Below are 55,512 nucleotides of genomic sequence, written 5' to 3'. Positions count from 1 at the left end.
CAGCACGCGCTTGACGTTGCGCACGCCCAGCCCGGGCACCCGCAGCAGCAGCTCCTTCGGTGCAAGGTTCAGGTCCACCGGGAAGCGCTCCGGATGCCGTATCGCCCACGCCATCTTCGGATCGATGTCCAGGTCCAGCATGCCGCCCTGGGTGGTGTCGGTGATCTCCTCCACGCCATAGCCGTAGAAGCGCAGCAGCCAGTCGGCCTGGTACAGCCGGTGCTCGCGCTGCAGCGGCGGCGGTTGCAGCGGCAGCTGGCGGCTCGCATCGGGAATCGGGCTGAAGGCGGAGTAATACACCCGGCGCATGCGGTAGTTGCCGTAGAGGCTGTCGGCGCTGGTCAGGATCTGCTGGTCACTGGCACCGTCGGCGCCGACGATCATCTGCGTGCTCTGCCCGGCAGGGGCGAAGCGGGGCGGGCGAGGGCGTGCGCTGCGGGTGGATACCGGGGCGATCAGCGCCGGCGCCTTGCGGGCCTCCTTGGCCTCTTCGATACGCCAGCGCAACTCACCCATCGCGCCGCGGATCGATGTGCTGGTCTTTTCCGGGGCGAGGGTGGCCAGGCCCGCCTCGGTGGGCAGTTCAACGTTGATCGACAGGCGATCGGCGTAACGACCCGCAGCGGCCAGAAGCTCCGGCGATGCCTCGGGGATGGTCTTCAGATGGATGTAGCCGGCGTACCGATGCTCCTCGCGCAGCCGTCGTGCGACCTCCACCATGCGTTCCATCGTGTAGTCCGCATTGCGGATGATGCCGCTGGAAAGGAACAGGCCCTCGATGTAATTGCGCTTGTAGAAGTCCAGGGTGAGCGTGACCACCTCGTCCACGCTGAAACGCGCGCGCTGCACGTTGCTGGACACCCGGTTCACGCAGTAAGCGCAGTCGTACACGCAGAAGTTGGTCAGCAGGATCTTCAGCAACGACACGCAGCGGCCATCGGGCGTGTAGCTGTGGCAGATACCCATCCCTTCGGTACTGCCAATGCCGCCGGAGGCGCGCGAATCGCGCTTGCCCGCGCCGCTGGAGGCGCAGGACGCATCGTATTTTGCGGCGTCGGCAAGGATGGCCAGCTTGCGTATGGTTTCCATTGAAGGAACCTACGCACGAGGGGTCTCATTGGATGAGACAGCCCCTTAACCCTTCAGGATTCCGCCGGGCATGGCCCGGCGCTACCACCACGCGTCCGGTAGCGCCGGGCCATGCCCAGCGGCCGTGCCGTCAGAACCCGTGGGTAATGCTCGGCGCGCCGGCCGAGAAGTCCGCGTACGGATCGTGCTCGCCGCTGCCGCCTTCGGACAGGCGGAACTTCAGCGCCAGGCCATCGCGGGAGTCGGCCGCGCGCAGTGCTTCTTCCTGATCGATGGTGCCGGCCTTGGCCAGCCGGAACAGGCACTGGTCGAAGCTTTCCATGCCTTCTTCCAGCGAGGCTTCCATCGCCGCCTTGATCTCGTGCACCTGGCCACGTCGCAGCAGGTCGCGGATCATCGGCGTGTTGATCAGCACTTCGGTGGCCGGCAAGCGGCGCCCCTCCTTGTTCTTCACCAGGCGCTGGCTGACCACCGCGCGCAGGTTCAGCGCGAGGTTCATCAGCACGTTCTTGTGGGCGCTTTCCGGGAAGAAGTTGAGGATGCGCTCGATGGTCTGGTCGGCGTTGTTGGAATGCAGTGTGGCCAGGCACAGGTGACCGGTTTCGGCGAAGGCAATGGCCGCCTCCATCGTTTCCGCATCCAGGATCTCGCCGATCAGGATCACGTCGGGTGCTTCACGCATCGCATTCTTCAGCGCGTCGTGGAAGGTGTGGGTATCCAGCCCGACCTCGCGCTGGTTGACGATCGACATCTTGTGCTTGTGCAGGTACTCGATCGGGTCCTCGATGGTGAGGATGTGACCGGTGGTGGTGCTGTTGCGGTGATCGATCATCGACGCCAGCGAGGTGGACTTGCCGGAGCCGGTGGACCCCACCACCAGCACCAGCCCGCGCGGAGTCATGATGACGTCCTTCAGCACCTGCGGCAGGTTGAGCTCTTCGATGCTCGGAATCCGGCTGCGGATGGCGCGGATGACCATGCCCACTTCACCGCGCTGCTTGAACACGTTGACGCGGAAACGCCCGGCATCAGCCAGGGCGATGGCCATGTTGAGCTCCAGTTCGCGCTCGAACTGGGGCACCTGGCCCTCGTCCATCAGCGAGTAGGCGATTTTCTTCACCATTCCCGGCGGCAGGCCGGTGTTGCCGAGCGGATACAGCTTGCCCTCGATCTTGATGTAGACCGGCGCGCCGGTGGTCAAGAACATGTCCGAAGCGTTCTTTTCGGTCATCAGCTTCAGGAAGTAGCCGATATCCATTGCGAATTTTCCCCAACGAAACTGCCGGTGCCCGTTGCAAGCACGGTACCGGCTTGACGACAATGGCCGCGAACCGACAACCGGTACGGCCTCCCCAATGAAACGACTTAGCTTCGCACGAATGCGCCACAGCCTGTATGTGATGGCGTTTGCATTCGCACTCTCTGCCCCCGCCTGGGCGCAGGACGGCGCGTTGGAACTGGCGCAGGCCCGGCAGGCGGTGGACAAAGCCACCCAGGCCGATGCCGACCAGTACGCCCCGGACCTGATCGGGCTGGCCCGTCAGGGACTGGAGCAGGCCCAGCGTGCCGCGGGCGACCGCCGCGAGCGCAAGAACGCACCGGCCATGGCCCTGCGCGCTGCCGTTGACGCCGATCTGGCCCGTGCCCGCAGCGAGGAAGCCACGGCGACCGCACAGCTGCAGCTGCGCCGCAACGAGGTCAACCAGCTGCAACGCCAGTTGTCGACCGGGGAGGACCGCCGATGAAGACCATCTCCGCCCTCACCCTTGCCACACTGCTGGCCCTGCCGACGCTGGCCCTGGCCGCAGACAACCCGATGGTCGGCCAGCTGAGCCAGCGCCTGCTGTCGATCCAGGCCAATCCGGACACCGCCGAGCTGGGCGCCTTCGAGCGCATGCAGGCGCAGCAGGCCATCGCCACCTTGGAGAAGGCCAAGCGCCGCGACCAGGAACTGGCCACCTATCTGGCCGAGCGCCGGGTCGAGATCGCCGAGACCGCCGTGCGGGCTGCGCTGGCCGCGCGCGAGGTGGACCGCCTGGAACGCACCCGCAGCGATCTGCTGATCGAGGCCAGCCGCCGCGATGCCGCCCGCGCCCGCCAGGAAGCCGAGCAGCTGCGCATGCAGGCGCAGATGCAGGCAGAAGAGGCCGAACGCCTGCGCCAGGCGGCCGAGGCCGAGACCCTGGCCCGCCAGGATGCCGAGAACGCCCTGACCAGCGTGGCCGGCAAGCAGCAGCAGCGCCTCAGCTCGGCCCAGCAGAACGCGGCCAAGCTGGCCCGTGAGGAAGCCGAGCTGGTGTCCGGGCAGAAGCTGCCGGGCTCGAAGTTCGATGGTCGCGGCGAGGTCTTCACCTTTGCCGGTGACGCATTCGCTGCCGGGGCCTCCAGCCTGTCCGGTGGCGCCCGCAACCAGGCCAAGGCCCTGGCCGAGTACGTGAACATCGGCAAGAAGGGCAGGATCCGCATCGAGGCCTACGACAGTGCCAATGGCGTAGGCCAGAAGCGGGCCGAGGCACTGCGCGATGCGCTGGTCTCGGCCGGCGTTGCCAGCAGCCGGATCCAGGTCGCGGGCAAGAAGGCGGCTTCGACCCGGGCCCGCTCGGCCGAGGTCGTGATCGCCCCGTAATTGCTTGATATCGTTTGTTTTTCGTTGTGTTGAGTATTCAGCCTGAACCCCGCCTCGGCGGGGTTCGGTCTTTTTGCCGCAGGGGCTTGAACCCGGTCCAGAGCAAGCGTAGGGTCAATTGTCCGGGACGCAATAACGCGGACCGGACGATGGGAGGGCCGGGCCGATGCAAGCAGGGCGCGAACCGCAGCAGATCGACGTGCGCAGGCCAGTGCCGCGCGTCATTGTGGGCACCCATGTGGGCATCGACCGGCACTCCTCCATGAACAACGCCCCGTGCCTTGCGGCCGGGGCGTTCGTGTATCTGTCGAAGGAGGTCCATCATGTTTGAAGATCAGCCCCAGAGCGAGATCGACGCCCGTCGCGCGCGCGATCCGGAGTTCCGGGCACTCCATGACCAGCACCGCAAGTTGAACAAGAAGTGCATGGATGCGGAGTTGGGTGTACTCCCGATCGATGATGTCACCCTGGGTCGAATGAAGCGCGAGAAGCTGCTGGCCAAGCAACGCCTTCTGCGAATGTACGAAACACCGCTCGCAGCGTCGTCCCCCACGCATTGACGCACACCGGTCGTGCCCGGAATGGCATGACCCGGCCATCGATGGCCCCGCCAGGCACTCCTGACCTGGCAACGCGGCGCCGCTGAACGCAGGCGTCGCGCCAAGGCACCACACGCGGTGGTGCCTTGGCCCTGCAGGCACGTCCCCCGATGCGGGCGGTACCGGTCTCCTCGTCGATCCGGGGCCGTCCGCATCCCTTTTTGGGCGGGCTGTCGCCTTGGCATCGAACCGGCCTGACTTTCGTCGCCATCCGTCGGATAATCATCGGTCCGGCCCTGCGTGGCGCGAACCGAAGTCCCCCGAATGCATATCCATTCTTCCGTCCTCGAACTCATCGGCCAGACCCCGATCGTCAAGGCCCAGCGCCTGGACACCGGCGTCTGCGAGCTCTACCTGAAGCTCGAAAACGCCAACCCGGGCGGATCGATCAAGGATCGCATCGGCCTGTCGATGATCGAAGCGGCAGAAAAGCGCGGCGACCTGAAGCCCGGCGCCACCCTGGTCGAAGGCACCGCCGGCAATACCGGCCTGGGCCTGGCACTGGTGGCCCAGCAGAAGGGCTACAAGCTGATCCTGGTGGTGCCGGACAAGATGAGCCGGGAGAAGATCTTCAACCTGAAGGCGATGGGTGCCGAAGTGCGCCTGACCCGCTCGGACGTGGCCAAGGGTCACCCGGAGTACTACCAGGACCTGGCCAAGACCATCGCCGAGCAGACCCCGGGCGCGTACTTCATCAACCAGTTCGGCAACCCGGACAACCCGGCCGCACACGAATTCGGCACCGGCCCGGAGATCCTCGAGCAGATGGGCGGCGATCTGGATGCCATCGTGTTCGGCTGTGGCAGCTCCGGCACCATGACCGGCCTGTCGCGCGCCTTCGCCACGCTGTCGCCGAAGACCGAGCTGGTGCTGGCCGATCCGGTCGGCTCGATCCTGGCCGAATACATCAACGACGGCGTGCTCAACGACAAGTCGGGCAGCTGGCTGGTGGAAGGGATCGGCGAGGACTTCCTGCCCTCGATCTCCGACTTCAGCCGGGTGAAGCAGGCCTACGCCATCACCGACGCCGAGAGCTTCCACACCGCGCGCGAGCTGCTGGCCAAGGAGGGCATCCTCGGCGGTTCCTCCACCGGCACCCTGCTGGCGGCGGCGCTGAAGTACTGCAAGGCGCAGACCACGCCGAAGAAGGTGCTGGTGCTGGTCTGCGATACCGGCAACAAGTACCTGTCGAAGATGTACAACGACTACTGGATGCTGGACAACGGCTTCCTTGAGCGCCCGCAGCACGGCGACCTGCGCGACCTGATCCTGCGCCCGTATGGCCAGCGCGACACCGTGGTGATCGGCCCGAACGACCTGCTGACCACCGCCTACCAGCGCATGAAGCTGTACGACGTGTCGCAGCTGCCGGTGATGGATGGCGACCAACTGGTCGGCATCGTCGACGAAAGCGACGTGCTGCTGCATGTCTATGGCGATGAAGCACGCTTCTGCGACCCGGTGGCCACCGCCATGGTCAGCAAGCTGGACCGCCTGGATGTGAAGTCGCCCATCGAGGCGCTGCTGCCGGTGTTCGACCGTGGCCAGGTGGCCATCGTGATGGATGGTGATGCCTTCCTCGGCCTGATCACCCGCATCGATCTGCTGAATTACCTGCGTCGGCGCGTTCAGTAAGGCGTTTATCGCCGCAGATCGCTGCTGAATCCCGGTTTATCCGCGTCAAAGCTCGTTAAGGCCGCGCTGATAGACTCCCGCTCCTTCGACGGCGCCGGTCATCGGCGCCAATCAGGAAACGACATGTCCAACGCTTCTTCCCCGGACCGCGCGCTGGCGCTGGCCACCCTGGCCATCCATGGCGGCCAGTCGCCCGACCCGAGCACCGGCGCGGTGATGCCGCCGATCTACGCCACCTCGACCTATGCGCAGTCCAGCCCGGGCGAGCACCAGGGCTTCGAGTACTCGCGCACGCACAATCCGACCCGCTTCGCCTACGAGCGTTGCGTGGCTTCGCTGGAAGGCGGCACCCGCGGCTTCGCCTTTGCTTCGGGCATGGCCGCCAGCTCGACGGTGATCGAACTGCTGGATGCCGGCAGCCACGTGGTGGCGATGGACGACATCTATGGCGGGAGCTTCCGCCTGTTCGAGCGTGTGCGTCGCCGCACCGCCGGGCTGGACTTCAGCTTTGTCGACCTGACTGATCTGGCGGCGTTCGAGGCGTCGATCACGTCGAAGACGAAGATGGTGTGGATCGAGACCCCCACCAACCCGATGCTGAAGATCGTCGACATCGCCGCGGTCGCCGCCATCGCCAAGCGCCATGGCCTGATCGTGGTGGTCGACAACACCTTCGCCTCGCCGATGCTGCAGCGTCCGCTGGAGCTGGGCGCGGACCTGGTGCTGCACTCGGCCACCAAGTACCTCAATGGCCACTCGGACATGGTCGGTGGCATGGTCGTGGTCGGTGACAACGCCGAACTGGCCGAGCAGATGGCCTTCCTGCAGAATTCGGTGGGTGGCGTGCAGGGCCCGTTCGACAGCTTCCTGGCGCTGCGTGGCCTGAAGACCCTGCCGCTGCGCATGAAGGCGCACTGCGCCAACGCGATGGCGCTGGCACAGTGGCTGGAAAAGCACCCGGCAGTGGAGAAGGTGATCTACCCGGGCCTGGCCTCGCACCCGCAGCATGCGCTGGCGGGCAAGCAGATGAACGGCTACGGCGGCATCGTCTCGATCGTGCTGAAGGGCGGTTTCGAAGCGGCCAAGCGCTTCTGCGAGAAGACCGAACTGTTCACCCTGGCCGAGTCGCTGGGCGGGGTGGAAAGCCTGGTGAATCACCCGGCGGTGATGACACATGCCTCGATCCCGGTGGCACGCCGCGAGCAGCTGGGCATCAGCGATGCGCTGGTGCGGCTGAGCGTGGGTGTGGAGGATCTGGGGGACCTGCAGCTGGATCTGGAACAGGCGCTGACGCAGAAGGTCGGCTGATGGGGATTCTCTCGGTATTCGGCAAGCATCGCTCGCTGACCTTCGAGCTGAGCCAGCGCGAAGTCCTGGGCCGTTACCGCGGCGCCAGTTTTGGTCTGCTGTGGTCGCTGATCAGCCCTTTCCTGATGCTGTTGGTCTACACCCTGGCTTTCGGCTTCGTCATGAAGGGGCGTTGGCCGGGCTCCACCGGTTCGACCACCGATTTCGCCCTGATCCTGTTCGCGGGCCTGACCGTGCACGGCTTCTTCGCCGAGTGCTTCACCCGCGCACCGCAGTTGATCGTTTCCAATACCGGCTATGTGAAGCGGGTGGTGTTCCCGCTGGATATCCTTGTCTGGAGCATGACCTTCTCGGCATTGTTCCACCTGTTGATGAACATGGTGGTGCTGCTGCTGCTGCAACTGTTCATCAAGGGCAGCGTTCCGGCCACGGCGGCCCTGCTGCCGCTGGTGGTGATGCCGCTGGTGGTCCTGACGGTGGGCATCGGCTGGATCGTGTCATCGCTGGGTGTCTACCTGCGGGACATCGGCCAGATCGCCGGCGTGATCGCGGCAGCGATGCTGTTCCTGTCATCGGCCATCGTGCCGGTTGAATCCGTACCCGAAAGCTACCGCATCGTGTTCGAACTGAACCCGCTGACTTTCATCATCGACCAGGTGCGCGAAGTGGTGATCTGGGGCCGTATGCCCGACTGGGCAGGGCTTGGCATCTACACGCTCATCGCCTGCACGGTCGCCCTGCTGGGCCATCGCATGTTCAACAAGCTGCGCGTGGGTTTTGCCGATGTCCTCTGACCGTATCGACAATGACGTCGTCATCGACGTACAGGGCGTGGGCAAGTCGTACCACATGTACGAGCGTCCCTCGCACCGTCTCCTGCAGGCCCTGGCGGGCAAGCGCAAGTCCTTCTACAAGGATTTCTGGGCGCTGCGTGGTGTCAGTTTCTCGGTCCGTCGTGGGCAGACCGTGGGCATCGTCGGTCGCAACGGCTCGGGCAAATCCACGCTGCTGCAGATGATCGCCGGTACCCTCAACCCGACCGAAGGCCACATCACGGTCAAGGGTCGCGTGGCGGCGCTGCTGGAGCTTGGTAGTGGTTTCAACCCGGAATTCACCGGGCGCGAGAATGTCTATCTCAACGCCACGATCCTGGGCCTGACCCGGCCCCAGATCGAGGCGCGCATGGACAGCATCCTTGCCTTCGCCGACATCGGTGAGTTCATTGACCAGCCGGTGCGCAGCTACTCCAGCGGCATGTCGGTGCGGCTGGCCTTCGCGGTGATCGCCCACGTCGATGCCGACATCCTGATCATCGATGAGGCGCTTGCCGTAGGCGATGCCTTCTTCTCGCAGAAGTGCATGCGTTTCCTGCGCGAGTTCCAGAAGAACGGCACGCTGCTGTTCGTCAGCCACGATGCGGCGGCGGTGACCAACCTCTGCGAGAGTGCGGTCTGGCTCCAGAATGGTCAGATGCGCCTGTCCGGTACGTCGCAGCAGGTGATCGAGGCGTACATGACCGAGCAGCATGTGGTCGGGCGTCGCGAAGCCGGTGTCGAGGACGTCAAGGTGGAAAAGAAGTCGCGCAGGCTCGCGTCCGATGCCCCCGACTTCCGTCATGATGCCCTGCGCGAAGCGGGCGTCAGCAACCGGATCGCCCTGTTCGAGTTCGACCCGGAAAACGTGGGCCAGGAGTTTGGCACGCAGGGTGCGCGCATCGTCGATGTGGCACTGACCGATCAGGACGGCGCACCGCTGGGCATGGCCGAGGGTGGCGAGCTGGTCCGCCTGCGCATCCGGGTTGAGCTCATGCAGTCGCTGCACAGCCTCATCGTTGGCTTCTACGTGAAGGATCGACTGGGCCAGAGATTGTTTGGCGACAACAGCTATTTCGCCTGCAAGGACGCACCGGTGGGCGGGCAGGCCGGTGAGTCTGTCGTGGCTTCGTTCCTGTTCCGCATGCCGGTAATGCCGTCCGGCTCTTACATGATCGATGCAGCGGTGGCCTCCGGTGACCAGCACGACCACACCCAACAGCACTGGATTCATGACGCGCTGGAGTTCCGCGCGATCGACGAGACCATGCGTTTCGGCCTGGTGGGGTTGCCCATGCTTGCCATCGAAGTCACCAAGGAATCCTGATGATCGAGTTCACCGGCGAACGCTTCGTCCCCACCGAACACGGTGTCATCCGCCAGGAACATCTGCATCGATATGCGTGGTGTCTTCCCCTGGTGGAAGGCAAGGACGTGCTCGATGTGGCCAGCGGCGAAGGCTACGGCAGCGCGATGCTGGCCGGACGCGCGCGTTCTGTCCGCGGTGTCGACATCTCCAATGATGCCGTTGCGCATGCGGGCGAACGTTATGCCGACATAGCGAACCTGAAGTACCTGCAGGGCTCCGCCGCGGCCATTCCGCTTCCCGATGACAGTGTTGATGTCGTGGTGTCTTTCGAGACCATCGAGCACCTGTACGAGCAGGAAGAAATGATGTCCGAGATCCGCCGCGTTCTGCGGCCGGATGGCGTGATGATCATGTCCTCGCCCAACAAGGAGGTCTACTCCGATCGTGCCGGCTACCACAACGAGTATCACGTCAAGGAACTGTACCTGGAGGAGTTCCGCGCGCTTGTCGGGCGGTATTTCCCGGCGATGCACCTGTGCGGTCACCGGATGTCGGTCTGTTCCACGATCACCGGGCTGGAAGCCGGACCGGTGCAGCCTGCCTACCAGGCGCTGACCGATACTGGCGAAGGTGTCCAGGAGCGTGCTGCGGTAATTCCCGATGCCGTCTATTTCGTTGTGGTGGCAGCGGCGGATACGTCGCTGCTGCCGCAGCTGGCTGCGTCGGTGCTGTATACCGAAGCGGAGGACCTGTACGCACATCACCACGAAGTCGCGCGCTGGGCCCAGGCCCAGGATGCCGAGATCGGCTCGCTGCGAGGCCATGTGGTGCGCGAGCAGGGGGTGGTGGCAGAGCTGCATCGACAGCTTGAGCAGGCTGGTCTGGCCGCCGCCGAGCAGCTGCAGCTGCAGGAACGGGAGCAGCGCGCCGCAGTCGCACGTCTGCAGCAGCAGTTGGACCAGGAGAGGGCGCGGGCTGCACACCTGGAGTCGGCGATGGCCGAAGTCTGGGAGGTCCGCAGCCAGCTGCAGGCACAGATGACCGCTGTGTCCGGTCTTACCAGCGCGGCGCGTGCCGAACTGCGGCAGCGCCACGAGCAGATCGATCAGCTCCTCCACCGGTCGGGTGTCGACCTGGCGGGGCGGCACTTGATGGACGAGGGCGATGGCAGCGACGTGTCGGCCCTGCTGTCGTCCTATCGCGAAGAGCTTCAGTCGTTGCAGGATCTGACAGGCTCCCTGATCGGTTCGCGCTCCTGGCGCATCACCAAGCCACTGCGTTTTGCCGGTCGCGTGCTGCGCGGCGAGTGGCGTGTGGTGCTGCAGTCGCTGCGTGCATCCGGGCTGGCGCGGCATCCGCTGCTCAAGCCGATGGTACCGATGGCAAAGCGGATGTTGCTGAGGCAGGACGAATCCAACCCGGCACCGCTGGACGGGCTGTTGCTGGAGGAAGTGCGGAACGACCCGCAGGCCATCCTGGAGCGCGTGCGCTTTGCCGATGTGGCTGATCCGGTGGTCAGCATCGTCATCCCGACCTATGGCAATTTCGAGCAGAGCCTTGCCTGCGTGGCATCCATTGCCCGGGCTGGTGCACGCGTGCCATTCGAAGTCCTGGTTCTGGAGGATGCCTCCGGCGATACGCGGATCGCCGGGCTGGCGGCGATCCCGGGTCTGCGCTATCACGCCAATCCGAAGAATCTGGGTTTCCTGCGCTCCTGCAACCAGGCATTGACCCTGGCCAAGGGTCGCTACGTATATCTTCTCAACAATGACACCGAGGTCCGGCCGGGTTGGCTGGACGCCCTGGTCGAGGTGTTCCAGTCGCATCCGGATGCCGGCCTGGTCGGCTCCAAGCTGGTTTACCCCGATGGCCGGTTGCAGGAAGCAGGCGGCATCGTGTGGGCCGATGGCAGTGCCTGGAACTTCGGACGCCTGGAGGATCCCTCACGCCCGGCCTACAGCTATCTCAAGGAAGCCGATTACGTGTCCGGCGCATCGATCATGCTGCCAGTGGACCTGTTCCGCGAACTTGGCGGATTCGATGAGCATTTCGCGCCGGCGTACTATGAAGACACCGACATCGCCTTCCGCGTGCGTGCGCGCGGCCTGAAGGTGTACATGCAGCCGGAATCGGTGGTCGTGCATTACGAGGGCGTCTCCAGCGGCACCGACGAGAGCAGTGGTGTAAAGGCGTGGCAGGCGGTCAACCGCGACAAATTCCTTGAACGTTGGGGCCCGACCCTGCAGGAAGCGCAGTTCCCCAATGCCGAGAGCGTTTTTCTCGCCCGCGACCGTTCGCGCACCAAGCGCCACGTGCTCGTGGTCGATCATTACATTCCCCAGCCGGACCGCGATGCGGGATCACGCGCGACCTGCCAGGTGTTGCAGACGTTGGTGCAGGAAGGATGCCAGGTCACCTTCTGGCCGGCCAACGCCTACTACGATGCCGAGTACGCGCTGCCGCTGCAGCGATCGGGCATCGAGGTGATGCATGGTGCCGAGTGCGTGGGCGTGGCCGGATTCGACGCCTGGATGGCGGCCAACGGCCACTATCTGGATGTGGTGATACTCAACCGCCCGCACATTTCCGTTGAGCTGGTGGCCAGTGTCCGCCGGCACAGCAAGGCCACCCTGGTGTACTACGGCCACGACATCCATCACCTGCGCATGCAGCAGCAGCTGCAGGTGAAACCTGACGATGAACTGGAGCGGGAAACCCAGCGCTACCGCCGTTTCGAGCATCAACTCTGGCAGCAGGCCGACGTCGTGCTCTATCCGTCGGATGATGAGACACGCCACGTGCGTCAGTGGTTGGCCGAACAGGCACCGGCTGCGACCAGTCGCGCTGCCACCATCCCGTTGTATGCCTTTGAACAATCGGAGGTGCTGCCAACGCCGCAGGGGCGGCAGGACATCCTGCTGGTGGCGGGCTTTGCGCATGCGCCCAACGTCGATGCCGCGCTGTGGTTCGTCAACGAAGTGCTGCCGTTGGTCGAGCGCGAGATTCCCGGCGTGCGGGTGAGCCTGGTCGGTTCCAATCCACGTCCGGAGGTACAGGCCCTCGCCTCGGAACGGATCGAGGTCACCGGCTATGTCAGCGACGCGCGCCTGGAAACCTTCTATGCCCGTGCGCGCGTTGCCGTCGCGCCCCTGCGATTCGGCGGCGGCGTGAAAGGCAAGGTGCTCGAGGCGATGCGCCACGGTGTTCCCTGCGTAACCACCTCGGTGGGCATGCAGGGCCTGAGCGGTGCCAACGCCTTCATGCCGGTGGCGGACGAACCACCGGCAATGGCTGCGCGTATTGTCTCGCTGCTGCGCGATGACGCGCTCTGGCAGCATGTCGCGACGGCGGAGCGGGCATTCATCGACCAGGAATATTCGCGTGAGGCGTTGTGGCGGGTGTTGTCGTCATCAATGCAGCGCGACGAGCGGGCAGCATGAGGCAGCCGATGAGGGGGAGCGCGGCACAACGCCCGCATACCGGCGCAGGCACCACCGGTATGCAGGGTCGTCCTTGGCATGGCGTCGTCCTGGTGCTGGCCGTGGTGGCGGTGTTCGCGGTCATTCACCAGGTCATCCTCAACCGCGCGCACCCTGATGCGCTGTACATGGATTCGCTGCGCCTGCTGTTCCAGCTCGACCAATGGCAGGCGGGCCAGCTGTCCACGTTCGAGTTCTGGGGCGGATCTTCGCATCGCGGGTTCGTGAACCAGTTGTTCCTGTGGGCGAATGTCAGCCTCTTCGATCTTGACGTCCTGCTTGCCAATCGCTTGACCGGCGCGGTGATCGCGGCTGTCGCGGCGTGCCTGTGCATTTCCTGGATGGCTGACATGCGACACCAGCCCGGCGCAAAGCGACCGTGGCTGAACGTGGTGGTGGTGGTAACCGTGGCGGCCCTGTGCTTCAGCTGGGCCGGCTATGAGTTGTTGACCCTCGATCTGGGCCTGCCGCTGTGGACGAAGAACCTGGCCTTCGTGGCGTTCTTCTGTGGCCATGCCCACCTGCTGTCAGCGCGTTCGCGCTGTCCGGCGGTGTGGGTGGTGGCCCTGGTGCTTGCCGCGCCGCTGATCGTGCTGGTGTGCGGCATGGGCTGGAACTACGCCTTCGTCGGCGCCGTATTGGTCGTGCAGGTGTTCTCGTTCCTGCCGCGCTGGCGGGCCGAGGGGCGCTGGACCGGCATTCTGCCGAGCGCGGCGGTCGGGCTGTCGATGGTCGCGTATCTGCTCAGCGGATCGGTCACCGACGCGTCCACACGCAACGGTCTCAATGTCGATGCGGACCTGCCGGTGCTGTTGCTGTACTCGGTGGGCTCCACCATGGGTTACCCCGAAGCGGTGCTGATGGGCGGGAAGCTGCCGTTGGCGACCATCGCAGTGCTTGGGGGCATCCTGCTGCTGGTCGGCGTGGTCGCGGCGGTTGCCTGGCTGCGCCGCGGCGCGCCCGGGTCGCGGTTGCCACTGCTGCTGGCCCTCTATGGTGTCCTGATCGCCGCTTCGCTGACACTGGCGCGTGGTGCTGAAGGTCCGTTCGCGGTGATGGCGTCGCGCTACTACATGGACCTGGTGCTCGGACTGGTGGGCGTGATCTGGCTGGTCGCACGCGAGCTGCAGGCCGCGCCGCGCGGAGCGCAGGGTTGGAACGTGCTGGTGGGCGGCCTGCTGTCGGCGGTGCTGCTGACCCAGCTGCTCACCTATGTCCACGAGTGGAAAGCCAGCCCTTTCCGCGAGGACATCTTCGCGTCCATGAACAAGGCATTGTTGCGGGCCGTGCCTGACGACGAATCCGCCAACCTGCTGCAGGCACAGTTGGACTACGCCCGCAAAGGCGCCAACGTCATGCGTGAGCGCCATCTGGCGCTGTACGCCGACAGCACTGCGAGTGATTGTTCCACGCGCGGGATCGAGTACACCCAGGGCTGGCATGCGGCCGAAGGCGCAGTGCGCTGGAGTGGCGCGCACGCGTCGCTCGCGCTTCCGCCCTGTGGCTGCGCCTATTTCGCCGAGCTGTACGTGCCGCCGGGGCAATCCGAGCGTCATGTGCGCATCAGCACCGCCGCGGGCAACGAGGATGTGCTGACCGTGCAACCCGGCCAGGCGGCGCGCGTGCGCGTAGGCAATGAGCATGCCGAGCTGGCGGTCAGTCCGGTGAGCATTCCCAGCCGGGACCAGCCCGGCAGCAGCGACACCCGTGAACTGGGTGTGCTGCTTACCGGTTTCTCGGTCAGCTGCGAGGTACCGTGAGCATGGCCATGAAGGACGACAACGACCCGCTGCCGCGCTCCGGCCCGCCTGGCCCGCTGCAGCGCCTGATCAAGGACCAGCGCGTGCTGTTCCTGCTGGTCGGTGGCGCCAACACCGCCTTCAGCACGGCCCTGTTCGCCGGCCTGGTGCTGCTGCTGGGGCCCAGGGTGCCCTCGGTGGTCAGCCTGGGCATCGCCTGGGTCGTCTCGCTGGTGCTGGTGTTCTTCGTCTACCGGCGGCTGGTGTTCCGGGTCAGCGGCAATGGCTGGCGTGATTTCCTGCGCTTCACCAGCGTCAATGTCGGCAGCCTGCTGTTGAACATGGGGGCACTGGCGCTGCTGGCCGATGTGCTGGGCCTTCCGGCCATTCCGACCCAGATCGCCATCACCGTGCTGGTGGTGATCTTCAACTACGTCGGCCACAAGCATTTCTCGTTCCGGCGACGACCGGAACCACCTACCGCGGAGAAGAAGGAATGAACCCACGTGTCTCGGTCGTCGTGCCGGCCTACAGGAACGTCGAGTATCTTGCGCAGACGCTCGATTCGATCCTCGCGCAGGACTACGACGATTTCGAGCTGGTCGTGGCTGATCATTCCTCCAACGACGGTACCGATGCATTGCTGGCCCGCTATGCCGATCATCCCAGGGTCCGCGTACTCAGCCCGACACCCACCGGCGGCGGTGCCAAGGCCAACTGGGACCGGGTCAGCATGGCGGCCCGCGGCGAGCTGCTGAAGCTGGTCTGTGGCGATGACCTGATCGCACCCAATGCCCTCAGCCGCCAGGTTGCCGCGCTGGATGCACATCCCTCGGCGGTGCTGGTCGCCAGCAAGCGCGATCTCGTGGATGCACAGGGCAAGGTAATCATCGCGGCGCGTGGCCTGGGTGCGCTGAACGGGCTCGTAAGCGGGCGCGATGCGGTACGGGCATCGGTGCTTGCCGGCACCAACCTGTTCGGTGAGCCGGGCTGCGTGATGTTCCGGCGCGAGCTGCTGGTCCAGGCGGGCGGCTGGGACAATTCCCACCCCTACCTCATCGACCAGGCCAGCTATTCGGCGATCATGCTGCAGGGCGACATGGTGGCGCTGCGCGAGAGCCTGGCCAGTTTCCGCATCAATGCAGGGCAGTGGAGCGTCAGGCTGATGAACGATCAGGCACAGCAGGCCATCGATTTCCACAACGCGCTGGCGGCGGCGGATCCGCAGTTGCTGTCGCCGATGACTTTGCGCCTGGGCAACCTCAAGGCCCGCCTGATGGCGCAGGCGCGACGCCTGACCTACCTGTGGCTGGGACGTCGGATGGGCGCGGCCTGAGGCCGCAACCCACGGGCTCAGGGACGATCGTCCTCTTCCCGGCCTTCCACGTTGGTGGTACGTCCGATGATGTACTGCGGGCGGTTGTTGATGTTCAGCAGCACACGGCCGGTGTATTCACCGATCACACCGAGCGCCAGCAGCTGCAGGCCGCCCATGAACAGGATGGTGATGATCAGTGATGGCCAGCCCACCGCCATCTGCGGGCTGTGCAGTTTCTGCCAGAGCACCACCACGGCCAGCAGGAATGCCACGCACGAGGCCAACACCCCGGCCAGCGAGACAAAACGCAGCGGCACGATGGAGAAGCTGGTGGCCATCTGCAGCCAGAGTGAAATCGATTTGCTCAGACTGTATCCGGAGCGGCCATCGCTGCGTGCGTGGTGCTGGCCGGTAATGGTGGCGATGCGCTTGGGGCTGGTGCTCTGCACCAGCAGTCCGTCGAGATAGACGAAAGGCCCCTGGTAGCGCCGGGCTTCTTCACCCAGTTCACGCACGAAACCGCGGAAAGGCGACAGATACAGGCCCTCGGGCTTCTTCAGCAGGCGCGCGGCCACCATGTCGTTGAAGCGGCTGCCGGCGCGCTTCCACAGCGCGTGCTTGCGGCCTTCGAACTGCACGTAACACAGGTCGGCGCCATCGCGCAGCGTCTGCAGGATGCGCGGGACGTCGGCCGGGTCGTGCTGAAGATCATCGTCCATCGTGACGATATAGCGGCCCCGCGCGAAGCCGAGGCCGGCCATGATCGCATTGTGCTGGCCGGCATTGCGGCGCAGGTCCACGCCAACCAGCCACGGCCGCGTGCGGGCCTCGCTGCGGATGACCTCCCAGGCGTTGTCCGGGCCGGAATCGTGCACCAGTACGACCTCGAAGCCATCTGCGCCCAGCGCCGGCACCAGCACTTCCTCCAGGCGGCGTACGAGGCTGGGCAGGATCGAGGCGCTGCCATAGACGGGGATGACGATGGAGAGTTCAGGTTTCATGGCAGGCGCCGTAGTACTTCTGGATCACACGGAGTGGATAGTCTGGCCCAAAATCCAATCCGATGTCGCGGGCGATCTGCTCTGACAGGGTACTGTCGATGGCCATTGCTTCCCCCCGGTCCACCAGCACGCGGTGTGCTTGGCGGCCCAGCACCTGCTCGAACAGGTCGACGATACGGGGCATCGGCAGTGACCACGGCGAGGCGATTGCAACCACGGGCGGTGGTGCGTCGCCCTCGAGAATGCGGGTGGCGATGGCGGCGACATCGTCGATGTCGATCAGGTTGCGTTGCGCGCCCGCCCACAGCGTCAACTGACGTTCCTGCAGGATGCAGTCGCGCAGGAAATTGGTGAGAGTGTTCGGGTTGCGCGTGCGGCCGACGACCTGTGGCAGGCGCAGCACGGTACCGCGTCCAGAGCCGGTCACCAGGGCTTCCATGGCACGCTTGTGCTGGAAATAGGCAGAGTGCTCCTTGGCGTTGACCACGTTGCAGCTGCCGAAATAGACCAGCCGCTGCTGGCCATCGGCCAGATGCTCCGTCAACATGGCGCGCTCGCGCGCGAACGCCATTGCGTCGGTTTCGTTCGAATTGGAGACGCCCGAAGCGAAAATGACGGTCGAATCGTCCTCTGCGTAGCGCGGTGCGAACGCACGGGCTACCAGTCCCGAACCGACGATCATCGGATGGGGGCCGAAGGCCGGCGGGGCGAGGAGATCGTGTGCATGTCTATGGCGCGTCCATGAGGTTCAGGCCCACGGGGCCGGTGACAGGAAAGCATACGCCAGCTGATGTACTGGCTGAGGGGATGCCGGATCGGAGCGGCCAGGCCGCTCCGATCGCATCGCCAGGCTTCAGGCCAAGGCCTTTTCCAGCTCGGGCAGGATCGTGAACAGATCCCCGACCAGGCCGATATCGGCAATCTCGAAGATCGGCGAGTCCGCATCCTTGTTGATCGCGACGATCGTGCCCGCATCCTTGATGCCGGTCAGGTGCTGGATGGCGCCGCTGATGCCGACGGCCACATACAGATCCGGCGAAATGATCTTGCCGGTCTGGCCGACCTGCAGATCGCTGGGCACGTAGCCGGCATCGACCGCAGCGCGGGAAGCACCGACGGCGGCACCGAGCTTGTCGGCCAGCTGGAAGATGACCTTGAAGTTCTCTTCCGAACCGACGCCGCGGCCACCGGAGACCACGCGCTTGGCGCTCTGCAGGTCAGGGCGGTCGCTGGCGCCGGCAGCCAGGCCGACGAAGCGGGTGTGGCTCGGCAGGGCAGCGTCGACGCTGGCCGCTTCAATGGCGGCACTGCCGCCCTGGGCCGCTTCCGGCCACGACGCGGCACGCACGGTGGCGACCACGATCTGGTCGGCCGGTGCTTCCACGGTGATGATCGCGTTGCCGGCGTAGATCGGGCGCTTGAAGGTGTGGCTGCCTTCGACGGCCATCAGGTCGGAGACCTGGTTGACGCCGAGCAGGGCGGCCACGCACGGCATCAGGTCCTTGCCGAAGGTGGTCGACGGGCCGAACACGTGGGTGTAGCCCTTGGCCAGCTGCGCGATCTGCGGCGCCAATACCTGGGCCAGGGCCTGGGTGTTGGCGGCGTTGGCCACGGTCAGGACCTTGGCGACGCCGGCGATCTTGGCCGCGTCAGCAGCAACGACAGCCGGGTCGGCGGCCAGCACCAGCACGTCGATGGCGGCACCGCTGATCGCGGCGGCGGCACTGACGGTCTTGGCGGTGGCGGCGTTGAGCTTGCCGTCGTGGTGCTCGGCGATGACGAGAATCCTGCTCATTACAGCAACCCCTTCTGCTTGAGTGCGGCAACCAGTTCGGCCGCGTCCTTGACCATCACACCCTTGCTGCGCTTGGACGGCGCGGCGTATTGGGTGGTCTTGAAGGTATCGGCGGCTTCAACACCGAGGTCGGCCAGCTGCAGGGTTTCCAGCGGCTTGGCCTTGGCCTTCATGATGTCGGGCAGCTTGATGAAGCGCGGCTCGTTCAGGCGCAGGTCGGTGGTGACCACGGCCGGCAGATCGACTTCCAGCGTTTCCAGGCCGGCGTCGACTTCGCGGGTCACGGTGGCCTTGCCGTCGGCAATGTCGAGCTTGCTGGCGAAGGTCGCCTGCGGACGGCCCCAGAGGGTGGCCAGCATCTGGCCGGTCTGGTTGGCGTCGTCGTCGATGGCCTGCTTGCCCAGGATCACCAGGTCCGGCTGTTCCTTCTCGACCAGCTTGAGCAGGGTACGGGCGGCGGTCAGCGGCTGGATGGCCTGGTCGGTGACCACATGGATGGCACGGTTGGCGCCCATGGCCAAACCGTTGCGCAGGTGCGCCTGGGCGTCGGCCGGTGCGATGGTGGCAACCACGACCTCGGTGGCGATGCCCTTGTCGCGCAGGCGCAGGGCCTCTTCCAGGGCGATTTCATCGAAGGGGTTGGGGGACAGCTTGACGCCGTCGGTGACCACGCCGGAACCGTCCGGCTTGACCTGAATGCGGACGTTGTAGTCCACCACGCGCTTGTACGCGACGAGGATTTTCATCTGGTACGAGATCCTTGTAGTGCCGGTCGCTGGCCGGCTCACATCTGCTGGAGAACGTCCGGTCCTGCACCAGCAACCGGTTCGGGGGGTGGGACCCTGATTCTAACTGGCCCGGGGCGACCATGCGAATGCGTATGGTTATGCTGCATTGCCGCACGAAATCGCAGTCCCGGCACGCCCGTTCACGTCCCGCAGGCAGTTGCGAAGATGGGCCCGATGTATCCTGTTGCGCTGTGTCGGGGCGTCGAGTGCGCCCCAGGACGAACCATCGAACAGGAGAACAGCAGTGCCCACATGGCTTGTCACCGGCGGTGCCGGATTCATTGGCGGTAACTTTGTCCTCGAAGCGGTCGCCAAGGGCGTGCGGGTGATCAACCTGGATGCGCTGACCTACGCGGGCAATCTGAAGACCCTGGCCCCCCTGCAGGGCAATCCGGACCACGTGTTCGTGCACGGCGACATCGGTGACCATGCGCTGGTGGCCCGCCTGCTGGCCGAACACCAGCCCGATGCGGTGGTGAACTTCGCCGCCGAAAGCCATGTCGATCGTTCCATCGACGGCCCCGGTGCGTTCATCCAGACCAACGTGGTCGGCACCCTGGCCCTGCTCGAATCGGTGCGCGACTACTGGAAGGCGCTGCCGGCCGACAAGGGCGCCGCGTTCCGCTTCCTGCATGTGTCCACCGACGAGGTGTACGGCACGCTGGGCGAGACCGGCAAGTTCAGCGAGACCACGCCGTTTGCGCCCAATTCCCCGTACTCGGCGTCGAAGGCCGCTTCGGACCATCTGGTGCGTGCGTTCCACCACACCTACGGGTTGCCGGTGCTGACCACCAACTGCTCCAACAACTACGGCCCGTACCACTTCCCCGAGAAGCTGATCCCGCTGGTGATCGCCAAGGCGCTGGCGGGCGAGCCGCTGCCGGTGTACGGCGACGGCAAGCAGGTGCGCGACTGGCTGTTCGTGTCCGACCACTGCGAGGCGATCCGCACCGTGCTGGCCAAGGGCCAGGTCGGCGAGACCTACAACGTGGGCGGCAACTCGGAGAAGGAGAACATCGAGGTCGTGCACGCGATCTGCGCGCTGCTCGATGCCCGCCGCCCGCGCGAGGATGGCCAGCCGCGCAGCAGCCAGATCACCTACGTCGCCGACCGTCCCGGACACGACCGCCGCTACGCGATCGATGCCAGCAAGTTGAAGGACCAGCTGGGCTGGGAGCCGAAGTACACCTTCGACCAGGGCATCGGCTTCACTGTCGACTGGTACCTGGACAACCAGGAATGGGTGAACGGTGTGCTTGACGGCAGCTACCGCCTGCAACGCATCGGCACCGCCGCCTGAGCGGCGGCCATCTACGGACAGAGGACTACCGCATGACTCAACGTAAGGGCATCATCCTGGCGGGCGGCTCGGGCACGCGCCTGTACCCGATCACCAAAGGTGTCAGCAAGCAGCTGCTGCCGGTCTATGACAAGCCGATGATCTACTACCCGCTCAGCGTGCTGATGCTGGCGGGCATCCGTGAAGTGCTGATCATCAACACCCCGCACGAGCAGGCCCTGTTCCAGCAGCTGCTGGGCGATGGCTCGCAGTGGGGCATGGATATCCAGTACGCCGTGCAGCCGAGCCCGGACGGGCTGGCGCAGGCCTACCTGATCGGCCGCGACTTCGTCGACGGCAAGCCGAGCTGCCTGGTGCTGGGCGACAACATCTTCCACGGCCATGGCCTGCGCGAAGTGCTGCGCAACGCCGACCAGCGCGACAGCGGCGCCACCGTGTTCGGCTACTGGGTCAACGATCCGGAACGCTACGGCGTGGCCGAATTCGACAAGGCCGGCAAGGTCATCGACCTGGTTGAAAAGCCGGAGAAGCCGCGTTCGAACTACGCCGTGACCGGCCTGTACTTCTACGACGGCAATGCCAGCCACCATGCGGCGGAACTGAAGCCTTCGCCGCGCGGCGAGCTGGAAATCACCGACCTCAACCAGCGCTACCTGCGTGAGGGCAACCTGCACCTGGAAGCACTGGGCCGCGGTTACGCGTGGCTGGACACCGGCACCCACCAGTCGCTGCTGGAAGCGTCCAACTTCATCGAGACCATCCAGACCCGCCAGGGCCTGCAGGTGTGCTGCCCCGAAGAAATCGCGTTCGGCCAGGGCTGGATCAATGCCGAGCAGCTGGAAGCATTGGCGGCGCCGCTGATCAAGAACGGCTACGGCCAATACCTGCACACGCTGGCGGTACGAGGAGTTGTTCCGTGAAAATCATTGAAACCAAGCTGCCCGGCTGCGTGGTGATCGAGCCGGCGGTGTTCGGCGACGAGCGCGGCTTCTTCTTCGAGACCTGGAACGCCGAGCGTTTCGGTCAGCACGGCCTGCCGACGAAGTTCGTGCAGAGCAACGTCTCAACCTCGGCACAGGGCGTGCTGCGTGGCCTGCATTACCAGTGGCCGCGGCCGCAGGGCAAGCTGGTCAGCGTGCTCGAAGGCGAGGTCTACGACGTGGCCGTCGACATCCGCCGCGGCTCGCCGACCTTCGGCCAGTGGGAAGCGGTGGTGCTGAGCGGGGAGAACAAGAAGCAGTTCTGGATTCCGGAAGGGTTCGCACATGGCTTCGCCGTGCTCAGTGAGCGCGCGGTGTTCAGCTATCTTTGCACTGAGGTGTATCTGAAGGACTTCGATGCCGGCGTGCGCTGGAACGATGCAGACATCGCCGTGGATTGGCCGGTCAGTGCACCGACGTTGTCGGCCAAGGACGAGACGGCGCCGTTCCTGAAGGATATCGCCGAAGATCGACTGCCGGTCTACACCGCATGAAGTACCTGGTGCTCGGTGGCAGCGGTCAGGTTGGGCAGGAACTGCTACGCGCGCTCTCGCCGTATGGAGAGGTGATCGCCACCACCCGCAGCGGCAAGCTGGCCGATGGCAGCCCCTGCCATGTAGCTGACTTCAGCAGCCCAGACAGCCTGCCGGCATTGCTTGATGGCCTGCAGCCGTCGGTGGTGATCAATGCGGCCGCATACACTGCGGTCGATCGGGCCGAACAGGATGCACCGGCTGCGTTTGCGGCCAATGCACAGGCGCCGGGTGTGATTGCGCGCTGGTGTGCGGCGCATGGCGTGCCATTCGTGCATTACTCCACCGACTACGTGTTCGATGGCCAGGGCAGCGTGCCCTACGAGGAAGACCAGGCGACCGCACCGTTGGGGGTCTACGGCACCAGCAAGCGTGATGGCGAAGACGCCGTACGCGCCGCGGGCGGCCGTCATCTGATCTTCCGCACGGCCTGGGTATATGCCTCGCACGGCGCGAACTTCCTGCGCACGATGCTGCGGGTGGGCGCCGAGCGCGACCAGCTGCGGGTGGTGGCCGACCAGATCGGTACGCCGACGCCGGCTGCGCTGATTGCCGATGTCACTGCACTGGCGCTGCAGCATCCGGGTCAGCTTTCGGGTACCTGGCATCTGACTGCCAGTGGCCAGACCAGCTGGCATGGATTTGCCGAGGCGATCTTCGCCGAAGCGCTGGCGACGGGCGTGCTGGCCAAGGTGCCGTCGGTTGAAGCCATCCCCAGTTCCGAATACCCGACCCCGGCCAAGCGTCCCGCATGGTCGGTGCTCGACAACCGCAAGCTACAGCAGGATTTCGGCATCGTGCTGCCGCTGTGGCAGGACGGATTGAAGCGGGTCATGGCCGAGATTGCCTGACCCGGTAGGCGACCACCGTTGGTGGTCGCTTGCATCCACTGCGTGCCGACCAACGGTCGGCACCCACCGCAGTGCGACGGGTCAACTGCGCCCGTAGGTATCCTCGAAGCGCACGATGTCATCCTCGCCGAGGTAGCTGCCCGACTGCACTTCGATCAGTTCCAGCGGCAGCTTGCCCGGGTTGCGCAGGCGATGGGTCACGCCCAGCGGGATGTAGGTGCTCTGGTTCTCGCTCAGCAGGATCACTTCATCGCCACGGGTGACCTCAGCCGTGCCACTGACCACGATCCAGTGCTCGGCACGGTGATGATGCATCTGCAGGCTCAACGTACCACCCGGCTTGACCGTGATCCGCTTGACCTGGAAACGCTCGCCGTTGTCGATCGAGTCGTAGGCCCCCCACGGGCGGTAGACCTTGCGGTGCCAGGTTGCTTCGCTGCGGCCGTCGGCCTTCAACTTTGCCACCACCGTCTTGACCTCCTGCATGCGGTCGGCCTTGCCGACCAGCACCGCATCGTCGGTCTCGACCACGATGACATCGTCGAGCCCGACCATCGCCACCAAGCGCTCGCCGTAGGCATACGTGTTGCGGCAGTCGATGGCGATCACATCGCCCTGGTGCGCATTGCCATCGCCGTCCTGCTGCGACACATCACGCAGTGCGGTCCACGAGCCGACATCGTTCCAGCCGGCGTCCAGCGGAATCACCACGGCGTCTGCGGTTTTTTCCATCACGGCATAGTCGATGGAATCGGAGGGAACGGTGGCGAATGCCTCTTTGTCGAGACGGGTGAAATCCGAATCGCGGCGGGCCTGCTGCCAGGCCTGGCGGCTGCCGGCCAGCATGTCGGGCTGGAAGCGCTCCAGTTCCTGCAGGTAGCGCGAGGCCTTGAACAAGAACATCCCGCTGTTCCAGTAATACTGGCCGCTGCTGACGTAACCGGTGGCGGTCTCAAGGTCGGGCTTTTCGACAAAGCGCTCGACCGCACGCAGGCCCTGCCCATTGGCGGCCTTGATATAGCCGTAGCCGGTTTCCGGACCGGTCGGCACGATGCCGAAGGTCACCAGCTTGCCGGCCTCGGCAGCGCTGGCTGCAGCCTGCACGACTGCGCGGAACGCGGCCTCATCGGTGATCACATGGTCCGAGGGCAGCACCAGCAGCAGCGCATCGGCGCCGTCGCGGGTGGCCTCCAGGGCTGCGACCGCGATCGCTGGCGCCGTATTGCGGCCAACCGGTTCCAGGATGATGGCAGCCGGCTCGGCGCCGACCTGCTGCAGCTGCTCGGCAGCGACGAAGCGGTGCTCCTCGTTGGCGATCACCAGCGGGCCATGCGCGGCGATGGGAGCGACGCGCTGCCAGGTGGCCTGCAGCATGGTCAGCTCGCTGGCCAACGGCAGGAACTGCTTGGGGTAGGACTCGCGCGACAGCGGCCACAGGCGGGTGCCGGAGCCACCGGACAGAATGACGGGCTGGATGATGCTCATGGTCGTCCTTGGTTACTGCTGAAGGAGGTGGGAAATTTCATCAGTGCGCGCCTGCATCAGCGCTGCGTCGCCGCGGGCTTCAACGTTCAGGCGCAGTAGCGGCTCGGTATTGGAGCTGCGCAGGTTGAAACGCCAGTCGCCGAAGTCGGCGCTGATGCCATCGGTGTGATCCAGCGCCGGCGCCTGTGCGGCATAATGCTCCATCACCCGCGCGACCGCTGCCTTTGCATCGGCGACCTTGAAGTTGATCTCGCCGCTGCACGGATACGCCGCCATGCGGTCTTCGACCCAGTCGGCCAGCGAGCGGCCGCTTTCGGAAATCAGCTGGGCGATCAGCAGCCAGGGGATCATGCCTGAGTCGGCATAGGCGAATTCGCGGAAGTAGTGATGGGCGCTCATTTCGCCGCCGTACACCGCATCCTCTGCGCGCATCTTCTCCTTGATGAAAGCGTGGCCGCTCTTGCACAGCACCGGCACGCCGCCAGCCTGCTCGACCATTTCGACGGTATTCCAGACAAGGCGCGGGTCATGCACGATCTTGCCGCCCGGATTGCGCTCCAGCGTTGCCTTGGCCAGCAGGCCGACCAGGTAATAGCCCTCGATGAAGCGGCCGGTATGGTCGAAGAAGAAGCAGCGATCGAAGTCGCCATCCCAGGCGATGCCGAAGTCGGCGCCATGCGCGCGCACGGCTTCGGCAGTGGCTGCGCGGTTTTCCGGCAGCAGCGGGTTGGGAATGCCGTTGGGGAAGTTGCCATCGGGTTCGTGGCAGATGCGGATGAACTCGAACGGCAGGTGCGGTGCCAGCAGGTCGACGATGGCGCCGGCGCCGCCGTTGCCGGCGTTCACCACCAGCTTCAGCGGCTTCAGTTTGCTGACATCGACATAGGACAGCAGATGCTGGATGTAGGCGCTCTTGTCGTGCTCGGCGGTCTGCCCAGCCTTGGCCGGGGCGGCGGGCGCGGTATCAGCGGCAACCGCATCGGAGATCGCGAACAGGCCGGTGTCCGAGCTGATCGGGCGGGCGTTCTCCTTGACCAGCTTCATCCCGTTGTAGTCCATCGGGTTGTGGCTGGCGGTGACCATTACGCCGCCAGCTGCCCCCAGGTGATCGGTCTGGAAATACACCTCTTCGGTACCGCACAGGCCGATGTCGATCACTTCGCGGCCGGTGCCGCGCAGGCCCGATGCCAGCGCATCCTGCAGCGCCGGGCTGGTCAGGCGCACGTCATGGCCAAGGACCACCGGGCCGGGCGCGAGCTGCGCGGCCAGGGCCACGCCTATGCGGCGGGCCAGGTCTTCGTTCAGTTCTTCCGGCACGCGGCCACGGATGTCATAGGCCTTGAAGGCGGGCAGGGGCATCGATCAGATCCTTTGGTGAGCTCAGCTTTTCATTGTAGCGCCCGGGCTGTATGGGAATCGTTTCCATCAGGCAACGCCACATGACTGACGTTCCCTGTCAGGCTTGCGCCGGCCGCCTGCTGGCCCTGCCAGGGCGTCTGCCCGGTGCACCCGGCAGCGGCGCCAGCAGCGCCTCCAGATCTGCTGCATCGAAGCGTGGACCTGTGCCTCCGGCACCCTCGAGGATCGCCTCGGCCAGGTCGGCCTTGCGCTGCTGCAGCTCGGCGATGCGTTCTTCGACGCTGCCTGCGGCGATCAGCTTGTAGACGAACACGGGCTGATCCTGGCCGATGCGATGGGCACGGTCGGTGGCCTGGTTCTCGGCGGCCGGGTTCCACCACGGATCAAAGTGGATGACAGTGTCGGCGGCGGTCAGATTCAAGCCCACGCCGCCGGCCTTCAGGCTGATGAGGAACACGGGAACCTCGCCGTCCATGAAGCGCTGTACCGGTGTTACCCGGTTCTGGGTGTCGCCGGTCAGGGTCACGTAGGCCAGGCCCAGCGCATCCAATGCCTGCGCAATCAGGGCCAGCATGCCGGTGAACTGCGAGAACAGCAGGATGCGGCGTCCTTCTTCGACCATGGACGGCAGCATCTCGCGCAGCAGGTCCAGCTTGGCCGAGCCGGCAGTGCGCGCGGGTGTCCCGCCCGGCAGCAGACGCGGATCGCAGCAGACCTGGCGCAGCTTCAGCAGGGCGTCCAGCACCACGATGTGGTTGCGTGCCAGCCCGCTGCCGTTGATTGCTTCGCGCACCTGTTTTTCCATTGCCGCACGCACGGTTTCGTACAGTTCGCGCTGGCCGCCTTCCATCGCCACGGTGCGGGTGATGACCGTCTTCGGCGGAAGTTCGGAGGCGACCTGGTCCTTGCGTCGGCGCAGGATGAAAGGACGCATGCGCTGGGCCAGCAGCTGTGCGCGCCGGCGATCGCTGCCGCGCTCGATGGGGTGGCGCCAGTGCTGGTTGAACTGCTTTTCGCTGCCGAGCAGCCCCGGCAGCAGGAAGTCGAACTGCGTCCACAGCTCGCCCAGGTGGTTTTCCAGCGGGGTACCGGTCAGGCACAGTCGATGCCGGGCCTGCAGCGTGCGCAGCGTCGCCGCTGCACGCGATCTGGGGTTTTTCACCTGCTGTGCCTCGTCCAGGATCAGCAGGTGATAGGAATGCGCCTGCAGCGCCTGTTCGTCGCGCCAGAGCAGGGGGTAGGTGGTCAATATCAGATCATGTGCGGCAATGGCGCCGAACTGCGTCTCACGTGCGGGTCCGTGCAGGGCCAGTACGCGCAGATCCGGGGTGAAGCGCGCAGCTTCACTCTGCCAGTTGTGCAGCAGTGACGTCGGCATGACCACCAGTGCCGGTTTGTCCAGGCGGCCGCTCTGCTTTTCAACCAGGAGATGGGCCAGCGTCTGCAGTGTCTTGCCCAGGCCCATGTCATCGGCCAGCACGCCGCCCAGACCCTGCTGGCGCAGGTACTGCAGCCAGGACAGGCCTTCAAGCTGGTAGCTGCGCAGCGTCGCGCGCAAGCCCTGGGGCGCCGGGACAGCGGTCATCGCCGGTGCGTCCAGCAGGCGCTGCACGCGTGCGCGGGTATCGTTGCTGCTGTGCAGTCGCAGCTGCGCGGCGTCCTGCAGTGCCTGCAGGCGTCCGCGATCGTGCGCCTGCAGGCGCAACGGTTGCCCGTGGTCACCGAACAGATCCGCCAGCAGCGCGATCACCGGTTTCAGACGCCCCGCGCGCAGTGCCAGGCGTTCATTGCCCGCCGTCGTCAGCAGTACGTTCTCGTCATCGCCGATCGCGTCCAGCTGGCCGCGCAGCCAGCGCGGATCGGACTGCAGTACGCCCTGCAACAGCGGAACCAGGGCAACGCTGCGGCCATCGACGTCAATGGTCAGGGCCAGGTCGAACGCAGCGCTGTCGGTGGACATCGACCGCACATCCAGGTCGATCTCCTCAACCCGGGTGATGCGATGGCGGAAGGCATCGTCAGTCTCGATCTTCCAGCCCAGCGCTTCCAGCCGCAGCACATCCTCCAGCAGGAAGCGGGTCCAGTCGAAACTGCGCAGCTCGAACAACGGGCCACCGCCATCCAGCACGATGCGCGGTTGCCGCTCGCGGTGCAGATGGACGCTGTTCAGTTCCGCTTCGCGCCGTGCCTCCCCGGCCAGGTCACGCGGCAGCAGGTAGAGCTGGCCCTCGGCGCCATGCACGAACAGCGACGGGTCGTCGAGAAAACGCACGTGTTCGCCGTATTCGAAAGCGACGGTGGCGACGTCGAGCCACTGCGAGGCATCGCGTTCGGTGAGCCAGGCGGGACGGTACTCCATGCTGTGCAGATGGAGGATCGGCGTCATCGCCTGGGTCTGCAGGGTGGGCAGCGTTGGCCTGGAGGCCGGACGCAGCAGGCCCGGCGCGCCCTGCAGGGAGGTTTCCAGCGCGGCCAGCAGCACGGCGGCGACATGCTCGCACTGCCCGCCAACCGGACAGGTGCAGCGACTCTGCAGGGGGCTGTGCGGTGTGCGGGCGCTGGCATCCAGGTCGATCGACACCTGCCAGCCCTCGAGCTGGGCGGTCAGCAGCGGTGACTGGTAGCGCAGTTCACGCACTGCCGAAACGAGGTGGTTGCCCTTGCCCAGTGTCCCGGCATCCAGCCAGCGGGACAGTTCCCCTCCGGTGAATACTACGGCCATGCGTCGTCCTGTCCTCTCCATCTGCAGCACGCGTTGCCAAGGGCACCGCAAGCGGGGAAGCGGACATTCTACGGATTGAAGGACCGGCATGCTGGTTCATGCTGCGGCGCATCCCAGCCGGCAACGGGTGTACCGCTAGAATGGCGGCATTCTCACCGGGTAGGGCAGTAGAGATGCAGCAATCGACTTCCAGCGGCACGCGCAGCAAGCGTTTCGCCTCTGCGGCGGATGCCCTGCAGGGCGTGGTCGCTGATGGCCAGGTTCTGGCCGTGGGTGGCTTCGGCCTGTGCGGTATTCCTGAAGCACTGATCGCCGCGTTGCGCGACAGTGGCGCCAAGGGCCTGACCGTGATCTCCAACAACGCCGGCGTGGATGGCTTCGGCCTGGGCCAGCTGCTGGAAACCCGGCAGATCAAGAAGATGATCTCGTCCTACGTGGGCGAGAACAAAGAGTTCGAGCGGCAGTTCCTGGCCGGCGAGCTGGAGCTGGAGTTCAACCCGCAGGGCACCCTGGCCGAACGCCTGCGTGCCGGTGGTGCGGGTATCCCGGCCTTCTTCACCGCTACCGGCTACGGCACGGTGGTGGCCGAAGGCAAGGAAACCCGTGAGTTCGACGGCAAGCACTACGTGATGGAAACCGCGCTGCGTGCCGACGTGGCGCTGGTAAAGGCCTGGAAAGCCGACGAGGCCGGCAACCTGGTGTTCCGCAAGACCGCGCGCAACTTCAATCCGGCCTGCGCGATGGCCGGCAAGGTCTGCATCGTGGAAGTGGAGGAGGTGGTGCCGGTCGGCAGCATCGATCCGGACCAGGTGCATCTGCCGGGCATCTACGTGCACCGCATCGTGCACAACCCCACCCCCGAAAAACGTATCGAACAGCGCACCATCCGCGCGGAGGGCAACTGACATGGCATGGACCCGCGATGAGATGGCGGCGCGCGCTGCGCGTGAACTGACCGACGGTGCCTACGTGAACCTGGGCATCGGCCTGCCGACGCTGGTGGCCAATCACATTCCCGATGGCGTGGACGTGTGGCTGCAATCGGAGAACGGCCTGCTGGGTATCGGCCCGTTCCCGACCGAGGACGAAGTCGATGCAGACCTGATCAATGCCGGCAAGCAGACCGTCACCGCACGTGCAGGGGCCAGCTATTTCGGCAGCCATGACAGCTTCGCGATGATCCGCGGTGGCCACGTCAACCTGGCCATCCTGGGTGCAATGCAGGTGACCGACCAGGGCGACCTGGCCAACTGGATGGTGCCCGGCAAGATGGTCAAGGGCATGGGCGGTGCGATGGACCTGGTGGCTGGCGTACAGCGGGTGGTGGTGCTGATGGAGCACACCGCCAAGAACGGCGAACACAAGATCCTGTCCGAGTGCACGCTGCCGTTGACCGGCGTGGGCGTGGTCGATCGCATCATCACCGACCTGGCGGTGTTCGATGTGAGCGATGACGGTCTGGTGCTGGTAGAGACTGCCGCGGGTGTGGGCGAGGATGAGTTGAAGGAAAAGACCGGCGTTGCGTTCAAGCGCCGCTGAGCATCCACGGGGCGGCACGTCGCTGCCCCCTCTCCCTGAATCCCCCATGCTGTTTCCCCACGACCTGCCTGATGCTGACGTCCGCCATCTGCCGGGCTGGTTGCCAGCGGGGGACGCAGACGCGCTGTTGCAAGCGCTGTGCGAAGCGGTTCCTTGGGAGATTCACCGCATCCGCATGTTCGGCAACTGGGTTGATTCACCACGGCTCAGTTGCTGGATCGGTGATCCGCAGGCGCGTTACCGCTATTCGGGTGCCGAGTTCGTGCCCCACCCGTGGCCGCCCCTGTTGTCACCGCTGCGCGATCGGCTGCAGGGACAGGGCGTCGGTCGATTCAACAGCGTACTGCTCAACCGCTATCGCGGCGGCACTGACTACATGGGCTGGCACAGCGATGACGAGCCCGAGCTGGGGCCGGCGCCGCTGATTGCTTCGTTGAGCCTCGGCGCGGCACGCCGCTTTCTGCTGCGCCGTCGCGATGACACCACGCGCAAGGCGGAATTCCTGCTGGGTCATGGCGACCTGCTGCTGATGGGCGGCACTACCCAGCGCCACTACCAGCACGCGTTGCCCAAGATGGCGCGGGTGCAGGGGGAACGCATCAACCTGACGTTCCGCTGGATCACGCCGCGCTGAGGGCTGCCGCCGGGCATGGCCCGGCGCTACCGGAACCGCGCGGGGTAGCGCCGGGCCATGCCCGGCGAGTGCAGCGGTGGTCAATCAGCGCTTCAGTGCCTGCTTGTCGTTCTGCCCGCTGCTCAGCGTCCAGCCCACTACGTCCTGCGCTACCTGCTGCAGGCCACGCTCGAACGCCGCTGCCACTGCCGACACGTCGGTGCTGCCTACCGGCTGCAGCTGACGGAAGGTTCGGTCGGCGACCACCCGCTGGTTGGTCACGTCGATCAGCTTGGCGTTGATCTCGATGACGACCGTTGGCGTTGCCTGGCCCTGGTAGTCCGATTCGAAGCGACGGATGTCAGTGGACAGCTTGTAGTCGGCGCGGATGCCGGCAGCGACGCGGGCCACGCCGTGGATGCGGCCGGAATCCTCGAAGCCGCGCAGCAGGGTGTCCTCGATCATGTCGGTGGCCGGCTGTGCCCAGCTGGCGCCCTTGTAGATCTCCAGCTCCGATGGCGTCGGTCGCACGTTGATGCGCGGGCTGTCGACCATGCGTGCAGCGCTGGGCTTGGCCAGCACCAGTTGCCAGTCGGCCTGCGGCCAGCTGGGGTCGACCTTGACCTGCACGGCCGGCGAATAGAGGGTGACGGGGTTCTTGTCGCCGCTGCCGAGGATCGAGCAGCCACCCAGCAGGGTGGCCAGCGACGCTGCCAGCAACAGGCGCGGAAGGGTGGTCGGGCTCATTTGGGTTCGAACTCCTTCGGGGCGTCGCGGCCGAGCAGGTAGCGTGCGGGGTTGTTCTCGAGACGGTCGCTGACCCGGCGCAGGTCGCGGATCAGGCCACGCAGTTCACCCAGGGTCGGGCCGAGCTGGCCGAGGCCGTCATTGGCGAAGCTGTTGATGGCGGCGCGGTTCTCGCCAAGGATCGAATCGGCATTGCCGGCGGCCGAATCAAGCTTGGCCAGGGTGGCGTCGAGCTTGTCGATGATGCCCGGCAACTGCTGCACCAGGTTCTTGTCCAGGCGCTCGATGGTGCCGTTGGTGGTCTTCAGGGTGGTGTCCAGGCTGCGCGCGGCGTCGCGCGCGCTGAGCAGCAGCGACTGCGTCCCCTGGTCACGGTCGGCCAGGCCGCCACTGATCGTTTCCAGGTTGGCCAAAGTGGCGTTGATCGAGGCGACGTTACGGTCGCTGAGGATCTGGTCCATGCGCTCGACGATGCGGTTGGCCACGTCGGTGATGTTCTGCAGCGCCGACGGCGTGGTCGGGATGATCGGTGCCGGGTCCTTGTTGACCGTGGTCAGCGCCGGCGACTGCGGCGTGCCGCCGCTGAGCTGGATGATCGACGGGCCGGTCAGGCTGGTGATCGCCAGCTTGGCGCGGGTATCGGTCTTGACCGGCGTGGTCGAGTTCAGGCGGATGCGTGCGACCACCTGGCGCGGATCGTCCGGCACCAGGTTCAGTTCGGTGATCGAGCCCACCGCGATGCCGTTGTACTGCACCGGGCTGCCGACCGACAGGCCGGTCACTGCCTCGCGGAACACTACCCGGTATTCCTGCCAGGTACGGTCGGAGGAGTACTTGGCGGCCCACAGGCCGAAGGCCAGCAGGGCCAGGCCGGTGATCAGGGTGAACGCGCCGATCAGCACGTAGTTGGCTTTCGTTTCCATGGCTCAGGCACTCTCGATCTGTTCGCCACGCGCGGCGCGCGCGCGGGGTCCGTGGAAGTATTCCTGGATCCACGGATGATCCAGTCTCTCGATTTCCGGCAGCGGCGCATTGGCCACCACCTTGCGGTCGGCGATGACCGCCACCCGGTCGCAGATCGCATACAGCGTGTCCAGGTCGTGGGTGATCAGGAACACGGTCAGCCCCAGCGCTTCCTGCAGGGTCTTGATCAGACGGTCGAACGCGGCCGCACCGATCGGGTCCAGCCCGGCGGTGGGTTCGTCCAGGAACAGCAGCGGTGGATCCAGCGCCAGCGCACGTGCCAGGCCAGCGCGCTTGCGCATGCCGCCAGACAGCTGCGAGGGCAGCTTGTTGATCGCATCGGCTGGCAGGCCGGCCAGTTTCACCTTCAGCAGGGCCAGCTCGTAGTGCCAGCGCTCGGGCAGTTCGCGGTGGTGTTCCTTCAGCGGCACCTGCACGTTCTCGCCGACGGTCAGCGACGAGAACAGGGCGCCGTCCTGGAACAGCACGCCGGTATTGCGTTCGATGTGCAGGCGGCTCTCGGCGTCATCGGCACGCGCATCGCGGCCGAGCACTTCGATCTGCCCTTCATCCGGCACGCGCAGGCCCAGGATCGAGCGCATCAGCACCGATTTACCGGTGCCCGAACCGCCCACTACGCCAAGGATCTCGCCACGGCGCACGTCCAGGTCCAGCCCTTCGTGCACGGTCTGGCTGCCAAAGCGGTTGACCAGCCCGCGCACGCGGATGGCCAGGTCGTGGCCTTCGTCGTCCTGCATGGGCACTTCGTCGGGGATCGGATGCGTGCTCATGTCACCAGTCCATGTGCATGAACCACAACGCCGCGAAGGCGTCGATGATGATCACCAGCGAGATCGTCTGCACCACGCTGGAGGTGGTGCGCTCGCCGACCGACTGCGCGGTGCCTTCGACCTTCAGGCCTTCCAGGCAGCCGATCAGGCCGATCACCAGCGCGAATACCGGCGCCTTGGACAGCCCCACCAGCATGTGCCGCACTTCCATCGTGTCGTGCATGCGCGCGATATACATCTGCGGCGGAATATCCAGATCGAACGCGCCGACGGTGATACCGCCAGCCAGGCCGGCGACCATCGCGATGAAGGTCAGCAGCGGCAGCGTCACCAGCAGCGCGACCAGGCGCGGCAGCACCAGCAGATCGATGGGGTCGAGCCCCAGGGTGCGCATCGCATCGATTTCCTCGCGTGCCTTCATTGCACCGATCTGCGCGGTGAAGGCACTGGCGGTGCGGCCGGCCAGCACGATCGCGGTCAGCAGCACGGCGAATTCGCGCAGGAAGGCGATGTTCACCAGTTCGACCACGAAGATCTCCGCGCCGAAATCGCGCAGGATCGTAGAACCGAGGAAGGCGATCACTGCGCCGACCAGGTAGGACAGCAGCGCCACCAGTGGTACCGCGTCCAGCCCGACCTGCTCCATTTGATGCACGGTCGCGGTCAGGCGGAAACGCCGGGGTTCCTTGACCAGGCGTGCGGCCTTGACCAGGTTCTCACCGAGGAAGCTGCACAGCGCCTTGATGTTGTGGCCCGTGGCATGGACGCTGACGCCCAGCCGCTCCAGCGCCGCCAGCACGCCGAAGTCACGCTTCGGCTTCGGACGGTCGTCGGCGACTTCTTCGATGGTGCACACCAGCGCCTGGTGGTCCGGCCGGAACTGCAGTGCGTCTTCGCTCAGGTCAGCGCGATGGGCGACGCGCAGCACCTGCAGCACGCCGGCCGAGTCGAGCAGCTCGATGCCGGTGGCGTCGATGCCGGTCAGCGTGTCCGGAACGCCACGCAGCACTTCGGCCGCGGCCAGCGCGGTCTTCAGGGTCCAGTGGCCGGACAGCCGGATCAGTCCCGGATCCTGAGCGTCCTGTTCGAGCTGGGGGGCGTGGGTCGGGGTCATGGGGGCCATTCGGGTCGCAGCATAACCGTTCTGAATTGCACGTCGCGTCGAACCAGGATGAATTTCTCCAGCAGAGCCTGACGTAGGTAATACTACGGCGCATGTCCGCAGACGCTCACACGATCCCCACGCCCCAGGCCACCTACGCGCAGCGCGTGGCCTTCGTTTCCGAGATCGCCGGCCGCCTGCACAGCTACGGCACAACGGCCCAGCGCCTGGAAGCGGCGGTGGTTGCATTGGCCCGCCAGCTCGATCTGGATTGTGAACCGTGGTCGAATCCCACCGGCATCATCCTCAGTTTCAGCGACCCGGCGCAGGCCATCGGCTCCAGCGACATCACCCGGGTGATCCGGCTGGCGCCCGGCGAGAACGACCTGCACAAGCTCAGCGTGGCTGACGGGATCGCCGAAGAAGTGGCCAACGGCCGCATGAGCATTGCCCAGGGCCATACCGCGCTGCGCCAGCTGGACAAGGATCCGGGCCGGCGCGGCAAGCTGCGCACCATCCTGTCCTTCACCCTTGGTGCGGCCGGCGTGGCAGGCATGTGGAAGCTGCCGTGGCTGGACATCGCCACCGCCGGCGTCATCGGCTTGTTGATCGGCCTGCTCGGCATGGTCACCGACAAGCGCCCGGCCAGCCGTGAAGCGGCCGAAGCGCTGGCGGCGCTGCTGGCCGGCCTGGTCGCCACCGTGGTCGCCACGTTCGTGGGCGCCCTGAATCTCAATACGGTGATCATCGCCTCGCTGGTGGTGCTGCTGCCTGGCATGTCACTGACCAATGCGGTCAATGAACTGGCCAGCCAGCACTGGGTGTCCGGCACCGCGCGCTTTGCCGGCGCGCTGACCACGATCATGAAGCTCAGTGTCGGCGCGATGATCGCGGTGACACTGGCCGATGTGCTGGGGCTGGACCCGATGATCCGTGCCTCGCGGCCCCAGGGGCCGTGGGTGGAGTGGGGCTCGCTGCTGACGGCGGCGTTCGCCTTCGCCATGTTGTTCAAGGCCAACCGCCGCGACTATCCGTGGGTGATCGCCGCGTCGGTCGCCGGTTACGCGATCTCCAAATTTGGTGGTCATGCCTGGGGTACGCCGGCCGGCATCTTCCTGTCGGCGATGCTGCTGACCGCCGGCGGCAACCTGTTCGGGCGCGTGGTCGGCCGTCCCGGCGCGATCATCCGCCTGCCGGGCATCATCATGATGGTGCCTGGCAGCACCAGCCTGCGCGGCGTGCTGACCCTGGTCCAGCAACAGGACGTGGGTGCCGGCCAGAGCGTGTTCCTGACCGTGTTGAACGTGGTGATGGCGCTGGTCGCCGGCCTGCTGTTCGGCAACCTGCTGATGCCGGCGCGCAAGACGCTGTAGGTGTGGACCGTTGGTCCGCACACCCTTGAATGGTGTGGGTGTGGACCGTTGGTCCACACGCCGGACAAAGAAAAAACGCCGGCTTTCGCCGGCGTTTCTCATTGCAACCCGATCAGGCCTCAGGCCTTCTTGATCAGGAAATCTTCCGGCTTCTTGCTGCCCTTGGCGGTCAGCTCGGCCATCCAGCGCGGCTGCTTGCCACGACCGGTCCAGGTTTCCTTCGGGTTGGCCGGGTTGCGGTACTTCGGCGCAACCTTGCCCAGCTTGCGGCCGGCGGTCTTGGACGGGGCCTTGGTGGCCTTGGCGACCTTGCGCGCGCGCGGTGCGGGGGCATCACCGAACAGTTCCTCGATGGTGTAACCCTCGGTCTTGGCCAGCTTGCTCAGCTGGGCACGCACCTTGGTGATCGGGCGACGCTTGGCGACGATGGTCTGCTGCTTCTTGGCTGTGCGGATCAATGCGCCCAGCTCACGTGCCGACAGGCCGGTCAGGTCGATGCTCATCAACGATTACTCCAGAAACTAATTTAGGGACAGGGACGAGCCGGTCCGTGGCGTCGCGGGACAGAGTAATGAGGAATTAATCCCAGCACAAACAGTTGTGGTCACCGTCTGTCGGCTGGCTGGCCCGGTTGCGACCATTTTGACCGGATTATGTCCGCTGCGATTTTCCGGGGATGGCCATCCGGCATAAAAAAGACCGGGGTATACCCCGGTCTTTTCCGATCAACCCTGCAGGCGCTGCAGCAGGGTGGCCTTGTCCAGGCTCTCCGCTTCGGCCGCCCGACGCGAGCGGTACTCGAAGGTCCCTGCGGCCAGGCCGCGCTCGCTGACCACCACCCGGTGCGGGATGCCGATCAGTTCCATGTCGGCAAACATCGCGCCCGGGCGCAGGCCGCGGTCGTCCAGTGCGGCATCCAGACCGGCATCGCGCAGCTCCTGCAGCAGGCCTGCAGCGGCATCGGCCACGCCCGCGTCGCCCTTCGGATTGATCACGCAGACCACCACCTGCCACGGCGCCATCGCGTCGGGCCAGATGATGCCGGCGTCGTCGTGGTTCTGCTCGATGGCTGCAGCGACCACACGCGAAATGCCGATGCCGTAGCAGCCCATCGTCATCACCGCGGCCTTGCCGTTCTCGTCCAGCACGGTGGCATCGAGCGCCTTCGCATAGGTGCGGCCCAGCTGGAACACGTGGCCGACTTCGATGCCGCGGGCGATTTTCAGTTCGCCGCCATCCAGCGCACGATCACCGGCACGCACGTTGCGGATGTCCGCCACTTCCGGTTCCGCCAGGTCGCGGCCCCAGTTGACGCCAGCCAGGTGGAAACCGGCCTCGTTGGCACCCACGACGAAGTCGGACATCGCCGCCACTTCGCGATCGGCGACCACGCGGATCGGCTTGGCCGGCGCGACCGGACCGAGGAAGCCCGGCACGCTGCCGAGGTAGTCGGCGATCTCTGCTTCGCTGGCAAAGCGCTGCTCGTCCAGGCCGGCAACCTTGCCCAGCTTGATCTCATTGACCTCGTGGTCGCCACGCACCAGCACCAGCACGAACTGCTGTGCCTTGCCTTCACCGGCGATCAGCGCCACCGACTTCACCGTGCGCTGCAGGTCGATGCCGAGCAGGGCGGCAACGTCTTCGCAGGTCTTCTGGGTCGGAGTTTCGACCTTGCGCAGCGTTTCGCTGGCCGCAGCACGCGCGGCCGGATCGGCGGCAATGGCCGCTTCCATGTTGGCGGCGTAGTCCGAACCGGTGGAGAACACCAGCGCGTCTTCACCGGAATCGGCGATCACGTGGAATTCCTGCGAGGCGTCACCGCCGATCGCACCGGAATCGGCCTGTACCATGCGGAAATCCAGGCCCAGACGGGTGAAGATGCGGCTGTAGGCCACCTTCATGTTTTCGTACTCACGCACGAGGTCTTCGTCGTGCAGGTGGAACGAATAGGCGTCCTTCATCAGGAACTCGCGCGCACGCATCACACCGAAGCGCGGACGGATCTCGTCGCGGAACTTGGTCTGGATCTGGTAGAAGTTCACCGGCAGCTGCTTGTAGCTGGACAGTTCGCTGCGCGCGAAATCGCAGGCGGCTTCTTCGGCGGTGGGGCTGTAGCAGAAGGTCTGTTCCTTGCGGTCCTTGATCTTCAGCAGCTGCGGGCCGAACTTCTGCCAGCGACCGGTCTGCTCCCACAGTTCCTTCGGCTGGATGGTCGGAATCTGGAATTCGACGGCACCGGCACGGTCCATTTCCTCGCGGACGATGCGTTCGACCTTGCGCAGCACGCGCAGGCCCAGCGGCGACCAGGTGTAGAGGCCGGACGCGAGCTTGCGGATCATGCCCGCGCGCAGCATCAGCCGGTGGCTGGTCAGCTCGGCGTCGCTGGGGGTTTCCTTGGTGGTGTGCAGGTGGAACTGGGAGAGGCGCATCGTCGGCTTCGGATTTCGGCAGAGACACCTATTCTGCCAGCCCGGCCGGGGGAGGGGTATCGGCCGGGCGGCGCCCGGCACCCGCAGAGGCCAGAGCAACGGCAACGTCAAAAGCGGGATTTCTGTGGGATGGCGGGGTGGGTCCGGTTGCGGGGGACGCCGTGAATCCGTCCATGGAGGCTTGGGCGCGCCATCCATGGCGCTTACACCCCCGCAACCGGACCCACCCCGCCTTCGACAGATTTCTGCGATCTGCCGGAATGGCATGGGCTGCTCTTGGTGGGTGTCGACCTTGGTCGACACGGTAGATCCACGCCATGCGTGGATGATCTTCGTTCAATTGTCGAAATCTTCGATTTCGATGGAGATTCATCCACGCATGGCGTGGATCTACTGGCCATCGGGAAACTGTCGAAGGCGGGGCGGTGTCGGATTGCGGGGTGTCAGCCGCATGGATGCGGCTGCCAAGCCTACAGGGACGTACTTGCGGCGTCCCCGCAATCCGACACCGCCCCGTCATCCCACGGAATGCCCGCTTTTGACGTTGACGTTGACGTTGATTCGGCGGGTGCCGGGCGCCGCCCGGCCGATCCCCCCTTCAACCCGCCGGTGGGCAGTACGCCTTGATCGCCGCCTCGGCCAGGCCCTTCTGCGCGCTGCGCTGTTCCGGGGTAAGCGCGGTATCGGCCTTGCCGTCGCCATCGGTGTCCTGCATCACCGGGCCGCTGCCCTCCAGCAGCGCCACGTTGGCGCGGGCGGTGCTGCATTGCTCCGGCACCGGCGCGGCGGCAGGCTCCGGCGCCGCGTCCGCCACCGGCGTCCTGGCCTGGGCACGGGTCTCGTACTTGGCCCCGGCCGGCGGCGTTTCCGAATACTGGGTCACGCCCTTGGCGTCCTTCCACTTGTAGACAGGGCCGGCCAGCGCCGTGGTACTGGCCAACAGCAGCAGGCAACCCAGGCAGGACAGGGCACGCATGGCAAACTCCGCAGAATGGGCGTAGAACGCCGATTGCAGCATTGGCGCCGACCGCTGGCAAGTCGATTAAACTGGATTCCATGGACCCGATCACACCGCCGCCGCGCTCGCGCACGATTTACCTGCTGCCCAACCTGTTCACCACGGCTGGGCTGTTCTCTGGCTTCTACGCCATCATCGCCGCGGCCAACGGGGATTTCGTCAATGCCAGCATCGCCGTGTTCGTGGCGGCGGTGATGGATGGCCTCGATGGCCGCGTCGCGCGCCTGACCGGCACCAGCAGCGAGTTCGGCGTGCAGTACGACTCGCTGGCCGATCTGGTCAGCTTCGGCATGGCGCCGGCGCTGGTGATGTACCACTGGTCCCTGTCGGAACTGAAGTACGACGGTGAACTGGTCGGTCGCCTGGGCTGGGCAGTGGCGTTCCTGTACGCCGCCTGCGCGGCGCTGCGTCTGGCCCGCTTCAACACCCAGGTGGCCGTGGTCGACAAGCGCTGGTTCGTCGGCCTGGCCAGCCCGGCTGCCGCCGGCCTGATGATGTCCTTCGTCTGGGCCTTCGCCGATGGCACGTTGGGCTGGAACGGCAACGAGCTGCGCTTCGTGGCGCTGGCGGTGACCCTTGTCGCTGCGCTGCTGATGGTCAGCCGCATCCGCTTCTGGAGCTTCAAGGGCGGCGCGGCCAAAGAGGGTGCACGTTCAGACCGTGTCCCGTTCCTGGTGCTGGCACTGGTGCCGATCGCCATCGCCATCGCGGTGATCGATCTGCCACGTGTGTTGCTCGTCGTCGGCATCCTCTACGCCCTGTCAGGCCCGGTGATGTGGGGCGTGCAGCGCCTGCGCAAGAAGCCCGAGGCAGCGTGAGTCAGGACCTGCCCGTGTTGTGGTCCCCGGCCCAGCAGGCCTGGCTGCAGGCCATGGGCTACACCGTCTATCACGACGGCCAGCTGGCCGCCGAGATGGACGCGGCATTGCAGCTGAGCGTGGCCGAAGCCGAGGCATCGATGCCTGCGGCGGTCGAGCCGACGCGCACGGCTCCGCCTTCGACGCAGCACACGCGCAACCAGCGCGATCCTGCGCCGGAACAGCGGCCCGAGCGCGCGCCGCCACGCACTGCCGTGCCGGTGGCGGCGCCGGATACCGTGCCGGCTGCTGCACGTCCGCTGCCCACCGGAAACGCGCGCCAGCCGCTGGTGCGCTTGCCTGATCGCCTGCAGATCGCGCTGTTGCGAGCGTCGGGCTGCAATCCCAACGACCCGGCCACACAGACGCTGATGGAAAGCTGGCCGCTGGAACAACTGCGTCGCGACCCTGCTGCCAAGCGCGCGTTGTGGCCGCAGCTGCGAGCGCTGCGCAAGGGCGGAACCGCATGAGTGCGGTCAGCCAGCCCGGGCCGGTGGCGATGCGTGCACTGCGCGAGAGTGATCTCAACGCGGTGATGGCCATCGAAGTGCGTGGCTATCCCTACCCCTGGACCCGCGGCATTTTCCTGGATTGCCTGCGTGCCGGTTACCCCGGCCTGGCCATGGAGCGCGATGGCCTGTTGATCGGCTATGGCGTGCTCAGCCTCGCTGCCGATGAAGCACATGTGCTGAACATCTGCATCGATCCACTGGTGCAGTCGCGTGGCCTCGGCCGTGAGCTGCTGCGTGCGCTGGTCCGTCTGGCCGGTGATCGAGGTGCGCAGCGGGTGTTCCTGGAAGTGCGTCCGTCCAATACGCCAGCCCTGGCGCTGTATCACAGCGAAGGCTTCAACGAAATCGGCCGGCGCCCCCGCTACTACCCTGCTGCGCAGGGACGCGAAGACGCACTGGTGATGGCGATTGAACTGGTGGACGGTGAGCTGGAGACGATGCCGCCGCTGTAATCGGCGTCGCGTGGCCGCTGCGCTCGCCGGGCATGGCCCGGCGCTACCGATGCGTTGTTTACGCCAGCCGCAGGGCCAACACGCCAGCCACGATCAACGCCGCCGCCAGCCAACGCGCACGCGGCACCCGCTCGCGCAGCAGGAACACCGAGATCAGCAGCGCGAACAGGATCGACGATTCGCGCAGCGCCGACACCATGGCCACCGGCACCTGGGTCATCGCCCACAGCGCCATCGCATACGACGCGGTGGTGCCGATGCCGCCGGCCACACCCAGCGGCCAGTGCTGGCGCGCATACGCCAGCAGCTTGCCGCGCTGCCGATGCAGTGCCCACAGCGGCAACGGAATGCCCGACAGCAGGAACAGCCACAACGTATAGCTCAGCGCATTGCCGGACAGCCGTGCGCCCTGCGCATCGACCAGTGTGTAGGTGGCGATCATCGCCGCCGTCAGCAATGGCAGCCGCAGCTGGCCGCCGCGTGCGCCGCGGGCCATGCACAGGATGCCGCCACTCACCAGGATGACGCCGAGCCAGGCCGACGGCGGCAGGCGTTCGCCGAGCACGGCGCCGGCCAGCGCAACCAGGATCGGCGCGCAGCCGCGCATCATCGGATACGCCAGGCTCATGTCGACCTGCTGGTAGCAGCGTGCGACCAACGCGTAGTACGTCACCTGCAGCAGCACCGACGCGCCCAGCCACGGCCAGCTTTCCGTGGCAGGGAAGTGCAGCCACGGCAAGACGAGCGCAGACAACAGCGCGGCGCTGCCGGTGACCAGTACGGTGCCGAGGAACTTGTCCGGTCCGCGTTTGACGATCGCGTTCCAGCTGGCATGTAGTGCCGCGGCAGCGAGGACCAGCAGGAAGATGGAAAGTGGCATCGGGTGATGATGCCATGCGGGGAAAAATGAAACGCCGGGCATTGCCCGGCGTCAGCCTTGAAAATGTGCCAACCAAGGTTGGCACCTACCAAAGCGGAACGGTGGGTGCGGACCCAGGTCCGCACCCACCAGTGAGGCGTTACAGCTTCGCGCGCTGCTCGCGCAGGCCAGCCAGCTGGTTGTTCCAGTCGACCAGGCGCACGCGCTCCTGCTCGATCACCGCCGGCGGCACCTTGTCGGAGAACTTGGCCAGCTTGGTCTCGCTCTTCTCCTGCTCGCCTTCCACGCGCTTGATCTCCTTGTCCAGGCGCGCGCGCTCGGCATCGAGATCAACCAGGCCTTCCAGCGGTACCAGCAGCTTCAGCTCACCGACGATCGCGGCGGCTGCCGGCGGCGCACTCTGTGCGTCGCCCAGCCACTGGATGCTGTCCAGCTTCAGCAGGAACGACAGCGAGGCGCTGAAGCGTTCGATGCGCACGCGGTCCTGTGCCAAGCCGGCCAGCAGGCGCAGCGGTACCAGCTTGGACGGGGCGACGTTCAGTTCGCTGCGCACGCGGCGCACGGCACTGATCACCGCCTTCAACCATTCAACGTCGGCCTCGGCCTGCGCATGATCGCCCTCGAACTCGGCGGCGGTCGGGTACGGACGCAGCGACAGCGTGGTTTCGGCCAGGCCCAGGCGCGGGGCCAGCTGCTGCCACAGCTGTTCGGTGATGAACGGGGTCAGCGGGTGCAGCAGGCGCAGCAGCGCTTCCAGCACGTACAGCAGCGTGTGGCGGGTGCTGTCAGCGTCGGCGGCATCGGCGCCATTCAACGCCGGCTTGCTCAGCTCCAGGAACCAGTCGCAGAACTCGTTCCAGGCGAATTCGTATAGGCATTGCGCCAGCAGGTCGAAGCGATAGGCGGCGAAATGGCCCTGCGCTTCGGCGGTGGTGGCGGCCAGGCGCGAGAGGATCCAGCGCTCGGCATCGGTACGCGGGGTCGGCACGCCGGTGAACGCCGCACCTTCGGTGTTCATCAGGGTGAAGCGGCTGGCGTTCCACAGCTTGTTGCAGAAATTCTTGTAGCCCTCGGCGCGGTTCATGTCGAACTTGATGTCGCGGCCATGGGTGGCCAGCGCGGCGATGGTGAAACGCAGCGCATCCGCGCCATGGGCGGCGATGCCGTCCGGGAACTCCTTGCGCGTGGCCTTCTCGATCTTCTCCACCATGCGCGGCTGCATCAGCCCGCCGGTGCGCTTGGCCACCAGATCGTCGATGGTGATGCCGTCGATGATGTCCAGCGGATCGAGCACGTTGCCCTTGCTCTTGGACATCTTCTGGCCCTGGCCATCGCGGATCAGGCCGGTGAAGTAGACGTCCTTGAACGGGATCTTCCCGGTCAGGTTGTCGGTGGCCATGATCATGCGCGCCACCCAGAAGAAGATGATGTCGAAGCCGGTGATCAGCACCGACGACGGCAGGTAGCGGTCGAAACCGCGCTCGGCCATCGCCTGCTCGTTCGGCCAGCCCAGGGTGGAGAACGGCCACAGCTGCGAGGAGAACCAGGTCTCCAGCACGTCGCTTTCCTGGCTCAGCACCACGTCGCTGCCGAGATTGTTCTTCGCCCGCACTTCCGCTTCGCTGCGGCCGACGTAGCAGCTGCCGGTGGCGGCATCGAACCACGCCGGAATGCGGTGGCCCCACCACAGCTGGCGGCTGATGCACCAATCCTGGATGTTGGTCATCCAGTGGCGGTAGGTGTTGATCCAGTTCGGCGGCACGAAGGCGATAGAACCGTCTTCGACCAGCTCGAGACCACGACGCGCCAGTTCGTCCATCTTCACGAACCACTGGTCGGTCAGGTACGGCTCGATCACCTGGCCGGTACGGTCGCCGCGCGGTACCTGCAGCTTGTGCGCCTTGGTCTCGACCAGGATGCCCAGGTCTTCCAGTTCACCCAGCACGGCCTTGCGCGCGTCGTAACGGTCCAGCCCCTGGAAACGTTCCGGCGCGTTGTCGTTGATCGCGGCCACCGGGGTGAACAGGTTGATCATCGGCAGGCTGTGGCGCACGCCCACCTGGTAGTCGTTGAAGTCATGCGCCGGGGTGACCTTGACCACGCCGGTACCGAACGCACGGTCCACGTAGTCATCGGCGATCACCGGCACGCGGCGGCCGGTCAGCGGCAGCACCACGCTCTTGCCGATCAGGTGCAGGTAGCGCTCGTCTTCGGGGTGCACCATCACCGCGGTGTCACCCAGCAGGGTTTCCGGGCGGGTGGTGGCGACCACCAGGTAATCGCGGGTTTCGCGCAGCGTCTCGACGCCGTCGGCATCGCGCTCGACGTGTTCGTAGCTCAGGCCTTCATCAAGCTGGTAGGCGATCGACCACAGGAAACCGTCTTCCTCGGCGCTCTCCACTTCCAGGTCCGAAATCGCGGTCTTCAGCACCGGGTCCCAGTTGACCAGGCGCTGGCCACGATAGATCAGGCCCTGTTCGTGCCAGCGCACGAAGGCCTCGATCACCGCTTCGGACGGCTGCGGGTCCATGGTGAAGGTGCTGCGCGACCAGTCGGCCGAGGTGCCGAGCCGGCGCATCTGCCGTTCGATGATGTCGCCGGACTGCTGCTTCCACTCCCACACCTTGCCGATGAAGCCCTCGCGGCCCAGCGAATCGCGGGTCTCACCGTTGCCTTCCAGCGCCAGGTTGCGGCTGACCACCATCTCGGTGGCGATGCCGGCGTGGTCGGTACCCACCTGCCACAGCGTGTCGTAGCCGCGCATGCGGTGGTAGCGCACCAGCGCATCCATCAGGGTCTGCTGGAAGGCGTGGCCCATGTGCAGGGTGCCGGTCACGTTCGGCGGCGGCAGCAGGATGGTGTACGGCTCGCCCTTGCCGGACGGCTTGAAATGGCCGGCCTTCTCCCAGGCCTCGTAGAGGTCGGTCTCGAAGGACTTCGGGTCGTAGCTGGAGGCGAGTTGGGTCATGCGGGGGAACCAGTCATCAAGGCGGGAAGGGAGATCAGCGCGACCCGAGGGTGCGCCGGATCTTCTGGTCGGTGTGGTACTGGCTGACCGAATAGGCAGCCCAGATCGCGGCGGGCAGCCAGCCGATCAGGGTGATCTGCAGGATCAGGCAGACGATGCCGGCAAAGGGCCGGCCGATGGTGAAAAAGGACAGCCAGGGAAGAATCAGGGCGATCAGCAGGCGCATCAAGGGGGCCTCGCAGGGCTTACATGTCGTGCTTGTTCAGGTCGTAACCGGCGGTCTTGTACTGGCGCCAGCGCTCGCGCAGCGGTTCGCGCGCTTCCGGATCGGCCGGCACCACTTCCAGCACGCGCTCGCACTGGCCCAGCCAGGGTTCGTCGCGCAGGTTGATCACCAGCGGCCGCACGGGCGCCTCGCCACCGGGCGGGGCGATCAGTACCAGCGCTTCTTCCTCGTCCACATCCTCACCCACGATCTGGTGCGGAATGTAGGCATCGTCGTCGAACGACCAGAGAAGTTCGTCGAGTTCTTCGGCCTGGGCCTGGTCGCGGGCCAGCACCAGGGTGAACAACCCGGCGTCGTTGGCCTTGCGCGCCAGCTCGCAGACCAGGCGCAACGGCTCGGTCAGGAAACGGGGCTTGGCGATCAGGTAGAAGTCGGCGCGGGGCATGGCGGCATCCAGGTGAGGCAGGTGCCGATCCATGCCGGGTGACGGCTGGAGCGGCGAGGCCCCGGCCGGCGGTTGCCGGCCAGGGTCAGGTACAGCGTCAGGCGCGGGCGACCTGGTCCAGCAACCACTGGCTCAGCAGGCCGACCGGACGGCCGGTGGCCATGCCACGCTTGCCTTCATCGCTGGCCACGCCGGCGATGTCCAGATGGGCCCAGCGCTGGCCTTCGGCGAAGCGCGACAGGAAGCAGCCCGCGGTGATGGCGCCGGCCCAGCGGCCGCCGATGTTGTAGACGTCGGCGAAGCTGGAATCCAGCATCGGCTGGTACTCGTCCCACAGCGGCAGGCGCCAGGCGCGGTCGAAGACCTGCTCGCCGGCGGCCAGCAGCTCGTTGGCCAGGTCGTCGTGCTTACTCATCAGGCCGGCGGTCTGGTGGCCGAGGGCGACCAGGCAGGCACCGGTCAGAGTGGCCACATCGACCAGCGCCTGCGGCTCGAAGCGCTGCGCGTAGGTCAGTGCGTCGCACAGGATCAGGCGACCTTCGGCGTCGGTGTTGCCGACTTCGATGGTCTTGCCCGACATCGAGGTGATGACGTCGGACGGACGGTAGGCATTGCCGTCGATGGCGTTTTCCACCGCCGGCACCACCACGACAAGGTTCAACGGCAGCTTGGCCTTGACCGCAGCGACGAAGGTGCCGATGACGTTGGCGCCACCGCACATGTCGTACTTCATCTCTTCGATGCCGCCCTGGGTCTTCAGGTTGACGCCACCGGTATCGAAGGTGATGCCCTTGCCGACCAGCACGTAGGGCTTGGCGTCGCCGCCATTGCTCCACTTCAGCACCACCAGGCGCGGGCGGTTGGCCGAGCCGCGGGCCACGGCCAGCAGCGAGCCCATGCCCAGCGCTTCCATCTGGGTCTCGTCGAGGATCTCGGCTTCGGCGCCGTCATGCTCGCCGGCGAATTTCACACCCACTTCAGCCAGGTAGGCCGGGGTGCAGTAGTTCGGCGGCAGGTTGCCCAGCTCGCGGGCGAACTCGACACCGGCGGCGATGGCCTGGCCCTGGGCCAGGGCCTGCGTGTCCTCACCGGTGATGGCCAGCTGGGCCAGGCCGGCATCGTCGGCCTTCTTCTTGCCCAGGGTGGCGGTGTAGCGGTAGGCCGCGTGGTCGGCGGCGATCACCGCCTGGCGGATCGTCCAGGCCGCGTCGCGGTCCTTCACCGCCACCTCGGACAGGGTGAACAGTGCGCTGCGGGCAGCGCCGGCCTTCAGCGCGCGCACGGCATCGCCGACCGCCTTCAGGTACTGCGGCACGCCGAAGCGGGCAGCATCGCCGAGGCCGACCACCAGCACGCGCGGGGCGGTCACGCCCGGCAGATCGTGCAGCAGGGTGGTGGCGCCGGTCTTGCCGGACAGGTCGCCGCGCTGGGCCAGGGCGGTCAGGCGGCCACCGCTTGCAGCATCCAGTGCCTGCGCGGACGCAGTCAGGGTATGGTCGGCATAGGCGCCGACGACGAGGCAGTCAACGGCGGCCGAAGCCGCAGCGAGGTGGTTCAGGGTGAATTCGAGAGCCATTGAGCAGATTCCATTGGCAAGTCCGTACAATCGCGGACCGTTTACGCCCAGACGCTAGACTGGGCGGCACCGCGAACGAACCTGAGAGTTTAAACCACCGCCCCATGTTGAAGCTCGACCGCTATCTATTGGGCGATTTCGTCCAGAGTTTCCTGGCTACCCTGATCGTCCTGCTGGTGGTCAGCGTGGGCGGCGTGCTGGTGGACATCCTCGGCAACATCGCCGACGGGCGGCTGCCAGCCAAGCTGCTGTTCTCGCAGCTGGGCCTGCAGTTCATCGTCTACATGCCGCTGATCCTGCCGCTGGCACTGATGCTGGGCCTGCTGCTGGCCATCGCCCGCCTCTACCGCGATTCGGAAATGGCGGTCATCACCGCCATCGGTGTCGGCCCCCAACGCCTGCTCAAGCCCCTGCTGCTGCTGGTGCTGCCGGTGATCGCGGTGGTCGGCGCCTGTTCGTTGTGGCTGGGGCCCTGGGCCCAGCGCACCGCCGAACAGATGATCCAGGACGCCAACCGCAGCGTGCTGATGGCCGGCCTGGAGCCGGGCCGGTTCACCCCGCTGCCCAATGGTGGCGTGGTGTATGTCGCCTCGATCTCCCCCGATGGCAGCCAGCTGGGCCGGGTGTTCCTGCAGCGGCAGAAGGAGGATCGCCTTGAAGTGGTGTCCGCCGCCAGCGGTCGCATGTACTTCGAAGGCGCCCGCCAGCGCTTCCTCGAACTGGATGATGGCCACCAGCTGGAAGGGCCGGTGGCCGGCGGCCTGGATTACCGCCTGGCGACCTTCGCCCGCAACGACGTGGCGCTGCCCGACGGCAGTGAAGCCCGCAAGAGTGATGACCCCGAACTGATGCCGACCACCGCGCTGTTCGGCGACAAGCGCCCCGAGGCGCAGGCACAGTTGCATCGCCGCCTGGCCCCGCCGCTGATCGCGCTGGCCTTCGCCCTGCTGACCGTGCCGCTGGGCCGCAGTTCGCCGCGCCAGCAGCGCTACGGCCGGATGATGCTGGCCCTGCTGGCCTACATGGTCGGCACCAACATGATGTTCATCGGCAGTGGCTGGATTGCCAATGGCCAGATTCCGCCGGCGCTTGGCCTGTGGTGGCTGACCCTGCCGCTGCTGGCACTGGCGATCTGGATGTACGCGCGTGACGGCCGCATGGCCCGCCCGAAGGGAGCCCGCGCATGATGCTGCGACCGATGCGTTTCGATCTGTACCTGGGCCGTGCGGTGCTGGGTACCGTGCTGCTGACCTGGGCGGTGCTGGTCGGCCTGGACGTGCTGATGGCCTTCTCCGGCGAGTTCAAGGACATCGGCAAGAACGGCTATTCGCTGGGCCATGCGGCAGCCTGGGTGCTGTACACCGTGCCGCGCCGGGCCTACACGATGTTCCCGACCGCAGCGGTGATCGGCGCGCTGATGGGCCTGGGCCAGCTGGCCGCGACCTCGGAGCTGACTGCGCTGCGCGCGCTGGGCCTGTCGCGCAAGCGCCTGAGCGTGTCGGTGGCGATCGCCCTGTCGTTGCTGACCGGGCTGATGGTGATCAGCGCCGAGACCCTGGGGCCCTGGGGCCAGAACCGCGCCGATTCGCTGAAGATGAGTGCCAAGTGGGGCACCGACATGGCGGTGGCGCGTTACTCCGGCTTGTGGGCGCGCGAAGGTGACACGTTCCTCAACGCACAGAGTGGCGAAGAACAGCTGGTTGGCGACAAGGGCACGCGGCTGATTCTGCGTGACGTGCGCCTCTACAGGATCAACGAGGACGGGCGGGTCGGCACGTTGACCCATGCCGCCACCGCCGAGCATGACAAGGACGGCTGGGTGCTGACCGGCGTGCGCCGTGACACCTTCGGCGAGCGCTCGGCAACGCGCCAGGAAGCAGCCCGTGAGCCGTGGAATTCCAAGCTGGACGCCGGAGCCTTGGCCACCGGCATCGCCAAGCCGCGCAACCTCAGCGTGTCCGAGCTGAGCACCAGCATCGCCTACCGCGAGCGCAACGGCCTGGATGCACGCGACTACGAGGATGTGTACTGGAGCCGCTGGTTCTATCCGTTGAATGTGCTGGCGCTGTGCCTGGCGGCGGTGCCGTTCGCGTTCGGTTCGCTGCGCAGTGGCGGCATGGGCAAGCGCCTGTTCCTGGGCATCCTGTTCGCGCTGGCGTTCTGGCTGCTGCAGCTGTTCTTCGGGCGCATGGCCGGCGCGCTCAAGTTCGACTACCGCATTGCCTACGCGTTGCCGCCGATCGTGATGCTGGCGGTGTCCGGATTGCTGTTCCGGCGCAAGTCCGGCTGATTCCTGCGGCGCCGGCAGATGCCCGGCGCCTTTGCCTGCCAGGTTGGGCCTGCGCCCGACCGCTGGTGATTCACAGTTCCGTAGTTCCACTTCAAGGACGAACATGATTTTCCGTCACATTCTGCCGTGCATCGCGGCCGCACTGCTTGCTGCTGGGTGCAGCCGATCTGTCGATTTCGAAATCGACAATCCGACCGACAAGCCGCTCACCCTGTCGATCGACCAGCAGGTGTATACCCTGCTGCCGCACACCTCCCTGCCACTCACCCTGGAGCCGGGGCAGTACCGCCTGCAGGGCGAGAAAATCGGCACCGTGCGCATGGTTGTCTATGCCGATGGCATCGGTGGCCTGATCAACCCGGCTCTGGCCGAGTACGTGATCGTCACCGAGCAGTACGTCACCAGCAAGACCAATACCGGCAACCTTGCCTCGAAGGTCGAACTGAATGACGTGGTGATTGAAGGCCCGTACGTGAAGGCGACCGGCCTGTTCATTCCGCGTCGCTGGGATGTGGGGCTGCTGGGTGAACTGCCCACCACCGTGGTGTCCAACAGCCCGGACACCTCGTCCGACTACCGCACCAAGCTCTATAACGTGCCCGGCTTCTTCCAGTACCTGGAGGCCGAGGAAGACCTGAAGGAAGCCTTCGGGCCGTCTGGTTACCAGACACCGGCGGCGGAGGTGGCCTTCACCCCCGCCCAGCTGCCGGACCTGCCGGTCGCCTACGAGGCACAGGGCAAGCCGATGCGCGAACTGTATGCGCAGTATCTGGCCGCCACCGATGCAGGCGAGCAGAAGCGCCTGAAGAAGGGCAGCCTGAAGTTGTGGCAGGACTTCGTGAAGACCCGTGCGCAGATGAGCGGGCAGGTGCCCGTGGCTGACGACGTACAGGCCAACGCGTTTGCTTCGGCGTTCTTCGACATCTGGACGCAGCCTGCGGTGATCCTGCCCGACCCGGCGCCTGCAGGCTGATCGCTGCGCTGATCGTGTAGAGCCGAGCCCATGCTCGGCTGTCTTTCGCGATGCGCTCGATAGCCGAGCATGGGCTCGGCTCTACAGGCAGTGCATCACCGTTTCGGCATCCGCACCATGCGGGTGGCGCTCGCGCGGTCGTGCCAGGTCAGCCGCTGGCGATCCACCAGCGCCCACCAGAAGCCCAGCCCGCCCAGCAGCAACGACAGCGTGGCCACCGCGAACCGCAGCCACAGCTGGCCGCGTCGCAACGGCGTGCCGTCGCGTGATTCCAGCTTCAAGCGCCACGGGCGCATGCCCAAGGTCTGCCCGCCGCGCCGCCAGCTGGCGGTGGCATACCAGCCGGTCAGCCCCCAGCACACTGCCCACAGCAGCCATTGCCATGCGCTGAAAGGCGCGATGTTCTCGCGCTGCGCATGGCCGCTGAACGTATAGGCCAGGGTGAACACGGTGCCGGCCAGCATCCACAAGGCCAGCACCGGCAACGCGTCATAGATCATCGCCAGCAGGCGCCACAGCAGCAGCGCGCGCGGGCGGGGCGTATCAGCGGCGACGTGGGCCGCATCGGTGGCGGGGCTCGACATGTGCCGAGCATACGCAATGCTGGCCGTGCCCGCAGTCGGCCTCGTATCCTGCGTGCATGGCCGTCACTTCCACTCCCGCCGAGCGTCGTCAGCTGGTTCAGCAATTGCCCGAGCTGCGCGGCGAGGACAGCCAGCGCATCCAGCGTTTCCTCGACGCGATCTGGGCCGAGCACGGTCTGGCCCGCGCCACGCTGGACAGCTACCGCCGCGACCTCGAAGGTCTGGCGCGCTGGTGTGATGGACGCGACGGTGGTCTGGCCGGTGTTGAACGCGCCGGCCTGTTCGATTACCTGGCCTGGCGCACCCGCCACAACTGGTCGCCGCGCAGCAACGCGCGCCTGCTGTCGGCACTGCGCGCGTTCTTTGCCGACGCCGTGCGGCGTGGCGAACGCAGTGAAGATCCCAGCGCACTGCTCGACCCACCCAAGCTGCCACGGCTGCTGCCCAAGGCGCTGGCCGAGAGCCAGATCGATGCGCTGCTGGCGGCGCCGGATATCGACAGTCCGCTCGGCCTGCGCGACCGCGCCATGCTGGAGCTGATGTATGCCGCCGGGCTACGGGTCAGCGAGCTGGTGCTGTTGCCCGCCACGGCGGTGAACCTGCGCCAGGGCGTGCTGCGGGTGACCGGCAAGGGCAGCAAGGAGCGCCTGGTGCCGCTGGGCGAGGAGTCGCAGTACTGGCTGGAACGCTACCTGCAGCAGTCGCGACCGCAACTGGTGGGCAAGGGCAATGTGCAGGCGCTGGCCGACGGGCAGACGCCCTTGTTCATCGAGCCGGCGCTGCATGGCTTGACCCGCCAGGCATTCTGGCACCTGGTCAAGCGCTATGCGGCGGTGGCCGGTATCGACCCGGCGCGGATCAGTCCGCATGGCCTGCGGCACAGCTTTGCCACCCACCTGCTGAACCGTGGCGCCGATCTGCGCGCGCTGCAGATGCTGCTGGGCCACAGTTCGCTGTCCACCACCCAGATCTACACGCTGGTCGCACGCGAACACCTGCAGAAACTGCACGCCCGCCATCATCCGCGCGGCTGAGCCCCTGCCGGGCCTGTGCGCGGGATCGCGGTCCACTCAGGATGGCTGTGTCAGAATCCGAAGTCTTCTCTACTCTGCTGCGGACTGCTCCATGCTCCGATTCGCCATCGCCGCCGTGCTCGGTGCGCTCAGCCTGACCGCCTGCGCCCAGCCTGCCCCGCCTGCCGCGAAGGCGCCTGTCGCGGCGGCAGGCAAGGCCGCCCCTGCCGCCGCCAACGGGGCGGCCGAGCAGGCCGTGCGCAAGGCACTGACCGAGCTCAACCCGGGTTTCCAGGTGGACTACATCGGCGCCGCGCCGTTCCCGGGCTTCCGTGAAGTGGTGGTCTCCGGCCAGCTGCTGTACGTCTCCGACGACGGCCGCTACCTGTTCCAGTCGCAGCCCTACGACACCCGCGCCAAGAGCCCGGCCAACAGCGAGGGCCTGCTGGGCTACCGTCGCGACCTGCTGGCCAAGGCCAACCATGGCGATCGCATCGTGTTTGCCGCGCCGAACGCGAAGTACACCATCAGCGTGTTCACCGACATCGAATGCGGCTACTGCCGCAAGCTGCACCAGGACATCGCCGAGCTCAACCGCAACGGCATCACCGTCGAGTACCTGGCCTTCCCGCGCATGGGGCTGGGCAGCAAGGATTACACCGACATGATCTCGGTCTGGTGCGCGGCTGATCGTCGCCAGGCGCTGACCAATGCCAAGGGTGGTGGCACGGTGGCCGCGAAGAACTGCACCAACCCGGTGGCGATGCAGTACGCCCTGGGTCAGCAGTTGGGCGTGAACGGTACGCCGGCCATCTTCGCGCCGGATGGCACCCAGCTGGGTGGCTACCTGCCGCCGATGCAGCTGCGTGCCGCGCTGGAGAAGCTGTCGGCCAAGCGCTGACCGCCGCTGACCTTTTTCTGTAGAGCCGAGCCCATGCTCGGCTGCGGACACATCAGCCGAGCATGGGCTCGGCTCTACAGGTTGGAAACCGGGGATGCCAGTCGCATCCCCGGTTGTCTGCTTATTTCAGCCCATCACTGACCGCTTTGGTCAGCGTGCCCTGCGCGTCGTCGCCGCTGAACTCCCAGACGAACGCACCGCCCAGTCCCTGGGTCTTCACGTAGCCCATCTTGCGGGTGATGTTGGCCGGGGTATCGAAGCTCCACAGCGTGCTGCCGTTGTAGATCCAGGTGGCACCGGCGGTGTTGTCGGTGTAGCTGGGCCACGCCAGGTTCTTCAGCACCTTCCAGTCTTCGATGCCGGCTTCATACGTGCCGGGTGCCGCACCGGTGGCGCTCTGGTACAGGCCGTTGTTGGCGTTGCTCACGCCGGTCCAGCCACGCCCGTAGTAACCGATGCCCAGGTTGAGCTTGGCGGCGGGAACACCGCGGCTGATGAAGGCCTCGATGGCGTCGTTGCTGTTGTACAGCTTCTGGTCGCCGGTGGACGGATCACTCGGCGAATCGAACAGTGCCGACTGGTGATTGGTCTTCGCATCCCACGCGCCGTGGAAGTCGTAGGTCATCACGTTGATGTAGTCCAGGTACGGGTGGTACGCGGCCGGATCGGTGACGCGGATCTTGTCGATGCCGGCGCCGACCGCCACCGTCAGCAGCAGGCCTGGACGCACCGCATCGAGCTGGCGACGGAACTCGGCCATCAGCGCGGTGAAGTTGGCATTGTCCTCGGGCGTGCCGCAGGCGATACCGCAGGCCACCGGGTATTCCCAGTCGATGTCGATGCCGTCGAACACGCCCAGCGCCGCACCCGGGCCACCGGCACCGTCGGTCACCGGCAGGTTGCCCTTGATGTAGGCGTCGATGCACGAGGCGACGAAGGCCTGGCGGTTGGCCGGTTGCGCTGCGCTGGAGAAGCCGCGCGACCAGGTCCAGCCACCCAGCGAGATCAGCACCTTCATGCCCGGGTACTTGGCCTTGAGCTGCTTGAGCTGGTTCCAGTTGCCACGCAGCGGCTGGTCCCAGGTATCGGCGCTGCCGCTCACGCTTTCGCCGGCACCGAAGGCCTTGGTGTAGTCGGCGAAGGCATCGCCACCCACGCCAGTGTTCGGGTCCGATGCCTGAGTCACGCCCACTTCGCAGCGGTTGTTGCGCACGTTGCCGAAGGCGTAGTTGATGTGGGTCAGGCGCGCGGCCGAACCGCTGCTGTCGATGTTCTTGACCCGGTAGTTGCGGCCGTAGATGCCCCACTGGGTGAAGTAGCCGATGACCCGCTTGCCGGTGGTGCCACCGTCGCCGGCCAGGGTGCTGGCGGTCACCGCCGTGCCCTGTGCGGAGGCATTGCCGGCGTTGTCGCGGGCGCGCACGCGGTAGCTGTAGCTGGTGGAGGCGGTCAGCCCGCCATCGACATAGCTGGCGCTGGACGGTGAACCGACCAGGCTGCCGTTGCGGTACACGTCGTAGCCGGCCAGGCCGCTGCCACCGGTGTTGTCGGTGGACGGGCTCCAGCTCAGGGCGATGCTGTTGGCGGTGCGGGTGCCCACGGCCAGGCCGCCGGGCACGCTGGGCGCGGTGGTATCGCCACTGGCCGCGTTGACGGTGATGGTGATGGTCGCGGTGCTGGCGGTGGCGTTGTTGTTGTCGGTGGCGACCGCGCGCAGGGTATGGCTGCCGGCGCTGGCGTTGGCCCAGCTGGCGCTGTACGGCGCGCTGGTGTCGACGCCCAGCGAACTGCCATCGCGGAAGAACTCGACCTTGCTGACGCTGCCGTCCGCATCGCTGGCATTGGCGGTCACGTTGACCGTGCTGCCGGCGCTGAAGGTGGCGCCGTTGGCCGGCGAGGTCAGGCTGACCACCGGCGGCTGGTTGGCGCCGCTGCCGTCACAGGCGCCGAGGTTGGTGTAGTAGGGCGCCCCGGCCGGATGGTCCGGCGGTGCGTTCCAGATGTCCTGGTTCGCCCGATAGAGGACGCCTCCCTTCTGCAGGGTATCGCCACTCCGGTAGATCTTGGCCTGGTCCCATTCGGCTACGCCGGCACAGCTGGCGGCCTGGGCCAGGCCGGGCAGGGCAACGGCCCCGGCGAGGGCCAGCAGCCAGGCCAGACGGCGCGGGCGACAGCGTTGAAGGGAAGGGTGGGCACTGCGTACATCGGCACTCTGCACAAGCGGGTCGTACATGGTGTGTCTCCGATCGATGGTTGGCGCACGGGCCACGACGGCGCCGCACGTAACGCAGGGTCCGGACATCGCCCGGGAAGGCGACGGAGGGGCGGACGGAGGTACCTGGTGGGCCGGGGAGAGAGTCCGGCGCCAGGTGGGGACAACGTTGTCATCAATTGCGTGGTCAATCCGTGAGCGAGCGCATGGTTCGGGGATTTGGCGGAAAGCGGCGCTGGCGCGCGGTCGGCAGCCATCGGCGGAGCCCCCTCGTGGTTGGGGTTGGTCGTTTACAGCGGATTTCTGGCGGTGGGCCGGGC

50 protein-coding genes (1 of these 50 only partly in view) are annotated in these 55,512 nt (G+C 66.1%); 27 read left to right on the top strand and 23 right to left on the bottom strand.

Annotated elements, in window-relative coordinates; genetic code table 11:
• Together GIW57_RS09640 and GIW57_RS09635 are read right to left on the bottom strand one after the other, a co-directional pair.
• Positions 1-1,089: the 5' portion of a putative DNA modification/repair radical SAM protein gene (locus tag GIW57_RS09640; RefSeq protein WP_236510282.1), read on the bottom strand. It extends 195 nt beyond the left edge of the window; only the first 1,089 of its 1,284 coding nucleotides appear in the window; the start codon lies at positions 1,087-1,089; its stop codon lies off the left edge, out of view.
• 130 nt (positions 1,090-1,219) lie between these two features.
• On the bottom strand, positions 1,220-2,347 hold the full coding sequence (locus tag GIW57_RS09635; protein ID WP_100462812.1) for a PilT/PilU family type 4a pilus ATPase: 1,128 nt from the start codon (positions 2,345-2,347) through the stop codon (positions 1,220-1,222).
• 121 nt (positions 2,348-2,468) lie between these two features.
• Between GIW57_RS09635 and GIW57_RS09630 the strand changes: the two genes are divergently transcribed.
• The 11 genes from GIW57_RS09630 to GIW57_RS09580 all read left to right on the top strand — a co-directional run bounded on the left by GIW57_RS09630 (position 2,469) and on the right by GIW57_RS09580 (position 15,932).
• Complete coding sequence (locus GIW57_RS09630) at positions 2,469-2,834, top strand: DUF4398 domain-containing protein (protein ID WP_089238584.1); 366 nt, start codon at positions 2,469-2,471, stop codon at positions 2,832-2,834.
• Positions 2,831-3,715: an OmpA family protein gene (locus GIW57_RS09625; protein WP_100462813.1), complete on the top strand. Its 885-nt coding sequence runs from the start codon at positions 2,831-2,833 to the stop codon at positions 3,713-3,715. The genes GIW57_RS09630 and GIW57_RS09625 overlap by 4 nt, the downstream gene beginning before the upstream one ends.
• A 323-nt stretch (positions 3,716-4,038) precedes the next feature.
• A complete protein-coding gene (locus GIW57_RS09620) occupies positions 4,039-4,275 on the top strand; it encodes a YdcH family protein (protein ID WP_093818802.1) in 237 nt (78 codons plus the stop codon).
• 303 nt (positions 4,276-4,578) lie between these two features.
• Positions 4,579-5,949, top strand: coding sequence for a pyridoxal-phosphate dependent enzyme (locus GIW57_RS09615; RefSeq protein WP_236510279.1), 1,371 nt, complete (start codon positions 4,579-4,581; stop codon positions 5,947-5,949).
• Between the two features lie 123 nt (positions 5,950-6,072).
• Positions 6,073-7,257, top strand: a complete 1,185-nt coding sequence (locus GIW57_RS09610) for a cystathionine gamma-synthase (RefSeq protein WP_100462815.1) — start codon at positions 6,073-6,075, stop codon at positions 7,255-7,257.
• Positions 7,257-8,051: an ABC transporter permease gene (locus GIW57_RS09605; protein WP_100462816.1), complete on the top strand. Its 795-nt coding sequence runs from the start codon at positions 7,257-7,259 to the stop codon at positions 8,049-8,051. The genes GIW57_RS09610 and GIW57_RS09605 overlap by 1 nt, the downstream gene beginning before the upstream one ends.
• Entirely contained in the window at positions 8,041-9,396 is a 1,356-nt protein-coding gene (locus tag GIW57_RS09600; protein ID WP_100462817.1) for an ABC transporter ATP-binding protein, read from the top strand. The genes GIW57_RS09605 and GIW57_RS09600 overlap by 11 nt, the downstream gene beginning before the upstream one ends.
• The gene (locus GIW57_RS09595) at positions 9,396-12,818 is read left to right on the top strand and encodes a glycosyltransferase (RefSeq protein WP_236510277.1); all 3,423 of its coding nucleotides are present in this window, start codon (positions 9,396-9,398) and stop codon (positions 12,816-12,818) included. Before GIW57_RS09600 ends, GIW57_RS09595 begins: the two co-directional genes overlap by 1 nt.
• Positions 12,819-12,877: 59 nt before the next feature.
• A complete protein-coding gene (locus GIW57_RS09590; protein WP_236510275.1) occupies positions 12,878-14,617 on the top strand; it encodes a hypothetical protein in 1,740 nt (579 codons plus the stop codon).
• A gap of 8 nt (positions 14,618-14,625) precedes the next feature.
• Positions 14,626-15,096, top strand: coding sequence for a GtrA family protein (locus tag GIW57_RS09585; protein ID WP_202908248.1), 471 nt, complete (start codon positions 14,626-14,628; stop codon positions 15,094-15,096).
• Complete coding sequence (locus GIW57_RS09580) at positions 15,093-15,932, top strand: glycosyltransferase family A protein (RefSeq protein WP_100462821.1); 840 nt, start codon at positions 15,093-15,095, stop codon at positions 15,930-15,932. Before GIW57_RS09585 ends, GIW57_RS09580 begins: the two co-directional genes overlap by 4 nt.
• Positions 15,933-15,949: 17 nt before the next feature.
• Here GIW57_RS09580 and GIW57_RS09575 read toward each other — a convergent pair whose 3' ends face one another.
• The 4 genes from GIW57_RS09575 to GIW57_RS09560 all read right to left on the bottom strand — a co-directional run bounded on the left by GIW57_RS09575 (position 15,950) and on the right by GIW57_RS09560 (position 19,456).
• Complete coding sequence (locus GIW57_RS09575; RefSeq protein WP_236510273.1) at positions 15,950-16,915, bottom strand: glycosyltransferase family 2 protein; 966 nt, start codon at positions 16,913-16,915, stop codon at positions 15,950-15,952.
• Positions 16,905-17,597 carry an NAD-dependent epimerase/dehydratase family protein gene (locus GIW57_RS09570; RefSeq protein ID WP_236510270.1) on the bottom strand — a complete coding sequence of 231 codons (693 nt, stop codon included), beginning with the start codon at positions 17,595-17,597 and terminating at the stop codon, positions 16,905-16,907. The genes GIW57_RS09575 and GIW57_RS09570 overlap by 11 nt, the downstream gene beginning before the upstream one ends.
• A gap of 171 nt (positions 17,598-17,768) precedes the next feature.
• Positions 17,769-18,710 carry an electron transfer flavoprotein subunit alpha/FixB family protein gene (locus GIW57_RS09565; RefSeq protein ID WP_236510267.1) on the bottom strand — a complete coding sequence of 314 codons (942 nt, stop codon included), beginning with the start codon at positions 18,708-18,710 and terminating at the stop codon, positions 17,769-17,771.
• Positions 18,710-19,456: an electron transfer flavoprotein subunit beta/FixA family protein gene (locus tag GIW57_RS09560; RefSeq protein ID WP_032976362.1), complete on the bottom strand. Its 747-nt coding sequence runs from the start codon at positions 19,454-19,456 to the stop codon at positions 18,710-18,712. The genes GIW57_RS09565 and GIW57_RS09560 overlap by 1 nt, the downstream gene beginning before the upstream one ends.
• A gap of 286 nt (positions 19,457-19,742) precedes the next feature.
• Between GIW57_RS09560 and rfbB the strand changes: the two genes are divergently transcribed.
• The 4 genes from rfbB to rfbD are packed head-to-tail and all read left to right on the top strand — an operon-like array spanning position 19,743 to position 23,162.
• Positions 19,743-20,798, top strand: coding sequence for a dTDP-glucose 4,6-dehydratase (gene rfbB / locus GIW57_RS09555; RefSeq protein ID WP_100462825.1), 1,056 nt, complete (start codon positions 19,743-19,745; stop codon positions 20,796-20,798).
• A gap of 32 nt (positions 20,799-20,830) precedes the next feature.
• Positions 20,831-21,718 (top strand): glucose-1-phosphate thymidylyltransferase RfbA, encoded by an 888-nt coding sequence (gene rfbA, locus GIW57_RS09550; protein WP_100462826.1) that lies wholly within the window; start codon positions 20,831-20,833, stop codon positions 21,716-21,718.
• The gene (rfbC, locus tag GIW57_RS09545) at positions 21,715-22,272 is read left to right on the top strand and encodes a dTDP-4-dehydrorhamnose 3,5-epimerase (RefSeq protein ID WP_236510264.1); all 558 of its coding nucleotides are present in this window, start codon (positions 21,715-21,717) and stop codon (positions 22,270-22,272) included. Before rfbA ends, rfbC begins: the two co-directional genes overlap by 4 nt.
• Positions 22,269-23,162, top strand: a complete 894-nt coding sequence (gene rfbD / locus GIW57_RS09540; protein ID WP_236510261.1) for a dTDP-4-dehydrorhamnose reductase — start codon at positions 22,269-22,271, stop codon at positions 23,160-23,162. Before rfbC ends, rfbD begins: the two co-directional genes overlap by 4 nt.
• Positions 23,163-23,243: 81 nt before the next feature.
• On the opposite strand, the gene GIW57_RS09535 is transcribed toward rfbD, so the two are convergent.
• From GIW57_RS09535 to GIW57_RS09525, 3 genes are all read right to left on the bottom strand, one after another.
• The gene (locus tag GIW57_RS09535; protein WP_236510258.1) at positions 23,244-24,647 is read right to left on the bottom strand and encodes a mannose-1-phosphate guanylyltransferase/mannose-6-phosphate isomerase; all 1,404 of its coding nucleotides are present in this window, start codon (positions 24,645-24,647) and stop codon (positions 23,244-23,246) included.
• 12 nt (positions 24,648-24,659) lie between these two features.
• The gene (locus GIW57_RS09530) at positions 24,660-26,006 is read right to left on the bottom strand and encodes a phosphomannomutase (RefSeq protein ID WP_236510256.1); all 1,347 of its coding nucleotides are present in this window, start codon (positions 26,004-26,006) and stop codon (positions 24,660-24,662) included.
• A 97-nt stretch (positions 26,007-26,103) separates the two neighbouring features.
• Positions 26,104-28,728 carry a DEAD/DEAH box helicase gene (locus GIW57_RS09525; RefSeq protein ID WP_236510253.1) on the bottom strand — a complete coding sequence of 875 codons (2,625 nt, stop codon included), beginning with the start codon at positions 28,726-28,728 and terminating at the stop codon, positions 26,104-26,106.
• A gap of 173 nt (positions 28,729-28,901) precedes the next feature.
• Here GIW57_RS09525 and GIW57_RS09520 point away from each other — a divergent pair, with 173 nt between their 5' ends.
• The 3 genes from GIW57_RS09520 to GIW57_RS09510 are packed head-to-tail and all read left to right on the top strand — an operon-like array spanning position 28,902 to position 30,901.
• Positions 28,902-29,633, top strand: coding sequence for a CoA transferase subunit A (locus GIW57_RS09520; RefSeq protein WP_089238633.1), 732 nt, complete (start codon positions 28,902-28,904; stop codon positions 29,631-29,633).
• A gap of 1 nt (position 29,634) precedes the next feature.
• Positions 29,635-30,267 carry a CoA transferase subunit B gene (locus GIW57_RS09515; RefSeq protein WP_100462832.1) on the top strand — a complete coding sequence of 211 codons (633 nt, stop codon included), beginning with the start codon at positions 29,635-29,637 and terminating at the stop codon, positions 30,265-30,267.
• A gap of 46 nt (positions 30,268-30,313) precedes the next feature.
• Positions 30,314-30,901, top strand: a complete 588-nt coding sequence (locus GIW57_RS09510) for an alpha-ketoglutarate-dependent dioxygenase AlkB (protein WP_236510251.1) — start codon at positions 30,314-30,316, stop codon at positions 30,899-30,901.
• Positions 30,902-30,985: 84 nt separating this feature from the next.
• On the opposite strand, the gene GIW57_RS09505 is transcribed toward GIW57_RS09510, so the two are convergent.
• Genes GIW57_RS09505 through GIW57_RS09490 form a run of 4 tightly spaced genes read right to left on the bottom strand, consistent with a single transcriptional unit; the run spans position 30,986 to position 34,504 of the window.
• On the bottom strand, positions 30,986-31,627 hold the full coding sequence (locus tag GIW57_RS09505; protein ID WP_100462834.1) for an ABC-type transport auxiliary lipoprotein family protein: 642 nt from the start codon (positions 31,625-31,627) through the stop codon (positions 30,986-30,988).
• Entirely contained in the window at positions 31,624-32,550 is a 927-nt protein-coding gene (locus tag GIW57_RS09500) for an MlaD family protein (protein WP_100551507.1), read from the bottom strand. The genes GIW57_RS09505 and GIW57_RS09500 overlap by 4 nt, the downstream gene beginning before the upstream one ends.
• A 3-nt stretch (positions 32,551-32,553) precedes the next feature.
• The gene (locus tag GIW57_RS09495; protein WP_236510248.1) at positions 32,554-33,381 is read right to left on the bottom strand and encodes an ABC transporter ATP-binding protein; all 828 of its coding nucleotides are present in this window, start codon (positions 33,379-33,381) and stop codon (positions 32,554-32,556) included.
• A gap of 1 nt (position 33,382) precedes the next feature.
• On the bottom strand, positions 33,383-34,504 hold the full coding sequence (locus tag GIW57_RS09490) for an ABC transporter permease (RefSeq protein ID WP_202908249.1): 1,122 nt from the start codon (positions 34,502-34,504) through the stop codon (positions 33,383-33,385).
• Positions 34,505-34,596: 92 nt separating this feature from the next.
• Between GIW57_RS09490 and GIW57_RS09485 the strand changes: the two genes are divergently transcribed.
• Positions 34,597-35,856: a threonine/serine exporter family protein gene (locus GIW57_RS09485; protein ID WP_025878492.1), complete on the top strand. Its 1,260-nt coding sequence runs from the start codon at positions 34,597-34,599 to the stop codon at positions 35,854-35,856.
• Between the two features lie 119 nt (positions 35,857-35,975).
• Here the strand turns inward: GIW57_RS09485 and GIW57_RS09480 are convergent, their stop codons facing one another.
• From GIW57_RS09480 to GIW57_RS09470, 3 genes are all read right to left on the bottom strand, one after another.
• Positions 35,976-36,359, bottom strand: coding sequence for an H-NS histone family protein (locus GIW57_RS09480; RefSeq protein WP_100462838.1), 384 nt, complete (start codon positions 36,357-36,359; stop codon positions 35,976-35,978).
• Positions 36,360-36,581: 222 nt separating this feature from the next.
• Positions 36,582-38,285 carry a proline--tRNA ligase gene (locus tag GIW57_RS09475; protein WP_100462839.1) on the bottom strand — a complete coding sequence of 568 codons (1,704 nt, stop codon included), beginning with the start codon at positions 38,283-38,285 and terminating at the stop codon, positions 36,582-36,584.
• 598 nt (positions 38,286-38,883) lie between these two features.
• On the bottom strand, positions 38,884-39,261 hold the full coding sequence (locus GIW57_RS09470; RefSeq protein WP_100465670.1) for a DUF4124 domain-containing protein: 378 nt from the start codon (positions 39,259-39,261) through the stop codon (positions 38,884-38,886).
• An 80-nt stretch (positions 39,262-39,341) separates the two neighbouring features.
• On the opposite strand from GIW57_RS09470, the gene pssA reads away from it, so the two are divergent.
• The 3 genes from pssA to rimI are packed head-to-tail and all read left to right on the top strand — an operon-like array spanning position 39,342 to position 41,124.
• A complete protein-coding gene (pssA, locus tag GIW57_RS09465) occupies positions 39,342-40,121 on the top strand; it encodes a CDP-diacylglycerol--serine O-phosphatidyltransferase (protein WP_100462840.1) in 780 nt (259 codons plus the stop codon).
• 53 nt (positions 40,122-40,174) lie between these two features.
• Positions 40,175-40,630 (top strand): hypothetical protein, encoded by a 456-nt coding sequence (locus GIW57_RS09460; RefSeq protein WP_202908274.1) that lies wholly within the window; start codon positions 40,175-40,177, stop codon positions 40,628-40,630.
• Complete coding sequence (gene rimI, locus GIW57_RS09455) at positions 40,627-41,124, top strand: ribosomal protein S18-alanine N-acetyltransferase (protein ID WP_089238655.1); 498 nt, start codon at positions 40,627-40,629, stop codon at positions 41,122-41,124. The genes GIW57_RS09460 and rimI overlap by 4 nt, the downstream gene beginning before the upstream one ends.
• Before the next feature lie 58 nt (positions 41,125-41,182).
• On the opposite strand, the gene GIW57_RS09450 is transcribed toward rimI, so the two are convergent.
• The 5 genes from GIW57_RS09450 to GIW57_RS09430 all read right to left on the bottom strand — a co-directional run bounded on the left by GIW57_RS09450 (position 41,183) and on the right by GIW57_RS09430 (position 47,219).
• The gene (locus GIW57_RS09450) at positions 41,183-42,004 is read right to left on the bottom strand and encodes an EamA family transporter (RefSeq protein WP_100462842.1); all 822 of its coding nucleotides are present in this window, start codon (positions 42,002-42,004) and stop codon (positions 41,183-41,185) included.
• A 139-nt stretch (positions 42,005-42,143) separates the two neighbouring features.
• Positions 42,144-44,972, bottom strand: a complete 2,829-nt coding sequence (locus GIW57_RS09445; protein WP_236510245.1) for a valine--tRNA ligase — start codon at positions 44,970-44,972, stop codon at positions 42,144-42,146.
• Positions 44,973-45,006: 34 nt separating this feature from the next.
• Positions 45,007-45,198 (bottom strand): YqaE/Pmp3 family membrane protein, encoded by a 192-nt coding sequence (locus GIW57_RS09440; protein ID WP_025879360.1) that lies wholly within the window; start codon positions 45,196-45,198, stop codon positions 45,007-45,009.
• Positions 45,199-45,217: 19 nt separating this feature from the next.
• Positions 45,218-45,643, bottom strand: a complete 426-nt coding sequence (locus GIW57_RS09435; protein WP_025879359.1) for a DNA polymerase III subunit chi — start codon at positions 45,641-45,643, stop codon at positions 45,218-45,220.
• Between the two features lie 97 nt (positions 45,644-45,740).
• Positions 45,741-47,219, bottom strand: a complete 1,479-nt coding sequence (locus tag GIW57_RS09430) for a leucyl aminopeptidase (protein WP_236510243.1) — start codon at positions 47,217-47,219, stop codon at positions 45,741-45,743.
• A 104-nt stretch (positions 47,220-47,323) separates the two neighbouring features.
• Here GIW57_RS09430 and lptF point away from each other — a divergent pair, with 104 nt between their 5' ends.
• The 3 genes from lptF to GIW57_RS09415 all read left to right on the top strand — a co-directional run bounded on the left by lptF (position 47,324) and on the right by GIW57_RS09415 (position 50,482).
• The gene (lptF, locus tag GIW57_RS09425) at positions 47,324-48,406 is read left to right on the top strand and encodes an LPS export ABC transporter permease LptF (protein WP_100462845.1); all 1,083 of its coding nucleotides are present in this window, start codon (positions 47,324-47,326) and stop codon (positions 48,404-48,406) included.
• A complete protein-coding gene (gene lptG, locus GIW57_RS09420) occupies positions 48,403-49,509 on the top strand; it encodes an LPS export ABC transporter permease LptG (protein WP_100462846.1) in 1,107 nt (368 codons plus the stop codon). Before lptF ends, lptG begins: the two co-directional genes overlap by 4 nt.
• A gap of 103 nt (positions 49,510-49,612) precedes the next feature.
• Entirely contained in the window at positions 49,613-50,482 is an 870-nt protein-coding gene (locus GIW57_RS09415) for a hypothetical protein (protein ID WP_236510242.1), read from the top strand.
• Positions 50,483-50,577: 95 nt separating this feature from the next.
• Here GIW57_RS09415 and GIW57_RS09410 read toward each other — a convergent pair whose 3' ends face one another.
• Positions 50,578-51,066 (bottom strand): RDD family protein, encoded by a 489-nt coding sequence (locus GIW57_RS09410; RefSeq protein ID WP_100462848.1) that lies wholly within the window; start codon positions 51,064-51,066, stop codon positions 50,578-50,580.
• A 56-nt stretch (positions 51,067-51,122) separates the two neighbouring features.
• Between GIW57_RS09410 and xerD the strand changes: the two genes are divergently transcribed.
• Entirely contained in the window at positions 51,123-52,100 is a 978-nt protein-coding gene (gene xerD, locus GIW57_RS09405; RefSeq protein WP_100462849.1) for a site-specific tyrosine recombinase XerD, read from the top strand.
• A 91-nt stretch (positions 52,101-52,191) separates the two neighbouring features.
• The gene (locus GIW57_RS09400; protein WP_236510239.1) at positions 52,192-52,980 is read left to right on the top strand and encodes a thioredoxin fold domain-containing protein; all 789 of its coding nucleotides are present in this window, start codon (positions 52,192-52,194) and stop codon (positions 52,978-52,980) included.
• Positions 52,981-53,101: 121 nt separating this feature from the next.
• Here GIW57_RS09400 and GIW57_RS09395 read toward each other — a convergent pair whose 3' ends face one another.
• Positions 53,102-55,213, bottom strand: coding sequence for a glycosyl hydrolase family 18 protein (locus GIW57_RS09395; protein ID WP_230111604.1), 2,112 nt, complete (start codon positions 55,211-55,213; stop codon positions 53,102-53,104).
• Positions 55,214-55,512 lie beyond the last annotated feature (299 nt).

This window comes from Stenotrophomonas sp. PA-6-5C (assembly GCF_021605635.1).
Lineage (GTDB): Bacteria > Pseudomonadota > Gammaproteobacteria > Xanthomonadales > Xanthomonadaceae > Stenotrophomonas > Stenotrophomonas lactitubi.
This window is presented reverse-complemented; position numbering and strand designations above follow the sequence as displayed.

What these genes read in the sequence shown, in the direction of transcription:
- lptF (WP_100462845.1), top strand. Translation starts at nt 47,324, where the DNA reads ATGTTGAAGCTCGACCGCTATCTATTGGGCGATTTCGTCCAGAGTTTC.
- GIW57_RS09445 (WP_236510245.1), bottom strand. Translation starts at nt 44,972, where the DNA reads ATGACCCAACTCGCCTCCAGCTACGACCCGAAGTCCTTCGAGACCGAC.
- GIW57_RS09610 (WP_100462815.1), top strand. Translation starts at nt 6,073, where the DNA reads ATGTCCAACGCTTCTTCCCCGGACCGCGCGCTGGCGCTGGCCACCCTG.
- GIW57_RS09625 (WP_100462813.1), top strand. Translation starts at nt 2,831, where the DNA reads ATGAAGACCATCTCCGCCCTCACCCTTGCCACACTGCTGGCCCTGCCG.
- lptG (WP_100462846.1), top strand. Translation starts at nt 48,403, where the DNA reads ATGATGCTGCGACCGATGCGTTTCGATCTGTACCTGGGCCGTGCGGTG.
- GIW57_RS09470 (WP_100465670.1), bottom strand. Translation starts at nt 39,261, where the DNA reads ATGCGTGCCCTGTCCTGCCTGGGTTGCCTGCTGCTGTTGGCCAGTACC.
- GIW57_RS09480 (WP_100462838.1), bottom strand. Translation starts at nt 36,359, where the DNA reads ATGAGCATCGACCTGACCGGCCTGTCGGCACGTGAGCTGGGCGCATTG.
- xerD (WP_100462849.1), top strand. Translation starts at nt 51,123, where the DNA reads ATGGCCGTCACTTCCACTCCCGCCGAGCGTCGTCAGCTGGTTCAGCAA.
- rfbA (WP_100462826.1), top strand. Translation starts at nt 20,831, where the DNA reads ATGACTCAACGTAAGGGCATCATCCTGGCGGGCGGCTCGGGCACGCGC.
- GIW57_RS09430 (WP_236510243.1), bottom strand. Translation starts at nt 47,219, where the DNA reads ATGGCTCTCGAATTCACCCTGAACCACCTCGCTGCGGCTTCGGCCGCC.
- GIW57_RS09520 (WP_089238633.1), top strand. Translation starts at nt 28,902, where the DNA reads ATGCAGCAATCGACTTCCAGCGGCACGCGCAGCAAGCGTTTCGCCTCT.
- GIW57_RS09620 (WP_093818802.1), top strand. Translation starts at nt 4,039, where the DNA reads ATGTTTGAAGATCAGCCCCAGAGCGAGATCGACGCCCGTCGCGCGCGC.
- GIW57_RS09605 (WP_100462816.1), top strand. Translation starts at nt 7,257, where the DNA reads ATGGGGATTCTCTCGGTATTCGGCAAGCATCGCTCGCTGACCTTCGAG.
- GIW57_RS09395 (WP_230111604.1), bottom strand. Translation starts at nt 55,213, where the DNA reads ATGTACGACCCGCTTGTGCAGAGTGCCGATGTACGCAGTGCCCACCCT.
- GIW57_RS09475 (WP_100462839.1), bottom strand. Translation starts at nt 38,285, where the DNA reads ATGCGCCTCTCCCAGTTCCACCTGCACACCACCAAGGAAACCCCCAGC.
- GIW57_RS09505 (WP_100462834.1), bottom strand. Translation starts at nt 31,627, where the DNA reads ATGAGCCCGACCACCCTTCCGCGCCTGTTGCTGGCAGCGTCGCTGGCC.
- GIW57_RS09500 (WP_100551507.1), bottom strand. Translation starts at nt 32,550, where the DNA reads ATGGAAACGAAAGCCAACTACGTGCTGATCGGCGCGTTCACCCTGATC.
- GIW57_RS09495 (WP_236510248.1), bottom strand. Translation starts at nt 33,381, where the DNA reads ATGAGCACGCATCCGATCCCCGACGAAGTGCCCATGCAGGACGACGAA.
- GIW57_RS09530 (WP_236510256.1), bottom strand. Translation starts at nt 26,006, where the DNA reads ATGCCCCTGCCCGCCTTCAAGGCCTATGACATCCGTGGCCGCGTGCCG.
- pssA (WP_100462840.1), top strand. Translation starts at nt 39,342, where the DNA reads ATGGACCCGATCACACCGCCGCCGCGCTCGCGCACGATTTACCTGCTG.
- GIW57_RS09515 (WP_100462832.1), top strand. Translation starts at nt 29,635, where the DNA reads ATGGCATGGACCCGCGATGAGATGGCGGCGCGCGCTGCGCGTGAACTG.
- GIW57_RS09415 (WP_236510242.1), top strand. Translation starts at nt 49,613, where the DNA reads ATGATTTTCCGTCACATTCTGCCGTGCATCGCGGCCGCACTGCTTGCT.
- GIW57_RS09485 (WP_025878492.1), top strand. Translation starts at nt 34,597, where the DNA reads ATGTCCGCAGACGCTCACACGATCCCCACGCCCCAGGCCACCTACGCG.
- GIW57_RS09410 (WP_100462848.1), bottom strand. Translation starts at nt 51,066, where the DNA reads ATGTCGAGCCCCGCCACCGATGCGGCCCACGTCGCCGCTGATACGCCC.
- GIW57_RS09575 (WP_236510273.1), bottom strand. Translation starts at nt 16,915, where the DNA reads ATGAAACCTGAACTCTCCATCGTCATCCCCGTCTATGGCAGCGCCTCG.
- GIW57_RS09595 (WP_236510277.1), top strand. Translation starts at nt 9,396, where the DNA reads ATGATCGAGTTCACCGGCGAACGCTTCGTCCCCACCGAACACGGTGTC.
- GIW57_RS09565 (WP_236510267.1), bottom strand. Translation starts at nt 18,710, where the DNA reads ATGAGCAGGATTCTCGTCATCGCCGAGCACCACGACGGCAAGCTCAAC.
- GIW57_RS09630 (WP_089238584.1), top strand. Translation starts at nt 2,469, where the DNA reads ATGCGCCACAGCCTGTATGTGATGGCGTTTGCATTCGCACTCTCTGCC.
- GIW57_RS09490 (WP_202908249.1), bottom strand. Translation starts at nt 34,504, where the DNA reads ATGGCCCCCATGACCCCGACCCACGCCCCCCAGCTCGAACAGGACGCT.
- GIW57_RS09560 (WP_032976362.1), bottom strand. Translation starts at nt 19,456, where the DNA reads ATGAAAATCCTCGTCGCGTACAAGCGCGTGGTGGACTACAACGTCCGC.
- GIW57_RS09535 (WP_236510258.1), bottom strand. Translation starts at nt 24,647, where the DNA reads ATGAGCATCATCCAGCCCGTCATTCTGTCCGGTGGCTCCGGCACCCGC.
- GIW57_RS09570 (WP_236510270.1), bottom strand. Translation starts at nt 17,597, where the DNA reads ATGATCGTCGGTTCGGGACTGGTAGCCCGTGCGTTCGCACCGCGCTAC.
- GIW57_RS09525 (WP_236510253.1), bottom strand. Translation starts at nt 28,728, where the DNA reads ATGGCCGTAGTATTCACCGGAGGGGAACTGTCCCGCTGGCTGGATGCC.
- GIW57_RS09590 (WP_236510275.1), top strand. Translation starts at nt 12,878, where the DNA reads ATGCAGGGTCGTCCTTGGCATGGCGTCGTCCTGGTGCTGGCCGTGGTG.
- GIW57_RS09600 (WP_100462817.1), top strand. Translation starts at nt 8,041, where the DNA reads ATGTCCTCTGACCGTATCGACAATGACGTCGTCATCGACGTACAGGGC.
- GIW57_RS09460 (WP_202908274.1), top strand. Translation starts at nt 40,175, where the DNA reads ATGGGCTACACCGTCTATCACGACGGCCAGCTGGCCGCCGAGATGGAC.
- GIW57_RS09585 (WP_202908248.1), top strand. Translation starts at nt 14,626, where the DNA reads ATGAAGGACGACAACGACCCGCTGCCGCGCTCCGGCCCGCCTGGCCCG.
- rfbD (WP_236510261.1), top strand. Translation starts at nt 22,269, where the DNA reads ATGAAGTACCTGGTGCTCGGTGGCAGCGGTCAGGTTGGGCAGGAACTG.
- GIW57_RS09635 (WP_100462812.1), bottom strand. Translation starts at nt 2,347, where the DNA reads ATGGATATCGGCTACTTCCTGAAGCTGATGACCGAAAAGAACGCTTCG.
- GIW57_RS09450 (WP_100462842.1), bottom strand. Translation starts at nt 42,004, where the DNA reads ATGCCACTTTCCATCTTCCTGCTGGTCCTCGCTGCCGCGGCACTACAT.
- GIW57_RS09435 (WP_025879359.1), bottom strand. Translation starts at nt 45,643, where the DNA reads ATGCCCCGCGCCGACTTCTACCTGATCGCCAAGCCCCGTTTCCTGACC.
- GIW57_RS09615 (WP_236510279.1), top strand. Translation starts at nt 4,579, where the DNA reads ATGCATATCCATTCTTCCGTCCTCGAACTCATCGGCCAGACCCCGATC.
- rimI (WP_089238655.1), top strand. Translation starts at nt 40,627, where the DNA reads ATGAGTGCGGTCAGCCAGCCCGGGCCGGTGGCGATGCGTGCACTGCGC.
- GIW57_RS09440 (WP_025879360.1), bottom strand. Translation starts at nt 45,198, where the DNA reads ATGCGCCTGCTGATCGCCCTGATTCTTCCCTGGCTGTCCTTTTTCACC.
- GIW57_RS09580 (WP_100462821.1), top strand. Translation starts at nt 15,093, where the DNA reads ATGAACCCACGTGTCTCGGTCGTCGTGCCGGCCTACAGGAACGTCGAG.
- GIW57_RS09510 (WP_236510251.1), top strand. Translation starts at nt 30,314, where the DNA reads ATGCTGTTTCCCCACGACCTGCCTGATGCTGACGTCCGCCATCTGCCG.
- GIW57_RS09400 (WP_236510239.1), top strand. Translation starts at nt 52,192, where the DNA reads ATGCTCCGATTCGCCATCGCCGCCGTGCTCGGTGCGCTCAGCCTGACC.